Here is a 57,671-nt window from a genome sequence, read left to right as displayed (position 1 = left end):
CCACGTCCGTGCCCTCCGGGCGGGACACCGCCTTGGCGTTCTCCCCGATCGGCGTGACGATCCAGTGCCGTATCGACGCCTTCGGGAAGCCGCCGGTGTTCAGCGGGCCCCGCTCCAGCATGCGCAGCTGGTCGTGGATCGAGCGGATGACGTCCCAGCTGCGGAAGGGGTGGATCTCCCGGGTCGTGTCGGCGGCCACCAGGTCCTCGGCGAGCTGCCAGGAACCCCAGCGGGTGCCCATGCCCAGGATGCCCTTGGGGCCGGCGTAGAAGACGGAGTTCGACTGCTGCTCGGCGCTGAGCTTGGCGAGGGACTGGCGCAGCTGCTCCGCCGCGGTCTCCCGCGGGCTGCTCGGCACCGCCTCGGGGACCTTGGCGCCCACGCTGCTGCCGGAGAGCAGGCTGTCCCAGCGCCCGCGCAGGTCGGCGGCCGTGCGCTCGCAGATCCGCCGGGCCCACAGCCAGCCGAGGACGGGCATGACGACCGAGGCGCGCGCGTACCACCCCCAGATGCCGGTGAACGGCATGCGGAGCAGGAAGAGCACGGCGAGCGCGCCGAAGGCGACGAGCAGGGTGGTGCCGAGCGCGGAGGCGCGCTTGTCGTCACGCCGGTCGATGGCCGCGCGGGTCTGGAAGATCAGCAGCCAGACGAGGAGTCCGGGCAGGAACAGCAGACCGCACAGCAGGGTGACGATCATCAGCCGGTTGTCGCGGTCCCGGCGGATGTTGTTGGCCGCGAGACAGTGCTCGACGACGGCCTGCGGCTCGGCGCCGAAGGACTGGATGAGCGGCTTGCGGCCGCCGCCCAGCATGCGGGCCACCACCGCGCCGGAGAACGCCTCGCCCAGGTTGGGCCGGAAGATCTGGGCCCACCTGCGGCCGGGGTTGACGGTGGACTGGTGCCATTCGTTGTCGGCCTTCTTGATCTCCTGGATCGGGCCGTCCCGGTAGGCCGCCGAGGCCAGCGCGAAGGTCGCCGTCTGCCCCTCGTCGCCCGTACGCGGCACCTGCGGCCCGAAGATGTCCGCGTAACCGCCGTCAACGGTCATTCCCGCCCCCGATCGCCGCTGCTCTCGCTTCTGCGGCTTTCCCGACTTCCCTGCCCCGCACACCTGTTGATCAGCTGATCGTGACGACCCGGCCTCTCTTCGCGTCACAACCCGATCAGGTGATCAGCGTATCCGCAGGCACGGACGCCGCGTCGGCGGACGGCCCGAACCGTCCGCCGATCCGGCGGCGACGGCGCACACCGGCCGCCCGTGGCGCGCCGGGCGTGAACTCTCAGGCGCCGCGCGCGTCAACACTCAGGCGCTGCGCGCGTCTTCGCGGATCCGTTCCGCGATCTGCGGCGGCATCGGTTCGTGCCGGGCGTAGGAGCGGTCGAAGCGCGCGGTCCCGTGGGACAGCGACCGCAGGTCGACGGTGTACCGGCCGATCTCGATCTCGGGCACCTCGGCCCGCACCAGGGTGCGGCCGCCGCTGGTCTGCTCGGTGCCCAGCACCCGGCCGCGCCGCCCCGACAGGTCGCTCATCACCGCGCCCACGTACTCGTCGCCGACCAGCACCGTCACCTCGGCCACGGGTTCCAGGAGGTGGATGCGGGCGTCGGCGGCGGCCTCCCGCAGCGCCAGCGCGCCGGCCGTCTGGAACGCGGCGTCCGAGGAGTCCACCGAGTGCGCCTTGCCGTCCAGCAGCGTGACGCGGACGTCGATGAGCGGATAGCCGGCGGCAACTCCCTTGGCCGCCTGGGTCCTTACGCCCTTCTCGACCGACGGGATGAACTGGCGCGGGACCGCGCCGCCGACCACCTTGTCGACGAACTCGATGCCCGAACCGCCCGGCAGGGGCTCCACCTCGATCTCGCAGATCGCGAACTGCCCGTGTCCGCCGGACTGTTTGACGTGCCGGCCGCGGCCCGCCGACCGGTCCGCGAACGTCTCCCGGAGCGAGACCCGGTGCGGTACGACATCGACCTGGACGCCGTAGCGTGTGCGCAGCCGCTCCAGCGCGACGTCGGCGTGGGCCTCGCCCAGGCACCACAGGACCACCTGGTGGGTGTTCTGGTTCTGCTCCAGACGCATGGTCGGGTCCTCGGCCACCAGCCTGCCGAGCCCCTGGGAGAGCTTGTCCTCGTCGGCCTTGCTGTGCGCCTGGATCGCCAGCGGCAGCAGCGGGTCGGGCATCTCCCACGGCTCCATCAGGAGCGGGTCGTCCTTGCCCGAGAGGGTGTCGCCGGTCTCCGCCCGGCCCAGCTTGGCCACGCAGGCCAGGTCACCGGCGATGCAGTGGGTGAGCGCCCGCTGCTGCTTGCCGAACGGCACGGACAGGGCGCCGACGCGCTCGTCGACGTCGTGGTCCTCGTGGCCGCGGTCGGCGAGGCCGTGCCCGGAGACGTGGACCGTGTCGTCGCAGCGCAGGGTGCCGGAGAAGACGCGCACCAGGGAGACCCGGCCGACGTACGGGTCGGACGCCGTCTTCACGACCTCCGCCACCAGCGGGCCGTCCGGATCGCAGGGCTTCAGCTCGCGCGGCTCGCCGTCGACCGTGGTGACGCCGGGCGCCTCGCGCTCCAGCGGGGTCGGGAATCCGCCGGTGACCAGTTCGAGCAGCTCGACCGTGCCGAGCCCCTGCCGGGCGCCCTCGGCCGCGGGCGCGGCGGCCAGCACAGGGAAGAACACCCCGCGCGCGACCGCCCGCTCCAGATCCTGGATGAGCGTCCGCACCTCGACCTGCTCGCCGCCGAGGTAGCGGTCCATCAGGGTCTCGTCCTCGCTCTCCGAGATGATCCCCTCGATCAGCCGGTCGCGGGCCTCCTCGATCAGGGGCAGCTGGTCCTCGCCCGGCTCGGACTCCTCGCGCTGTCCGCCGGAGTAGTCGAAGAGCTTCTGCGACAGCAGTCCGATCAGGCCGGTCACCGGCGCGTGCCCGTCCGGCGCCCGCGGGCCGCGCAACGGCAGGTACAGCGGCAGTACGGCGTCGGGGTCGTCGGCGCCGAACGCCTCCGCGCAGATCCGCGTCATCTCCTCGAAGTCGGCCCGGGCCGACTCCAGGTGCGTGACGACGATGGCCCGCGGCATGCCGACGGCCGCGCACTCCTCCCACACCATGCGGGTCGAGCCGTCCACCCCGTCCGAGGCCGAGACGACGAAGAGGGCCGCGTCCGCCGCTCGCAGACCGGCCCTCAGCTCCCCGACGAAGTCCGCGTATCCGGGGGTGTCGAGGAGATTGATCTTGATCCCGTCCCATTCGACGGGGACGAGGGACAACTGCACCGACCGGTGCTGCCGGTGCTCGATGTCGTCGTAGTCGGAGACGGTGCCGCCGTCCTCCACGCGGCCCGCCCGGTTCACCGCTCCCGCCGTGAGGGCGAGCGCCTCCACCAGCGTCGTCTTGCCGGATCCGCTGTGGCCGACCAGCACCACATTCCTTACGGACGCGGGGTGGTCGGCCGCCGTAGCCCTGCCGGCGGCTCCGGGGTGTGTGTTCGCCTTGTCGCCCATGGCCTTGCCTCCCGTGCACGGTGAGGTCACTGTGGGCGCGGGCACACGGCTGCCTCCCCGGACCGGGTCCGGACCGGTGGCGGCTCCGGTGACGCCCGCGGTTCTTCGAGCTTTCCACTCCCGTCACGGTGCGTCCATACGAAGGACGCGATCGCGCCGTTACCCGGATGGCGCAGGGCCGTGACCCGGGGGCCGGGTGCCCGGCGGACGCCCGCGCCCCGGCGTGACTACGATGGGCCAGCCGGTGGCCAGCAGGGGCCGCGCGGCCACACCGACCCTCGGGAAGGCCATGCTGAACAAGTACGCGCGTGCATTCTTCACGCGTGTCCTCACCCCGTTCGCCGCGTTTCTCATCCGCCGGGGCGTGACGCCCGACACGGTCACGCTGCTCGGCACCGCCGGCGTGATGGCGGGCGCGCTGGTCTTCTACCCCCGGGGCGAGTTCTTCTGGGGCACGATCGTGATCACACTGTTCGTGTTCTCCGACCTCGTCGACGGCAACATGGCCCGCCAGCTGGGCCGCAGCAGCCGCTGGGGGGCCTTCCTGGACTCCACGCTGGACCGGGTGGCCGACAGCGCGGTCTTCGGCGGCTTCGCCCTCTGGTACGCGGGCAACGGCGACGACAACGTGCTGTGCGCCGTCTCGATCTTCTGCCTGGCCAGCGGCCAGGTGGTGTCGTACACCAAGGCGCGCGGCGAGTCGATCGGTCTGCCGGTCGCCGTCAACGGCCTGGTGGAACGCGCCGAACGCCTGGTGATCTCGCTGGTCGCGGCCGGCCTCGCGGGTCTGCACAAGTTCGGCGTGCCGGGCATCCAGGTGCTGCTGCCGATCGCGCTGTGGATCGTCGCCGTCGGCAGCCTGGTCACGCTGATCCAGCGGGTCGTGACGGTACGCCGGGAGTCCGCCGAGGCGGAGGCCGCGGCGGCCGGAGCCGGGCCGGACCAGGCCCAGGGGAACCCGGCGAACGCCTCGCGGGGGAGTGAGGCGGCGAAGTGAGCGCCCGAGAGCGCCTCACCGACGGGCTCTACGGCCTCGGCTGGGGAGCGGTCAAGAAGCTGCCCGAGCCGGTCGCCGTCCGCCTCGGCCGGCAGATCGCCGACCTCGCCTGGAGGCGCCGCGGCAAGGGCGTGCGCCGCCTGGAGAGCAACTACGCGCGCGTGGTGCCCGACGCGAGCCCGGAGCGGCTCGCCGAGCTCTCACGCGCGGGCATGCGCTCCTACCTGCGGTACTGGATGGAGTCCTTCCGGCTGCCCGCGTGGAGCGCCGAGCGCGTCCGAGGCGGCTTCGAGCCCACCGACCTGCACCACCTCACCGACGGCCTGGCCGCCGGCCGGGGCGTGATCCTCGCGCTGCCGCACATGGCCAACTGGGACCTCGCCGGCGCCTGGGTCACCACCCGCCTGGAGACCCCGTTCACCACGGTCGCCGAACGCCTCAAGCCGGAGACGCTCTACGACCGTTTCGTCGCCTACCGCGAGGGCCTCGGCATGGAGGTCCTGCCGCACAGCGGCGGCACCGCCTTCGGCACCCTGGCCCGGCGGCTGCGCGACGGCGGGCTGATCTGCCTGGTCGCCGAGCGCGACCTGTCCGCCTCCGGCGTCGAGGTCAAGTTCTTCGGGGAGGCCGCCCGGATGCCCGCCGGCCCGGCCCTGCTCGCCCAGCAGACCGGCGCCCTGCTGCTGCCCGTGACGCTCTGGTACGACGACTCGCCCGTCATGCGCGGCCGGGTCCATCCGCCGGTCGAGGTCCCCGAGACAGGTACGCGGGCCGAGAAGACGTCTGTCATGACACAGGCGCTGGCCGATGCCTTCGCCACCGGCATCGCCGACCACCCGGAGGACTGGCACATGCTCCAGCGCTTGTGGCTCGACGACCTGGAACCCCGGCCCGCGGACGGGGAGCGGCCGTGAGGATCGGCATCGTCTGCCCGTACTCCTGGGACGTGCCCGGCGGCGTCCAGTTCCACATCCGCGACCTCGCCGACTACTTCATCCGCCTCGGGCACGAGGTGTCCGTCCTCGCGCCGGCCGACGACGACACCCCGCTGCCGCCGTACGTCGTCTCGGCGGGGCGCGCGGTGCCGGTGCCGTACAACGGCTCGGTGGCCCGCCTCAACTTCGGCTTCCTGTCCGCCGCCCGGGTCCGCCGCTGGCTGCACGACGGCGAGTTCGACGTCATCCACATCCACGAGCCGACCTCGCCCTCGCTCGGCCTGCTGGCCTGCTGGGCCGCGCAGGGCCCGATCGTGGCCACCTTCCACACGTCCAACCCGCGCTCCAGGGCGATGATCGCCGCGTACTCCATCCTCCAGGCGGCCCTGGAGAAGATCAGCGCCCGGATCGCCGTCAGCGAGTACGCGCGCCGCACGCTCGTGGAACACCTCGGCGGAGACGCGGTGGTCATCCCCAACGGCGTCGACGTGGACTTCTTCGCCCGGGCCGAGCCCAGGGCGGAGTGGCAGGGCGGGACGATCGGCTTCATGGGCCGCATCGACGAGCCCCGCAAGGGACTGCCGGTGCTCATGAAGGCCCTGCCGAAGATCCTGGCCGCGCGCCCGGGCACCCGGCTGCTCGTCGCGGGGCGCGGGGACGAGGAGGAGGCCGTCGAGACGCTGCCGAAGGAACTGCGCGGCAACGTCGAGTTCCTCGGCATGGTCAGCGACGAGGACAAGGCCCGTCTGCTGCGCAGCGTCGACCTCTACGTGGCCCCCAACACCGGCGGCGAGAGCTTCGGCATCATCCTGGTGGAGGCCATGTCCGCCGGGGCCCCGGTGCTCGCCTCCGACCTGGACGCCTTCGCCCAGGTTCTGGACCAGGGCGCGGCCGGCGAGCTGTTCACCAACGAGGACGCGGACGCCCTCGCGGACACCGCCGTACGTCTCCTCGGTGACCCGGAGCGCCTTGCGGAGCTGCGGAAGCGCGGCAGCGCCCATGTCCGGCGGTTCGACTGGTCCACGGTCGGCGCGGACATCCTGTCGGTGTACGAGACGGTCACCGACGGCACGACGGCGGTGGCCGCGGACGAACGCAGCACGGGACTGCGAGCCCGGTTCGGCCTGGCGCGGAACTGAGCGCGGGCGGCAAGTCCGGCGGCGGCGCGTAGGCGGTCTCCGGCGGTCTGCACGGCGAGCGGCGCGTACGCGGTCTCCGGCGGTCTGCACGGCGAGCGGCGCGTCCGCGATCTCCGGCGGTCTGCACGGCGAGCGCCGGGGCACGGGTCACGGGGCCGGGCTTGATCCTCGGCCCGGCGGGCGTGACTTCCTGTCCGGCGGGGGACGGCGCGCCTGGTCTCCCCGGCCGGGGGAGAGAGTGCGTGGTCTCCCGCCTGGTGGGGCGCACCGCTCGGTGGGCCGGCGTGCCTGACTTCCCGCTCGGCTGCCGCCCTTGGTCTTCCGCTCGTCGGGCTGCCGCCCTTGGTCTGCCGCTCGTCGGGCCGCGTCCCTGGTCTGCCGCTCGTCGGGCTGCCGCCCCTGGTCTCCCGCCCGTCGGGCTGCCGCCCTTGGTCTCCCGCCCGTCGGGCCGCGTCCCTGGTCTCCCGCCCCGCACGTATGGTCGGCCACCGCCCGCGGGCCCGCGCGGCGTGGGGCCCCGCGAGGCCGTGACCGGGCCCCGGTAGCCTTGCCGCCCGTGACCGCAACCCTCATCTGGATCCTCGTCGCACTCCTGGCGATCGGCCTCTACCTCAGCTGGACGGCGGGACGCCTGGACCGGCTGCACGTCCGGATCGACGCGACGCGCGCCGCCCTCGACGCCCAGCTGCTGCGCCGCGCCTCGGTGACCCAGGAACTGGCCACCTCCGGGGTCCTCGACCCGGCTGCCTCCATCGTGCTGTACGAGGCGGCACACGCCGCCCGGCAGGCCGAGGAGGAGCAGCGGGAGGTCGCCGAGAGCGAGCTCAGCCAGGCGCTGCGCGCCGTGTTCGCGGAGGCGCCGCAGGTGGAGGCGGTCCGCGAGGCGCCCGGGGGAGAGGCGGCCGCCCGGGAACTGACCGAGGCGGTGCGCCGGGTGCCCATGGCCCGGCGCTTCCACAACGACGCGGTCGGCGCGGCCCGCAGGCTCCGGGAGCACCGCAAGGTGCGCTGGTTCCGGCTGGCGGGACACGCGCCGTTCCCGATGGCGTTCGAGATGGACGACGAGACACCGGCGGCCCTCACGGACCGCGCCTAGCAGCGGTCCGACCTGCGCGTTCTCGGCCATCGGCCGGAAAACGATCCACCGCCTTGTCATTGGCCCTTGCTGTGGACTGGTCCCCTGGCGTTTCCTCGGAGACGCAGAACCCTTCCTTCCCCTCAGTGAGGTCACCCGTGTCCAGCACGTTCTCCGAAAACCAGACGCCCGAGACCGGCACCGCCCGCGTGAAGCGCGGCATGGCCGAGCAGCTCAAGGGCGGCGTGATCATGGACGTCGTCAACGCCGAGCAGGCGAAGATCGCCGAGGACGCGGGCGCCGTGGCCGTCATGGCCCTGGAGCGGGTCCCGGCGGACATCCGCAAGGACGGCGGCGTGGCCCGCATGTCGGACCCGACCATGATCGAGGAGATCATCGAGGCCGTCTCGATCCCCGTCATGGCCAAGTCCCGCATCGGTCACTTCGTCGAGGCCCAGGTGCTGCAGTCCCTCGGCGTCGACTACATCGACGAGTCCGAGGTGCTCACCCCGGCCGACGAGGTCAACCACTCCGACAAGTGGGCGTTCACCACCCCCTTCGTCTGCGGCGCCACCAACCTCGGTGAGGCCCTGCGCCGCATCGCCGAGGGCGCGGCCATGATCCGCTCCAAGGGCGAGGCCGGCACCGGCAACGTCGTCGAGGCCGTCCGCCACCTGCGCCAGATCAAGAACGAGATCGCCAGGCTCCGCGGCTACGACAACAACGAGCTGTACGCCGCCGCCAAGGAACTGCGCGCCCCGTACGAGATCGTCAGGGAGGTCGCCGAGCTCGGCAAACTCCCGGTCGTGCTGTTCTCCGCCGGCGGCGTGGCCACCCCCGCGGACGCCGCCCTGATGCGCCAGCTCGGCGCCGAGGGCGTCTTCGTCGGCTCGGGCATCTTCAAGTCCGGCGACCCGGCCAAGCGCGCCGCCGCCATCGTGAAGGCGACCACCTTCTACGACGACCCGAAGATCATCGCGGACGCGTCCCGCAACCTCGGCGAGGCCATGGTCGGCATCAACTGCGACACCCTCCCCGAGGCCGAGCGCTACGCCAACCGCGGCTGGTAACCACTCATGACCGAAGCCCCTGTCATAGGCGTCCTGGCTCTCCAGGGCGACGTGCGGGAGCACCTCGTCGCCCTGGCCTCGGCAGACGCCGTGGCCAGGCCGGTGCGGCGCCCCGAGGAGCTCGCCGAGGTGGACGGCCTGGTCCTCCCGGGCGGCGAGTCCACCACCATCTCCAAGCTGGCCGTGCTCTTCGGCGTGATGGAGCCGCTGCGCGCACGCGTGCGCGCGGGCATGCCGGTCTACGGCACCTGCGCCGGCATGATCCTGCTCGCCGACAAGATCCTCGACCCGCGCTCGGGCCAGGAGACCGTCGGCGGCATCGACATGATCGTGCGCCGCAACGCCTTCGGCCGGCAGAACGAGTCCTTCGAGGCCGCCCTCGACGTGCGGGGCATCGAGGGCGATCCTGTAGAGGGCGTCTTCATCCGCGCCCCCTGGGTGGAGTCCGTCGGCGCCCGGACCGAGGTGCTCGCCGAGCACGGCGGCCACATCGTCGCGGTCCGCCAGGGCAACGCGCTCGCCACCTCGTTCCACCCGGAACTGACCGGCGACCACCGCGTGCACGGCCTGTTCGTCGACATGGTGCGCGCGAACCGGACAGCGGAGTCCTTGTAGGATTCCCGGGGTCCCCCCAGACTTCCCAGACTGGGGGAGTTCGTACGGGATGGGTTACGCGAAGGAGACAGGCAGATGTCCGGCCACTCTAAATGGGCCACGACGAAGCACAAGAAGGCCGTGATCGACGCCAAGCGCGGCAAGCTCTTCGCGAAGATGATCAAGAACATCGAGGTCGCGGCCCGCACCGGTGGCGCGGATGTGTCCGGCAACCCGACGCTGTTCGACGCCATCCAGAAGGCGAAGAAGAGCTCGGTCCCGAACAAGAACATCGACTCCGCGGTCAAGCGCGGCGCCGGTCTCGAGGCCGGTGGCGCCGACTACGAGACGATCATGTACGAGGGTTACGGCCCGAACGGCGTCGCGGTGCTCATCGAGTGCCTCACCGACAACCGCAACCGCGCCGCCTCGGACGTCCGCGTCGCCATGACCCGCAACGGCGGCTCGATGGCCGACCCGGGTTCCGTCTCGTACCTGTTCAACCGCAAGGGTGTCGTGATCGTCCCCAAGGGCGAGCTGGCCGAGGACGACGTCCTGGGCGCCGTCCTGGACGCGGGCGCCGAGGAGGTCAACGACCTCGGCGACACCTTCGAGGTCATCTCCGAGGCCACCGACCTGGTCGCGGTCCGCACCGCCCTCCAGGACGCCGGCATCGACTACGACTCCGCCGACGCCAACTTCGTCCCGACCATGCAGGTCGAACTCGACGAGGACGGCGCCCGGAAGATCTTCAAGCTGATCGACGCCCTCGAGGACAGCGACGACGTGCAGAACGTCTTCGCCAACTTCGACGTGAGCGACGAGGTCATGGAGAAGGTCGACGCGTAACGCCGCCGCGCGCTGCACCGGTTGACCGGGCCGACGGGACACGCCCCCGTCGGCCCGTCGCCATGTCGGCCGTTGTCGGTGGCACCCGATAGCCTGCACGAACAGGAGATCGACGGGAGGGGGCGGGGTGCGCGTACTGGGTGTCGACCCGGGGCTGACCCGGTGCGGTGTGGGGGTCGTCGAGGGCGTCGCGGGGCGCCCGCTGACCATGCTCGGCGTCGGCGTCGTACGCACGCCCGCGGACGCCGAGTTGGGCCTGCGGCTCGTCGCCGTCGAGCAGGGCGTCGAACAGTGGCTCGACGAGTACCGGCCCGAATTCGTCGCGGTGGAGCGGGTGTTCAGCCAGCACAACGTCCGCACCGTGATGGGCACCGCCCAGGCCAGCGCCGTCGCCATGCTGTGCGCCGCCCGCCGCGGCATCCCCGTCGCCCTGCACACCCCCAGCGAGGTCAAGGCCGCCGTCACCGGCAGCGGCCGCGCCGACAAGGCGCAGGTCGGCGCGATGGTGACCCGCCTGCTGCGGCTCAGCGCGCCGCCCAAGCCCGCCGACGCCGCCGACGCCCTCGCGCTCGCCATCTGCCACATCTGGCGCGCCCCCGCCCAGAACCGACTCCAGCAGGCCGTCGCCCTGCACACATCGAAAGGCCGTACGGCATGATCGCCTTCGTGAGCGGCCCGGTCGCCGCCCTCGCCCCGGACTCCGCGGTGGTCGAGGTGGGCGGGATCGGCATCGCCGTCCAGTGCACACCGAACACCCTCTCCGGGCTGCGCACCGGACGGCAGGCCAAGCTGGCCACGTCCCTGGTCGTCCGCGAGGACTCGCTGACCCTGTACGGCTTCGCGGACGACGACGAGCGGCAGACCTTCGAACTGCTGCAGACCGCGAGCGGCGTCGGACCCCGGCTCGCCCAGGCGATGCTCGCCGTGCACACGCCGGACGCGCTGCGCCGGGCCGTCGCGACCGCCGACGAGAAGGCGCTCACCGCCGTCCCCGGCATCGGCAAGAAGGGCGCGCAGAAGCTGCTCCTGGAGCTGAAGGACCGTCTCGGCGAGCCGCTCGGCGCACCCGCGATCGGCACCGCGGTCACCTCCGGCTGGCGGGACCAGCTGCACGCCGCCCTGATCGGCCTCGGCTACGCGACCCGCGAGGCCGACGAGGCCGTCGCCGCGGTCACCCCGCAGGCCGAGGCGGCCGGCGGGGCCGTCCAGGTGGGCCAGTTGCTCAGGGCGGCCCTGCAGACCCTGAACCGAGCCCGCTGAACCGACCGCGCCGCCACCGGGGCGCGGGGCGCACCGCAGGCCGTGCCCGGCCGGCACCCCGGCCGATCGCCCCGCCCGGCGAGCCACCGCAAGGAGAACCGCAGTGAACTGGGACGACACGACCGACAGCTCCGCCGCCGAGCGGCTCGTCGGCGCGTCCGCCGACGGTGAGGACCAGGCCGTCGAGGCCGCCCTGCGGCCCAAGGACCTGGGCGAGTTCATCGGCCAGGAGAAGGTCCGCGAGCAGCTCGACCTGGTCCTGCGCGCCGCCCGCGCGCGGGGCGCCACCGCCGATCACGTCCTGCTCTCCGGCGCCCCCGGCCTCGGCAAGACGACCCTGTCGATGATCATCGCGGCCGAGATGGGCGCCCCCATCCGCATCACCAGCGGGCCCGCCATCCAGCACGCCGGCGACCTCGCCGCGATCCTGTCCTCCCTCCAGGAGGGCGAGGTCCTCTTCCTCGACGAGATCCACCGCATGTCCCGGCCCGCCGAGGAGATGCTGTACATGGCGATGGAGGACTTCCGCGTCGACGTCATCGTCGGCAAGGGCCCCGGCGCCACCGCGATCCCCCTCGAACTGCCGCCCTTCACCCTGGTCGGCGCCACCACGCGCGCGGGCCTGCTGCCGCCCCCGCTGCGCGACCGCTTCGGCTTCACCGCGCACATGGAGTTCTACGAGCCCGCGGAGCTGGAGCGGGTCATCCACCGCTCGGCCGGCCTGCTGGACGTGGAGATCGACACCGCAGGCGCCGCCGAGATCGCCGGCCGGTCCCGAGGCACGCCCCGTATCGCCAACCGTCTGCTGCGCCGCGTGCGCGACTACGCCCAGGTCAAGGCCGACGGACGGATCAGGAAGGACATCGCCGAGGCGGCCCTCGCGGTCTACGAGGTCGACGCCCGGGGCCTCGACCGGCTCGACCGGGGCGTTCTCCAGGCGCTGCTGAAACTGTTCGGCGGCGGGCCGGTCGGCCTGTCCACGCTCGCCGTCGCGGTGGGGGAGGAGCGTGAGACCGTGGAAGAGGTGGCCGAGCCCTTCCTCGTCCGGGAGGGACTGCTGGCCCGTACCCCGCGCGGGCGGGTCGCGACCCCTGCGGCCTGGGCGCATCTCGGCCTCACCCCGCCCCGGTCGGCAACCGGGGGAAACGGACAACAGGACCTGTTCGGGGCGTGACGGCGCGGGCATTGGCCCGGCCAGGAACCCAGGTGCCATGCTGAGCGTTGTTCCATGCGCGTGGACTCGCTTAGACTCCGCCGATGCCGCCTCCGTCGGCGGTACACATACCCCCATCCATCAGGCCGCCGTCCGCCGCGGTCGTGCGAAGGAAACTCCGTCCCGTGAATATCACCATGCTCCTCCCCTTCATCGTGCTCATCGGGGCCATGTTCCTCATGACCCGCTCGGCCAAGCGCAAGCAGGCGCAGGCCGCCGCCATGCGCAACGAGTTGCAGCCCGGCAGCGGCGTCCGCACGATCGGGGGCATGTACGCGACGGTCAAGGAAGTCAACGACGAGACGGTCCTCCTCGACGCGGGTCCGGGCGTCGACCTCCTCTTCGCCAAGAACTCGATCGGGGCCGTCCTCACGGACGACGACTACAACCGCATCGTCCACGGTGTCGAGCACGACCTGAAGTCCGACACCGACCTCGTCCCGGACGACGCCTCCTCCCTCACCGGGACCGACGACTCCGACCACTCCGTCGAGGACGCCGCCGCCTCCGACGACAAGCCCGTCGACTTCGGCAAGAAGGAGACGGCCGGGGAGCAGGCCGGGACCACGGCCGAGACGAAGGCCGAGGAGCCGGCCGACGCCGGAACCGCCGAGGCCACCACGGGCGACGAGCCGAAGAAGACCGACGGCGAGGCCGGCGCGAAGTAGCCGCGTCCCCGGGCGCGTGGACCAGCTCCGCGCGCCCCGGATCATGCGCAGCTCGCACGGGACCCCGACACCAAGTCATGGCCGCCCGCCCGCAGATCCGGCGCGCGTCGGCCCGAGAGGGAGTACGAGAAGGTGGCAGCACCTAAGAAGGGCCGGAGCGCGAGCGCCCAGAGCAAGCCGTGGCGCTCGCTGGCCCTCATCCTGATCGCCATCGTGGCGCTCACCGGCGGGATGTTCGCCTCCGGGCACACCACTCCGCGCCTCGGCATCGACCTTGCCGGCGGTACGAGCATCACGCTCCGGGCGGTCCCGGAGAAGGGACAGGAATCCGCGATCAACAAGACCAACATGAACACAGCGGTCGACATCATGAACCGCCGTGTCAATGGTCTTGGCGTCTCGGAGGCCGAGGTTCAGACCCAGGGCGACAAGAACATCATCGTCAACATCCCCAAGGGCACGAACTCCAAGGAGGCCCGGGACCAGGTCGGCACCACCGCCAAACTGTACTTCCGCCCCGTGATCGCGACGGAGGTCAGCGGCGGCGCCGCGACGGCCACCCCGTCGCCGAGCACCTCGGGCAAGGCGACCGACAAGGCCACGGACAAGGCGACCGGCAAGGGCGGCTCGTCATCGTCCCCCTCCGCCTCCGCGTCCCCGTCGGCCTCCGCCAGCACGCAGGGGCGCGCCGTCACCGACGCCCTGAAGGCGGACAGCTCCCCGTCGGCAAGCAGCTCGGCCGCCGCCGGCTCCCCGACGCCCAGCGCCAGCGCCTCCGTCGACCCGGCGACCGCCAAGCTCCAGGCGCAGTACGCCGCGCTGGACTGCAGCAAGGAGTCGGTCCGCAGCACGGCCGGCAAGGACGCCAAGGCCACCGAGCCCACCGTCGCCTGCGGCCAGAACTCGGGCGGCCAGTGGCAGAAGTACGTCCTGGGCGCCGCCGCCGTCGACGGCACGGACGTCAAGAAGGCGCAGGCCGTCTTCAACACGACGACCGCCGCCGGCTGGACGGTCACCATGGAGTTCACCGGCAAGGGCACCAAGAAGTTCGGTGACATCACGGGTCAGCTGGCGAAGAACCAGCAGCCGCAGAACCAGTTCGCGATCGTCCTCGACGGTGAGGTCGTCTCCGACCCGGCCGTCAGCGAGGCGCTGACCAGCGGCAGCGCGGAGATCTCCGGCAGCTTCGGCCAGCAGGAGGCGCAGAGCCTCGCCAACATGCTGTCGTACGGCGCGCTCCCGCTGACCTTCAAGGAGGACAGCGTCACCACGGTGACCGCCGCCCTCGGTGGCGAGCAGCTGCACGCCGGTCTGATCGCGGGCGCCATCGGCCTCGCCCTGGTCGTCATCTACCTGCTGATCTTCTACCGCGGTCTCTCCGTCATCGCGATCCCCTCGCTGCTGGTCTCCGCGGCCCTCACCTACGTGATCATGGCGCTGCTCGGCCCGGCCATCGGCTTCGCGCTGAACCTGCCGGCCGTCTGCGGTGCCATCGTCGCGATCGGTATCACCGCGGACTCGTTCATCGTGTTCTTCGAACGCATCCGGGACGAGATCCGCGAGGGCCGCTCGCTGCGCCCCGCCGTCGAGCGGGCCTGGCCGCGGGCCCGGCGCACCATCCTGGTCTCCGACTTCGTGTCGTTCCTGGCCGCCGCGGTGCTGTTCATCGTCACCGTCGGCAAGGTCCAGGGCTTCGCGTTCACCCTCGGTCTCACCACCGTGCTCGACGTGGTCGTCGTCTTCCTGTTCACCAAGCCGCTGATGACGATCCTCGCCCGCAAGAAGTTCTTCGCGAACGGCCACAAGCTCTCCGGCCTCGATCCGAAGGCACTCGGCGTCAAACCGCCGCTGCGCCGCACCCGCCGTCCGGCCGCCCCCGTCGACCCGAAGGAGGCGTGAGATGTCGAAACTCGGCAACCTCGGCGCCCGACTGCACCGCGGCGAGGTCGGCTACGACTTCGTCGGCAACCGCAAGATCTGGTACGGCATCTCGATCCTGATCACCATCACGGCCATCCTCGGCCTGGCGGTGCGCGGCCTGAACATGGGCATCGAGTTCCAGGGCGGTGCCGTCTTCACCACCCAGAAGCACATGAGCATCTCGGTGGCACAGGCCGAGACGTTCGCGGAGGAGGCGTCCGGACACGACGCCATCGTGCAGAAGCTCGGTGACGGCAGCCTGCGCGTCCAGATCGCCGGTATCGACACCGACAAGTCGGACCAGATCAAGGAGACGCTCGCCAAGGACCTGAAGGTCGACTCGGAGAGCATCAACGCGGACCTGGTCGGACCCAGCTGGGGCGACCAGATCGCCAACAAGGCCTGGCAGGGCCTGGCGATCTTCATGGTCCTCGTCGTGATCTACCTGGCGATCGCGTTCGAGTGGCGGATGGCGATCGCGGCCCTCGTCGCCCTGATCCACGACATCACCATCACGGTCGGCATCTACGCCCTCGTCGGCTTCGAGGTCACGCCGGGCACGGTGATCGGTCTGCTGACCATCCTCGGTTACTCGCTCTACGACACGGTCGTCGTCTTCGACAGCCTCAAGGAGCAGACGAAGGACATCACCAAGCAGACCCGCTGGACCTACAGCGACATCGCCAACCGGTCGATCAACAGCACCCTGGTCCGCTCGATCAACACCACCGTGGTCGCGCTGCTGCCGGTCGGCGCCCTGCTGTTCATCGGCGGCGGCGTCCTCGGCGCCGGCATGCTCAACGACATCTCGCTGTCGCTGTTCGTCGGCCTCGCGGCCGGTGCGTACTCCTCGATCTTCATCGCCACGCCGCTCGTCGCCGACCTCAAGGAGCGCGAGCCGCAGATGAAGGCGCTGCGCAAGCGCGTCCTCGCCAAGCGGGCCCAGTCCGCCGCGAAGGGCGAGCCGCTGGAGAGCGAGATCGCCGACGAGCCGCTGGACGACGAGCCGGACGACGAGGCCGCGGCGGTCGTCGGTCCCCGCCACCAGCCCGCGTCCCGCGGCCGCGGCCGCGGACGCCCCTCGGGGAAGCGCCGATGACCGAGGTCACCGACATCTCGGAGCTGCTGCTCAGCCGCATCCGTGACGTGGCGGACCACCCGGAGCCGGGCGTGGTGTTCAAGGACATCACCCCGCTCCTGGCGGACCCGGCGGCGTTCACCGCGCTCACCGACGCGCTGGCGGAGATCGCCGGGCGCACCGGCGCGACGAAGGTCGTGGGCCTGGAGGCCCGCGGCTTCATCCTCGGTGCCCCCGTCGCCGTCCGCGCCGGGCTCGGCTTCATCCCCGTGCGCAAGGCGGGCAAGCTCCCCGGAGCGACCCTCGGCCAGGCCTACGACCTGGAGTACGGCTCCGCCGAGATCGAGGTGCACGCCGAGGACCTGAGCGCCGACGACCGTGTCCTGATCGTCGACGACGTGCTCGCCACCGGGGGTACCGCCGAGGCGTCCATCCAGCTGATCCGCCGGGCCGGTGCCCAGGTCGCGGGTCTCGCGGTGCTGATGGAGCTCGGCTTCCTCGGCGGCCGCGCCCGGCTGGGGCCTGCCCTCGGAGATGCTCCCCTGGAGGCGCTGCTCAAGCTCTGAGCGGCCTGGCCGACAGCGGGGCCGCACCGGGCGCAGACCCCGGCGCAGGCCCTGTGTGGTCCGTAGGACACCGCCGAGGCGGGCCCGGAGGAATCCGGCGCCCGCCTCCGGCGTTTCCCGGTGCAGGGCCCTCACCGTGGCCTGAAGGCGATCCGGCGGCGCGGGATCGCTACCATGGGACCTCCGGAGCCTGACCGGGGGACCCGGATCCGCACGAGGAGTCCTCTTGGCAGACGAGGCCCAGCCACTCACCGCCGCCAAGCCCGAGCCCGGCTCGGCCCCCGCGGCGAAGCCCGCGCCGCCCGCGACGGACGCGAAGAACGACAGCGGCGGGCCGGTCGAGCACGCCCAGTCGGCGCCGGTCGAGAAGTCCGCCGAGCAGGCGCGCCCCAAGCCCGCCCCGGCCGAGCGTCCCGCGGCCCCGCAGGCAGCCCGGCCGGCCGCGGGCCAGCCCGCCCGATCCGGCTCCTCCAACCGTGTCCGCGCCCGGCTGGCCAGGCTGGGCGTCCAGCGCTCCAACCCCTACAACCCGGTCCTGGAACCGCTGCTGCGGATAGTGCGCAGCAACGACCCGAAGATCGAGACCTCGACGCTGCGGCAGATCGAGAACGCCTACCAGGTCGCCGAGCGCTGGCACCGCGGCCAGAAGCGCAAGAGCGGCGACCCGTACATCACGCACCCGCTCGCCGTCACCACGATCCTCGCCGAGCTCGGCATGGATCCGGCCACGCTCATGGCGGGCCTGCTGCACGACACGGTCGAGGACACCGAGTACGGCCTCGACCAGCTCCGCCGCGACTTCGGCGACTCGGTGGCGCTGCTCGTCGACGGCGTCACCAAGCTGGACAAGGTCAAGTTCGGCGAGGCCGCGCAGGCCGAGACCGTGCGCAAGATGGTCGTGGCGATGGCCAAGGACCCGCGCGTCCTGGTCATCAAGCTCGCCGACCGCCTGCACAACATGCGCACCATGCGGTATCTCAAGCGCGAGAAGCAGGAGAAGAAGGCGCGCGAGACCCTGGAGATCTACGCGCCGCTGGCCCACCGCCTGGGCATGAACACCATCAAGTGGGAGCTGGAGGACCTCGCCTTCGCGATCCTCTACCCCAAGATGTACGACGAGATCGTCCGCCTGGTCGCCGAGCGTGCCCCCAAGCGCGACGAGTACCTGGCCATAGTGACCGACGAGGTCCAGGCCGACCTGCGCGCGGCCCGCATCAAGGCGACGGTCACCGGCCGCCCGAAGCACTACTACAGCGTCTACCAGAAGATGATCGTCCGCGGCCGGGACTTCGCGGAGATCTACGACCTGGTGGGCATCCGCGTCCTCGTGGACACCGTCCGCGACTGCTACGCGGCGCTCGGCACGGTGCACGCGCGCTGGAACCCGGTCCCCGGCCGGTTCAAGGACTACATCGCGATGCCCAAGTTCAACATGTACCAGTCGCTGCACACGACGGTCATCGGACCCAACGGCAAGCCGGTCGAACTCCAGATCCGCACGTTCGACATGCACCGCCGCGCCGAGTACGGCATCGCCGCGCACTGGAAGTACAAGCAGGAGGCCGTCGCCGGCACCTCCAAGGTCCGCTCGGACGCGCCCCGGACCACCGGCAAGGACGACCACCTCAACGACATGGCGTGGCTGCGCCAGCTCCTCGACTGGCAGAAGGAGACCGAGGACCCCGGCGAGTTCCTGGAGTCCCTGCGCTTCGACCTCTCGCGCAACGAGGTCTTCGTCTTCACACCGAAGGGTGACGTCATAGCGCTGCCGGCGGGCGCCACCCCCGTCGACTTCTCGTACGCCGTGCACACCGAGGTCGGCCACCGCACGATAGGCGCACGCGTCAACGGACGCCTGGTGCCGCTGGAGTCCACCCTCGACAACGGCGACCTGGTGGAGGTCTTCACCTCCAAGGCGGCCGGCGCGGGCCCCTCCCGCGACTGGCTCGGCTTCGTCAAGTCGCCGCGCGCCCGCAACAAGATCCGCGCCTGGTTCTCCAAGGAGCGGCGCGACGAGGCGATCGAGCAGGGCAAGGACGCCATCGCGCGGGCGATGCGCAAGCAGAACCTGCCGATCCAGCGCATCCTCACCGGGGACTCGCTGGTCACGCTCGCGCACGAGATGCGCTACCCCGACATCTCCTCGCTGTACGCGGCGATCGGCGAGGGCCATGTCGCCGCGCAGAGCGTCGTGCAGAAGCTCGTGCAGGCACTCGGCGGCGAGGAGGCGGCCACCGAGGAGATCGACGAGGCGGTCCCGCCGGCCCGCGGCCGCAAGCGGCGCAGCAGCAACGACCCGGGTGTGGTCGTCAAGGGCGTCGACGACGTCTGGGTCAAGCTGGCCCGCTGCTGTACGCCCGTCCCCGGCGACCCCATCATCGGTTTCGTCACGCGGGGCAGCGGGGTCTCGGTTCACCGCAGCGACTGCGTGAACGTGGAGTCACTGTCCCGCGAGCCCGAGCGCATCCTCGAGGTCGAGTGGGCGCCGACGCAGTCCTCGGTCTTCCTGGTCGCCATCCAGGTCGAGGCGCTGGACCGCTCCCGGCTCCTGTCGGACGTCACCCGCGTCCTGTCCGACCAGCACGTCAACATCCTCTCCGCGGCCGTCCAGACCTCCCGCGACCGCGTCGCCACCTCCCGCTTCACCTTCGAGATGGGCGACCCCAAGCACCTGGGGCACGTCCTGAAGGCGGTCAGGGGCGTCGAGGGCGTCTACGACGTCTACCGGGTGACCTCGGCCCGGCAGCAGCGCTGAGCGGCCCGCCGTACGACGGACGAGGGCCCCGCGACTCGGGAAGGAGTCGCGGGGCCCTCGTGCCGTGCGGGTGGCGGGCCGCTCAGCCGCCGAACTCGTGCAGGCCCTTGAGCGCCTGGTCCAGAAGCGCCTGACGGCCCTCCAGCTCGCGCTCCAGCTTGTCGGCCCGGGAGGAGTTGCCCTGGGCGCGCGCCTGCTCGATCTGGCCCCGGAGCTTGTCCACGGCGGCCTGCAGCTGGCCGGTGAGACCCGCGGCACGCGCGCGTGCCTCCGGGTTCGTCCGGCTCCACTCGGCCTCCTCGGACTCCTGGATGGCCCGCTCCACGGTGTGCATCCGCGCCTCGACCTTGGGCCGCGCGTCACGCGGCACGTGACCGATGGCCTCCCAGCGCTCGTTGAGCGTGCGGAACGCGGCACGGGCCGCCTTCAGGTCCGAGACCGGCAGGAGCTTCTCGGCCTCCTCGGCGAGCTCCTCCTTGAGCTTCAGGTTCTCGGACTGCTCGGCGTCCCGCTCGGCGAAGACCGAGCTGCGGGCGGCGAAGAAGACGTCCTGGGCGCCGCGGAAGCGGTTCCACAGGTCGTCCTCGTGCTCGCGCTGGGCGCGGCCCGCGGCCTTCCACTCCGCCATCAGCTCGCGGTAGCGCGCGGCCGTCGGCCCCCAGTCGGTGGAGGCGGACAGCCCCTCCGCCTCGGCGACCAGCCGCTCCTTGGTCCGGCGGGCGTCCTCGCGCTGCGCGTCCAGCGACGCGAAGTGCGCCTTGCGGCGCTTGGAGAACGCCGAGCGCGCGTGCGAGAAGCGGTGCCACAGCTCGTCGTCCGACTTGCGGTCGAGCCGCGGCAGCCCCTTCCAGGTGTCCACCAGGGAACGCAGCCGCTCACCGGCCGCCCGCCACTGGTCGGACTGGGCCAGCTCCTCCGCCTCGGCGACCAGCGCCTCCTTGGCGTGCCGGGCCTCGTCGGACTGCTTGGCGCGCTGGTGCTTGCGCTCCTCGCGGCGGGCCGCGACGGTCTCGACGAGCTTGTCCAGCCGGGTCCGCAGGGCGGCCAGGTCACCGACCGCGTGGTGGGCGTCCACCTGCTCGCGGATGTGATCGATGGCGGTCTGGGCGTCCTTCGCCGACAGGTCGGTGGTCTTCACACGCTTCTCGAGGAGGCCGATCTCGACCACCAGGCCCTCGTACTTGCGCTCGAAGTAGGCCAGCGCCTCCTCAGGGGAGCCGGCCTGCCAGGAACCGACGACCTGCTCGCCGTCGGCCGTACGCACGTACACGGTCCCCGTCTCGTCGACGCGGCCCCACGGGTCGCTGCTCACAGCGCCTCCTCCACATGATGCCGGAGGACTTGTGGTCCCCCGGGCATCGTCCACAGTTTCGTCACGGCCAACATAGGCGACCGGCGGGTTGCCTGTCCGCATCCCGCGCGACCGAAATTACGCAGTTGGGGGTCAGGATTTCGTGACGGTGGCCTTGTTGATCACGACCGTCGCGTTGGGTGCTCCGTCGCCCCCTCCGGTGCTCTCCCCGGCGGCGGCGATCTTCTTCAGCACCTTCATCCCGGACGCCGAAACCGTGCCGAACGGGGTGTAGCTGGGCGGCAGCTGGCTGTCCTGGTAGACGAGGAAGAACTGGCTCCCTCCGGTGTGCGCCTGACCGGTGTTCGCCATCGCGATCGTGCCGGCCGGGTAGACGTTGCTCTTGAGGCTCTTGTCCTTCAGGTTCTCGTCCGGGATCGTGTAGCCGGGGCCGCCGCTGCCGGAGCCCGTCGGGTCACCGCACTGCAGCACGTAGATGCCGTTGGTGGTGAGCCGGTGGCACTTGGTGTGGTCGAAGTAGCCCTTGCCGGCGAGGAAGTCGAAGGAGTTCACGGTGTGCGGGGCCGCCGCCGCCTTCAGCGCGACGTCTATCTCACCGCACGTGGTGGCGAGCTTCATCGTGTACTTCGCCGACTTGTCTACGGTGAGGGCCGGTTCCTTCTTCCAGGTCAGCTTCTTCACCGAGCCGGGCGCGGCCTTCTCGCACGGGTCCGGCGCCTTGCTGGGGGCCTTGGCGCTCGGGGAGGTCTCGGCGCTCGCACTGGCTTTCTTGTCGTCGTCCTTGAGGACGCCGGTCGTGTAGAGCGCCACGCTGCCGATCACGATCACGCCGAGCACCGACGCGATCACCGAGTTGCGCATGCGCGCCCTGCGGCGCGCTGAGGTGCGCCGCTGCTGCTGCCGCAAGAACTTCTCCCGGGCGAGCTGCCGCTTCCGCTGTTCCTGGGTGACCACCGGGTTCTCTCCTCATGCGTCTCGTACGCCTGCTGGGACGCGTGCGTCTTGTGAGCCGACCGCCTGCGTGTGCCCCGTACCGTATATGGGTTCGCTGAGGAATCGGCAGCGCCGGTAGGCTCTGACCACAGGCGCAGCCATTCGCAAGCCACCCGTATCGACACAACGAGGGACGATCGTGCTCATTGCCGGGTTCCCCGCCGGGGCCTGGGGGACGAACTGTTATCTCGTCGCCCCCGCCGCCGGTGAGGAGTGCGTGATCATCGACCCCGGCCACCAGGCCGCCCAGGGAGTCGACGAGGCGCTGAGAAAGCATCGGCTTAAGCCCGTCGCCGTCGTCCTCACCCACGGCCACATCGACCACGTGGCCTCGGTCGTCCCGGTGTGCGGCGCGCACGACGTACCGGCCTGGATCCACCCCGAGGACCGGTACATGATGGCCGACCCGGAGAAGGCCCTCGGGCGTTCCATCGGGATGCCGCTGATGGGCGAGCTGACCGTGGGGGAGCCGGACGACGTCAGGGAGCTGACCGACGGCGCGAGGCTGGAACTGGCCGGTCTGGAGCTGTCCGTCGCGCACGCCCCCGGCCATACCAGGGGGTCGGTGACCTTCGGGATGCCCGAGACGGCGGAGATCCCGCCGGTCTTCTTCTCGGGCGACCTGCTCTTCGCCGGCTCCGTCGGACGCACCGACCTGCCCGGCGGTGACATGGCCGAGATGCTCGACTCGCTGGCCCGCGTGTGCCTGCCGCTCGACGACTCGACCGTGGTGCTGTCGGGCCACGGCCCCCAGACGACCATCGGCCAGGAGCGCGCCACCAACCCGTATCTGCGGCAGGTGGCCTCCGGCCAGGGAGCTTCGCCGGCTCCCCGACGAGGAATGTGACGAGACCTTCCGTGAGCACCTTCAAGGCCCCCAAGGGCACCTACGACCTCATCCCGCCCGACTCCGCGAAGTTCCTGGCGGTCCGCGAGGCCATCGCCGCACCCCTGCGCACCTCGGGCTACGGCTACATCGAGACACCCGGTTTTGAGAGCGTGGAGCTCTTCGCGCGCGGTGTCGGCGAGTCGACCGACATCGTGACGAAGGAGATGTACGCCTTCGAGACCAAGGGCGGCGACCAGCTCGCCCTGCGTCCCGAGGGCACCGCCTCCGTGCTGCGCGCCGCCCTGGAGGCCAACCTGCACAAGGCGGGCAACCTCCCGGTCAAGCTCTGGTACTCGGGCTCGTACTACCGCTACGAGCGCCCGCAGAAGGGCCGTTACCGCCACTTCTCGCAGGTCGGTGCCGAGGCCATCGGTGCCGAGGACCCTGCCCTGGACGCCGAGTTGATCATCCTGGCCGACCAGGCGTACCGCACGCTGGGCCTGCGGCAGTTCCGCGTCCTGCTCAACAGTCTGGGTGACAAGGAGTGCCGTCCGGTCTACCGCGCGGCCCTCCAGGACTTCCTGCACACCCTGGACCTGGACGAGGACACGCTGCGCCGTGCGGACCTCAACCCGCTCCGCGTCCTGGACGACAAACGCCCCGACGTCCAGGAGCAGTTGGCGGACGCCCCGCTGCTGCGCGACTACCTCTGCGACGCCTGCAAGGCGTACCACGAGGAGGTCCGCGACCTGGTCACGGCCGCGGGCGTCGCCTTCGAGGACGACCCCCGGCTGGTGCGCGGCCTGGACTACTACACGCGTACGACCTTCGAGTTCGTCCACGACGGTCTGGGTTCCCAGTCCGCGGTGGGCGGCGGCGGCCGCTACGACGGGCTGTCCGAGATGATCGGCGGCCCCGCGCTGCCCTCGGTGGGCTGGGCCCTGGGCGTCGACCGGACGGTCCTCGCACTGGAGGCCGAGGGCGTGGAGCTCGAACTCCCCTCCGCCACCAGCGTGTTCGCGGTGCCGCTCGGTGAGGAGGCCCGGCGCATCCTGTTCGCGAAGGTCACCGAGCTGCGCAAGGTGGGCATCGCGGCCGACTTCGCCTACGGCGACAAGGGACTCAAGGGCGCGATGAAGAACGCCAACCGCAGCGGCGCCCGCTACACGGTCGTCGCCGGCGAACGCGACCTGGCCGAGGGCCTCGTCCAGCTCAAGGACATGGAGTCCGGCGAGCAGACGGCGATCGGTGTGAACGAGATCGTGGCCGAGCTGGAGTCCAGGCTGGGCTGAGCGCGCGGGGCGGTGGCGGGTGCGGGGCGGTGCCCGGCACCCGCCACCGTGCGTTCGGGGGGTGCCGCGTGACCCGGGCGGGGGCGGGGCGGGGGTCGGCCGGTCCTCGCTGGCGCCTGTCCGGATCCGAACATTCCCGTGCCGGCGCGCGTACCTTCTTGCGTCCACCGAACGTTGGGCATACGCGGCGTGCGGCACAATGGCCCCGCCCGAAGAAGTCCCCACCCCCAAGCGATGGAATCGGCGTGATGAGCAAGACGACAGTCAAGGACGTCTCCACCGACCCCGAGCCGGAGAGCGCCGCCGCCGAGCCGCGCACGGTCGGCGGCAGTCGTGCGTTCGGCCTGCTGCTGATCATCACCGGCGCGGCCGGACTGCTCGCCGCCTGGGTCATCACGATCGACAAGTTCAAGCTGCTGGAGGCCAAGGCCGCGGGCAAGACGTTCACGCCCGGCTGCAGCCTCAACCCCGTCGTCTCCTGCGGCTCCGTCATGGAGAGCAAGCAGGCCGCCGCCTTCGGCTTCCCCAACCCGATGCTCGGCCTGGTCGCCTACGGCATCGTGATCTGCGTCGGCATGAGCCTGCTGGCCCGCGCCCGCTTCCCGCGCTGGTACTGGCTCACCTTCAACGCCGGCACCCTCTTCGGTGTCGCCTTCTGCACCTGGCTCCAGTTCCAGTCGCTGTACCGGATCAACGCGCTGTGCCTGTGGTGCTCCCTCGCCTGGGTCGCCACGATCACCATGTTCTGGTACACGACGTCGTTCAACGTCCGCCACTCCTTCCTGCCCGCCCCCCGCTGGCTCAAGGGGTTCTTCGGCGAGTTCACCTGGGTGCTGCCGGTCCTGCACATCGGCATCATCGGCATGCTGATCATGACCCGCTGGTGGGACTTCTGGACCAGCTGACGGCTCCGGTCCCGGGGCCGGTGACCGCCCCGGCCGGATTGTCAGTGGGGTGACATAGGGTTTTCACGTGGAGCCCGACCTGTTCACCGCCGCAGCAGAAGAACGCCAGGAGAAGGACCCGTCCGGCAGTCCCCTGGCGGTCCGGATGCGCCCGCGCACCCTCGACGAGGTGGTGGGCCAGCAACACCTGCTCAAGCCCGGCTCGCCCCTGCGCAGACTGGTCGGCGAGGGCGCGGGCGGCCCGGCGGGACCGTCCTCGGTGATCCTCTGGGGTCCGCCCGGCACCGGCAAGACCACCCTGGCGTACGTCGTCTCCAAGGCCACCGACAAGCGCTTCGTGGAGCTCTCGGCGATCACCGCCGGCGTCAAGGAGGTCCGCGCGGTCATCGACGGCGCCCGCCGCGCCACCGGCGGGTTCGGCAAGGAGACCGTCCTCTTCCTGGACGAGATCCACCGCTTCAGCAAGGCCCAGCAGGACTCCCTGCTCCCCGCCGTCGAGAACCGCTGGGTGACCCTGATCGCGGCGACCACCGAGAACCCGTACTTCTCGGTGATCTCCCCCCTGCTGTCCCGCTCCCTGCTGCTGACCCTCGAACCCCTCACCGATGACGACCTGCGCGCACTCCTGCGGCGCGCCGTGACCGGCGAGCGCGGCCTGAAGGGCGCCGTCGCCCTCCCCTCGGACACCGAGGAGCACCTGCTGCGGATCGCCGGCGGGGACGCCCGCCGGGCGCTGACCGCGCTGGAGGCCGCCGCCGGGGCCGCCCTCGACAAGGGCGAGACGGAGATCGGCCTCCAGACCCTGGAGGAGACCGTCGACCGCGCGGCCGTGAAGTACGACCGCGACGGCGACCAGCACTACGACGTGGCCAGCGCCCTGATCAAGTCCATCCGCGGCTCCGACGTCGACGCGGCGCTGCACTACCTGGCCCGGATGATCGAGGCCGGCGAGGACCCCCGCTTCATCGCCCGCCGCCTGATGATCTCCGCCAGCGAGGACATCGGCCTCGCCGACCCGAACGCCCTGCCGATCGCGGTCGCCGCCGCCCAGGCCGTCGCCATGATCGGCTTCCCCGAGGCCGCGCTCACCCTCAGCCACGCCACCATCGCCCTCGCCCTGGCCCCCAAGTCCAACGCCGCGACCATGGCGATCGGCGCCGCCATGGAGGACGTGCGCAAGGGGATGGCGGGTCCGGTGCCCCCGCACCTGCGGGACGGCCACTACAAGGGCGCGGCCAAACTGGGGCACGCCCAGGGGTACGTGTATCCGCACGACCTGCCCGAGGGCATCGCCTCTCAGCAGTACGCCCCGGAGGAACTCAAGGACCGCGAGTACTACGCGCCGACCCGGCACGGCGCCGAGGCCCGGTACGCGGACGCGGTCGAGTGGACCAGGAAACACCTCGGTCGGGGGCGGTCCTGACCACCCTGTAAGATGACCCGAAGCGCTGCGTCCCGTGTCCGGCTCCGGTCGGCATCACCAGAACGGGACATGCAGCCGGAACCCCTGCCACCACGGAGGGATTCCAGGAGCGTCGCGCACCGTCGAAGGTGTCGCGGGCAGCCCACCACCACCCGGTCCCCGGGACGGTCGGTGGGCCACTCGTGTGCTGCACGTTGTGCCCAGACCAGGGAGCGGCTGCCTGCCCCGTCCGCGAGGACGAAGCGGGTCTCCCGGGCTGCGGATGCGACCTCCCTTAACTCTGGTGAGCCGACATCCACGAAAGAGACAGACACAGTGGCTAATCAGCCCCGTCCCAAGGTCAAGAAGTCGCGTGCCCTCGGCATCGCGCTGACCCCGAAGGCCGTCAAGTACTTCGAGGCCCGCCCCTACCCGCCGGGCGAGCACGGCCGCGGCCGCAAGCAGAACTCGGACTACAAGGTCCGTCTGCTGGAGAAGCAGCGTCTGCGCGCGCAGTACGACGTGTCCGAGCGTCAGCTCGTCCGCGCCTACGAGCGTGCCGCCAAGACCCAGGGCAAGACCGGTGAGGCCCTGGTCATCGAGCTCGAGCGCCGTCTCGACGCGCTGGTCCTGCGTTCGGGCATCGCCCGCACGATCTACCAGGCCCGCCAGATGGTCGTCCACGGCCACATCGAGGTCAACGGTGGCAAGGTCGACAAGCCGTCGTTCCGTGTCCGTCCCGACGACGTCGTGATGGTCCGCGAGCGCAGCCGCGAGAAGACCCTCTTCTCCATCGCCCGTGAGGGCGGCTTCGCCCCCGACGGCGAGACCCCGCGCTACCTCCAGGTGAACCTCCGCGCCCTGGCCTTCCGCCTGGACCGCGAGCCGAACCGCAAGGAGATCCCGGTGATCTGCGACGAGCAGCTCGTCGTCGAGTACTACGCCCGCTGACACCGGGGCGCGGCACCACCGCACATCAGCCCGCCGTCTCCCCGCCCTTCCGGGTGGGCGAGGCGGCGGGCTCGCGCGTGTCAGGGGCCGCGGCCGTGTGCCGCACCGGCCCGCGCGGCGCCGGCACCGCGTCCATCGACGCGGGCGGCGCCCCGCTCAGCGCCCGGCGCACCGCCGTCTCCCGGCCGAGCCCAGCGCCGAGCCGTACGCACTGCTCGTACCGCTCGTCGCCCAGGCCCCGCCGGGCCGTCGTCTCGCACAGCTCGTGCGGGGCGTTGTAGTACGCCGAGCCGAACAGCGGCAGCCCCACCGAGGGCCACATCGCGGAGGCCGCGCCCTGCAGCACCGCGGCCTCGGCCGCGTCCCCCTCGACCGCCGTGACCAGGGCCAGCAGTTCGATGGCCAGCACCGACCCGAGCAGGTCGCGGAAGGCGTGCGCGCCGCTCAGACAGTCGGTGAGCAGGTCGCGGGCGCGCCCCTGGTCGCCCTCGCTCCAGGCGGCGTACGCCAGCACGTACAGCGCGTACGTCCGGGCCCAGCGCTCGCCGTGGTCCTCGCAGACCCGGCGGACGTCCTCCGACAGCCGCACCGCGCCCGGCAGATCGCCCTGGAAGGCCCGGGCCATCGCCAGCTCCACCTGACCCATCAGCACGTTGCTGTTGAGCTCGCCGATCTCCTGGTAGCGCTCCAGGGCCGAGCGCAGCAGCGTCTCCGCGCGCGCCATGTCGTCCGTGACCAGGGCGAGGCAGCCGGCCCGGTGCTCGGCGTAGGCGACCGCGGTGGGGCTCGCCACCCGCTCCGCCTCCTGCCGGCACTCCTGGAGCGCGGCCAGCGCCGGCACCTTGTCGCCCTGGAGGATCGCGACGTAACCGAGCACCCACAGCGCCTTCAGGCGGGACTGCTCGTTGCCGGAGTCCTCGCGCACGGCCTGATCCAGCCAGTGCCGCCCCTCGGAGAGCCGGCCGCAGCCCGCCCAGTAGAACCACAGCGAGCCCGCCAGGTACTGGCCGAGCGGCGCCCCGTCGGGCTCGGCCAGGCAGCGCTCCAGGGCGCAGCGCAGGTTGGGCAGTTCGGCCTCCACGCGCACGGCGACCTCGTGCTGGCGCGGGGAGAACCACTCCAGCTCGCACCAGGTGGCCAGGCCCACGTACCAGTCGCGGTGCCGGCGTCGCAGCCGGGCAGCGTCCCCGGTGGCCTCCAGCCAGTCGGCGCCGTACGCTCGTACGACCTCCAGCATCCGGTAGCGCACGCCCGTCGCGGTCTCCTCGCGGGTGAGGACGGACTGGGCCAGCAGTTCCGAGAGGACGTCGAGGACGTCGTCGGCGTCGAGGCCGCCGCCGCTGCACACGTACTCCGCCGCCTCCAGGTCGAACCGCCCGGCGAACACCGTGAGCCGCGCCCACAGCAGCCGCTCCCGGGGCGTGCACAGCTCGTGGCTCCAGCCGATCGCCGTACGGAGGGTGTGGTGGCGTGGCAGGGCGTCCCGTCCGCCGCCGGTCAGCAGCCGGAACCGGTCGTCGAGCCGTTCCAGCAGCTGGGCGGGGGACAGGGCCCGCAGCCGTCCGGCGGCCAGTTCCAGCGCCAGCGGGATCCCGTCCAGGCGCCGGCACAGCTCCCGTACGTCCGCGTCGTCCGCGACCGGTACCCCGTGCTGTGCCGCCCGGTCCAGGAACAGCGCGGCGGCCTCGTCCCCGGCGAGGGCGCCGAGCGGGAAGACCCGCTCCCCGGCCAGGGCCAGCGGCCTGCGGCCCACCGCGAGCACCCGCAGGCCGGGCAGCCGCCGCAGCAGGTCCGCCGTGAGCGCGGCACAGGCGTCCACCAGGTGCTCGATCCCGTCGAGGACCAGCAGCAGACGGCGTCCGGCGAGCAGGTCGAGGAGCGTCTCGCGGGGCGCGCGCGTGGTGTGGTCCGTCAGCCCCAGGGCCTCCACGACTGCGTAGTCGACGAACTCGGGGTCGCGCACCGGGGCCAGCTCCACCCGCCACACCTCGTCACCTCCCGCGGAGCGCGCCGCCGTGTGCGCGGCCAGGCGCGACTTGCCGACACCGCCGGGCCCCGTGACCGTGACCAGCCGCGCGGTGCCCAGGGCCCGCTCCAGCGCGGCGAGTTCGGCCGAGCGGCCCACGAACGCAGTGAGTTCCGGGGACAGGTTGCCGGTCACGGGGGTGCCGCCGGGCTGAGTGACTCGCATGGAACACGGAGCGTACTGAGCCGTGTTCGGTCCGTACAAGCGCGGCGGACGACCCGGCCGCGCGCGAGCGGCAATGCGGTACGGAGCGGCAGCCCCGGCGCGATAGGCTCATGACACTGTTTTCAGGTTCGACGTTGACCGCACGTTTCAGGGAGCGGGTGCACACAGTGTCCGGTGGAGAGGTTGCCGGGATCCTGGTGGCCGTGTTCTGGGCGATCCTGGTCTCCTTCCTCGCCGTCGCGCTGGTGAGGCTGGCCCAGACGCTCAAGGCGACCACCAAGCTCGTCGCGGACGTGACCGACCAGGCCGTCCCGCTGCTGGCGGACGCCTCCCTGGCGGTGCGCTCGGCGCAGACCCAGATCGACCGGGTCGACGCCATCGCGTCGGACGTCCAGGAGGTCACGTCGAACGCCTCCGCACTCTCCACCACCGTCGCCTCCACCTTCGGCGGCCCCCTGGTCAAGGTCGCGGCCTTCGGCTACGGCGTGCGCCGGGCCCTGGGCGGCCGCCGGGAGGACGCGCCCGCCAAGGCGCCCCGGCGTACCGTGATCGTGGGACGCACCGTCCCGGGCGCGCGGCGGGAGAAGCGGAACAACCGGGGAAAGAAGGCCTGAGCGAGCGATGTTCCGCCGTACGTTCTGGTTCGGCACGGGCGTGGCCGCCGGTGTCTGGGCCACCACCAAGGTCAACCGAAAGCTCAGGCAGCTGACCCCCGAGAACCTTGCCGCGCAGGCCGCGAACAAGGCGATCGAGACGGGCCAGCGGCTCAGGGACAGCGCCGTGGGGTTCGCCCTGGACGTCCGCGCGGGCATGGCCCAGCGGGAGGCCGAACTCGGCGAGGCCCTGGGGATCCACGCGGACCCCGAACTCCCCGCCCCCCGGCGGTACGCCGCCATCGAGAACCGCAGCAACCCGAGGTTCGTCGACCGTGACCGGACGACGGACCCGTACAACCGGAATGAGGACCACTGATGGAGTCGGCCGAGATTCGTCGCCGCTGGTTGAGCTTCTTCGAGGAGCGCGGTCACACCGTCGTCCCTTCGGCGTCGCTCATCGCGGACGACCCGACTCTGCTTCTCGTCCCGGCCGGCATGGTGCCCTTCAAGCCGTACTTCCTCGGTGAGGTCAAGCCGCCCTTCGCGCGCGCCACCAGCGTGCAGAAGTGCGTGCGCACGCCCGACATCGAAGAGGTCGGCAAGACCACGCGGCACGGCACCTTCTTCCAGATGTGCGGCAACTTCTCTTTCGGCGACTACTTCAAGGAAGGCGCCATCAAGCACGCCTGGGAGCTGCTCACCAGCCCCCAGGACAAGGGTGGTTACGGCCTGGAGCCGGAGAAGCTCTGGATCACCGTCTACCTGGAGGACGACGAGGCCGAGCGCATCTGGCGTGACGTCGTCGGCGTCCCGGCCGAGCGCATCCAGCGTCTCGGCAAGAAGGACAACTACTGGTCCATGGGCGTCCCCGGCCCGTGCGGCCCCTGCTCCGAGATCAACTACGACCGCGGCCCCGAGTTCGGCGCCGAGGGCGGCCCCGCCGTCAACGACGAGCGGTACGTGGAGATCTGGAACCTCGTCTTCATGCAGTACGAGCGCGGCGAGGGCAGGGGCAAGGAGGACTTCGAGATCCTCGGTGAGCTGCCGAGCAAGAACATCGACACGGGTCTCGGCCTGGAGCGGCTCGCCATGATTCTGCAGGGCGTGCAGAACATGTACGAGATCGACACCTCGATGGCCGTCATCAGGAAGGCCACCGACCTCACCGGCGTCGCGTACGGCCGGGCCCACGAGTCGGACGTCTCCCTGCGCGTGGTCACCGACCACATGCGCACCTCCGTCATGCTCATCGGCGACGGCGTCACCCCCGGCAACGAGGGCCGCGGCTATGTCCTGCGCCGCATCATGCGCCGCGCCATCCGCAACATGCGCCTGCTCGGCGCCACCGGCCCGGTCGTCAAGGACCTGATCGACGTCGTCATCGAGATGATGGGCCTGCAGTACCCGGAGCTCGTCACCGACCGCGAGCGCATCGAGACGGTCGCCCTCGCCGAGGAGGCCCGCTTCCTCAAGACCCTCAACGCCGGCACCAACGTCCTGGACACCGCCGTGTCCGAGACGAAGTCCGCCGGCGCCACGGTCCTGCCCGGCGACAAGGCGTTCCTGCTGCACGACACCTGGGGCTTCCCCATCGACCTCACCCTGGAGATGGCCGCCGAACAGGGCCTGTCCGTGGACGAGGACGGCTTCCGCCGCCTGATGAAGGAGCAGCGGGAGCGGGCGAAGGCCGACGCCCAGGCCAAGAAGACCGGTCACGCCGGCGCCGGCGCCTACCGTGAGATCGCCGACAAGGCGGGCGAGACAGACTTCGTCGGCTACACGGACACCGAGACCGAGTCGACGGTCGTCGGCATCCTCGTCGACGGTGCCTCCTCGCCGGCCGCCACCGAGGGCGACGAGGTCGAGATCGTCCTCGACCGCACCCCGTTCTACGCCGAGGGCGGCGGCCAGATCGGCGACACCGGCCGGATCCGGGTCGACTCCGGTGCCGTCATCGAGATCCGCGACACCCAGAAGCCGGTGCCGGGCGTGTACGTCCACAAGGGCGTCGTCCTGTTCGGCGAGGTGACCGTCGGGGCCAAGGCGCACGCCTCGATCGACGGCCGCCGCCGTACGGCCATCGCCCGCGCGCACTCCGCCACGCACCTCACCCACCAGGCCCTGCGCGACGCCCTCGGCCCGACGGCCGCCCAGGCCGGCTCCGAGAACCAGCCGGGCCGCTTCCGCTTCGACTTCGGTTCCCCCGCCGCCGTCCCGACGGCCGTGATGACCGACGTCGAGCAGAAGATCAACGAGGTGCTCGCCCGCGACCTCGACGTACGCGCCGAGGTGCTGAGCCTCGACGAGGCCAAGAAGCAGGGTGCCATCGCCGAGTTCGGCGAGAAGTACGGCGAGCGGGTCCGGGTCGTCACCATCGGCGACTTCTCCAAGGAGCTGTGCGGCGGCACGCACGTGCACAACACCGCCCAGCTCGGCCTGGTGAAGCTGCTCGGCGAGTCGTCGATCGGCTCGGGGGTGCGCCGTATCGAGGCCCTGGTGGGTGTCGACGCCTACCACTTCCTCGCCCGTGAGCACACGGTCGTCGCCCAGCTCCAGGAGCTGGTCAAGGGCCGTCCGGAGGAGCTCCCGGAGAAGATCTCCAACATGCTCGGCAAGCTGAAGGACGCCGAGAAGGAGATCGAGAAGTTCCGCGCCGAGAAGGTGCTCCAGGCCGCCGCCGGGCTCACCGACTCCGCCAAGGACGTCAACGGGGTCGCCGTGGTCACCGGCCGGGTCCCCGACGGCACGAACCCCGACGACCTGCGCAAGCTGGTCATGGACGTCCGCGGGCGCATCCAGGGCGGACGGGCCGCCGTGGTCGCCCTGTTCACGGTCAACAACGGCAAGCCGCTGACGGTCATCGCCACCAACGAGGCCGCCCGCGAGCGCGGCCTGAAGGCCGGTGAACTGGTGCGTGCGGCCGCCAGGACGCTCGGTGGCGGTGGCGGCGGCAAGCCGGACGTCGCCCAGGGCGGCGGCCAGAACCCGGCCGCCGTCGGCGAGGCCGTGGACGCGGTCGAGCGGCTCGTCGCCGAGACGGCCAAGTGACCGCGGAGGACAAGGTCATGCGTCGCGGCCGGCGGCTCGCGATCGACGTCGGGGACGCCCGCATCGGGGTCGCCTCGTGCGACCCCGACGGGATCCTCGCCACCCCGGTGGAGACGGTCCCGGGCCGTGACGTCCCGGCCGCGCACCGCCGGCTGCGGCAACTCGTCGAGGAGTACGAGCCGATCGAGGTCGTCGTCGGGCTCCCGCGCTCCCTCAAGGGGGGCGAGGGCCCGGCCGCGGTAAAGGTTCGCGGCTTCGTCCAGGAGCTCGCCAGGGGCATCGCCCCCGTGCCGGTGCGGCTCGTGGACGAGCGGATGACCACGGTGACGGCCAGTCAGGGACTGCGCGCCTCGGGGGTGAAGGCGAAGAAGGGCCGGTCGGTCATCGACCAGGCGGCCGCTGTGATCATCCTGCAGCAGGCACTGGAATCCGAACGGGTGTCAGGTAAAGCACCCGGCGAGGGCGTCGAAGTGGTCATCTGATCGCGATACGGTAACGTCCGGCGCGATGCGGCGGTGTTCGAACAGCCGCCGCACAGCAAGAGGCGGACCGGAAGCCGGGCCCGAGGTCGCGCGACCGCCGCCTCGCGGCTCTAGGGGATCGATGACTGAGTATGGCCGGGGCCAGGGCTCCGAACCGTGGCATCCGGAGGACCCGTTGTACGGGGACGGCGGATGGGAGGGACAGCAGGCCCCGACGGGCGGGCAGTCCCCCTACGAGGGCCGTCCGCAGCAGCACTACCCGGAGCACCAGCAGCATCCCCAGCAGCAGCCGCAGGCGCAGTACGGCGAGTGGGCCGAAGGCGGGCAGGTCCCGTACGACCCGGCGCAGCAGCAGTACCCCCAGCAGTTCCAGCAGCAGCAGTATCCTCAGCAGTACGACCAGCAGTACTACGCGGGCCAGCAGCAGGCGTACGACGACGGAGGCTGGGCCTCGGGCGCCCCGGTGCCCGTCCAGTACGCCGATCCCGCGGACCCCTACGGGCAGCAGGAGGCCGCCTCCTACGGCGGGGACCAGCCCGACCACTACGGCACCCCGGACGCCTATCCGCCCCCGGAACCGCCCGGCAGGCGGCGCGCCGAACCGGAGCCCAAGCCCGACTGGGACCCCGGGCCCGACGAGGGCGAGCACGCCTTCTTCGCCGGCGGGGACGACGAGGGTGAGGACGCCGGCGACGACCCGGACGACCCGCGGGGCGGCCGGGGCGACCGCAGGGGCGGCAAGAAGCCGAAGAAGCGGCGCAGCGGGTGCGCCTGCCTGGTGCTGACGGTGATCTTCGCGGGCATCGTGGGCGGGGCCGGCTACGTCGGCTACCACTACTACCAGAACCGCTTCGGCCCGGCGCCCGACTTCGCGGGTGACGGGAACGGCGACCAGGTCACCGTCGTCATCCCCAAGGACGCGGGCGGTTATGCCATCGGGCAGAAGCTGAAGGAGGAGGGCGTCGTCGAGAGCGTCGACGCGTTCGTCTCCGCGCAGCAGTCGAACCCCGACGGCAAGTACATCCAGGACGGCGTCTACACCCTGCAGAAGCACATGTCGGCGGCGAGCGCGGTCGAGCTGATGCTCAGTCCCAAGAGCCGCAGCAACCTCGTCCTCCCCGAGGGCATCCGCGACACGAAGGTCTACGAGCTGATCGACGCGCGCCTCGGGGTGGCCAAGGGCACCACGGCGAGCGTGGCGAAGAAGCAGTACAAGACCCTCGGCCTGCCCGACTGGGCCCTCGGCCACAAGAACCTGAAGGATCCGCTGGAAGGATTCCTCTACCCCTCCAGCTACGCGGTCAGCAAGGGCCAGAAGCCCGCGGCCGTCCTGAAGGACATGGTCTCCCGGGCCAACGACAAGTACGAGGAACTCGGTCTCGAGAAGAAGGCGGAGAGCCTCGGGATGGAGGGCCCGTGGCAGCTGCTGACCGCGGCGAGCCTGGCGCAGGCCGAGGGCACCAGCCACGACGATTTCCGAAAGATGGCCGAGGTCGTCTACAACCGCCTCAAGCCGGGGAACCCCGAGACCTACGGCTCGCTCGAGTTCGACTCCACGTACAACTACGTGAAGAACCAGAGCAAGATCGACCTGAGCATCGCCGAGCTGCGGAAGTACGACAACCCGTACAACACGTACTTCGTCAAGGGGCTGCCCCCCGGTCCCATCGACAACCCCGGTGAACTGGCGCTCAAGGGCGCGCTCAACCCGACGCACGACGGCTGGTACTACTTCATCTCGTTGGACGGCAAGACCAGCAAGTTCACGAAGACGCTCGCGGAACACGAGAAGCTGGTGCGGCAGTTCAACGCGTCAAGGAACTGAGACTGATGACAGCTCCCCGCAGGGCGGCCGTGCTCGGCTCGCCCATCGCCCACTCCCTGTCCCCGGTGCTGCACCGCACCGCCTACCGGGAGCTCGGCCTCACCGACTGGTCCTACGACCGCTTCGAGGTCGACGAGGCCGCGTTGCCCGCCTTCCTCGCGGACCTCGGGCCGGAGTGGGCCGGACTGTCGCTGACCATGCCGCTCAAACGGGCCGTGATCCCGCTGCTCGACGACATCACCGACACGGCGGCCTCCGTCGAGGCGGTCAACACCGTCGTGCGCACCGCGGACGGGCGCACCCTCGGCGACAACACCGACATCCCCGGCATGGTCGCCGCACTGCGCGAGCGGGGGATCGAGGAGGTCGCCTCGGCGGCCGTGCTCGGTGCCGGCGCCACCGCCTCCTCCGCGCTGGCCGCGCTGGCCCGGGTGTGCACCGGCGAGATCGCGGTGTACGTGCGCAGCGAGGCCCGTGCCGCGGAGATGCGGCAGTGGGGGAAGCGGCTGGACGTCGAGGTCCGTGTCGAGGACTGGGCGGATGCGGCCGAGGCACTGCACCGGCCGCTGGTGATCGCGACCACCCCGGCCGGCACGACGGACGCCCTGTCCGGCAGCGTGCCCGAGCGGCCCGCCACCCTCTTCGACGTGCTCTACGACCCGTGGCCCACCGAGCTCGCGGCCCGCTGGTCCGCGTACGGCGGCGCCGTGGTCAGCGGCCTGGACCTGCTCGTCCACCAGGCGGTCCTCCAGGTCGAGCAGATGACCGGGCGCACCCCGGCGCCGCTGGAGGCGATGCGCGCGGCCGGCGAGCACGCGCTCGCCGCCCGCTGAGCACTCCGCCGCCCTCCGGTACGCCGTCCGCGGACCCGGCGGTTCCAGTCACTTCGGCGTCCCGTTCCCCGTCCGGGTGGTGGACCGGCGGCCGGCCGAGGCCGCGGACGTGGGAGGATCGGAGGTGGCGGGCCGGGGCCGCGCACCCGGCCGGCAGTTGCCGTACGCGAGGACGCGCGTACGCGGGGCAGCACCAGGGCGCGCGTACTGAGGAGCACCGTTGAGCAGGTTGCGCTGGCTGACCGCGGGGGAGTCCCACGGTCCCGCACTCGTGGCGACGCTGGAGGGACTTCCCGCCGGCGTGCCGATCACCACGGAGATGGTGGGGGACCACCTGGCGAGGCGGCGGCTCGGCTACGGGCGCGGTGCGCGGATGAAGTTCGAACGGGACGAGGTGACCTTCCTCGGCGGCGTCCGGCACGGCCTCACCCTCGGCTCCCCGGTCGCGATCATGGTGGGCAACACCGAGTGGCCCAAGTGGGACCAGGTCATGTCGGCCGACCCGGTCGACCCGGAGATCCTCGCCGGTCTGGCCCGCAACGCCCCGCTGACCCGCCCGCGGCCCGGCCACGCCGACCTGGCCGGCATGCAGAAGTACGGCTTCGACGAGGCCCGGCCGATCCTGGAGCGCGCCTCCGCCCGGGAGACCGCGGCCCGCGTGGCGCTGGGCGCGGTCGCCCGCTCCTACCTCAAGGAGACGGCCGGGATCGAGATCGTCTCGCACGTGGTCGAGCTGGCGTCCGCGAAGGCCCCGCGGGGTGTTCACCCGACCCCCGCCGACGTGGAGAGGCTGGACGCCGACCCGGTGCGCTGCCTGGACGCGGACGCCTCGAAGGCGATGGTCGCGGAGATCGACCAGGCCCACAAGGACGGCGACACCCTCGGCGGTGTGGTCGAGATCCTCGCCTACGGCGTGCCGGTGGGCCTGGGTTCGCACGTGCACTGGGACCGGAAGCTGGACGCCCGGCTGGCCGGCGCCCTCATGGGCATCCAGGCCATCAAGGGCGTCGAGGTCGGCGACGGCTTCGACCTGGCGCGGGTCCCCGGCTCCAAGGCGCACGACGAGATCGTGAACACCGAGGACGGCATCCGCCGGACCTCCGGCCGCTCGGGCGGCACCGAGGGCGGTCTGAGCACCGGTGAGCTGCTGCGGGTGCGGGCCGCGATGAAGCCCATCGCGACGGTCCCGCGGGCCCTGCGGACGGTCGACGTGACCACCGGTGAGGCGACCGCCGCGCACCACCAGCGCTCGGACGTGTCGGCGGTTCCGGCGGCCGGCATCGTCGCCGAGGCCATGGTCGCCCTGGTGCTGGCCGACGCCGTCGCGGAGAAGTTCGGCGGCGACTCGGTGACCGAGACCCGCCGCAACGTCGAGTCCTACCTCGAACACCTGGCCATCCGTTGAGCGCGGCGCCCGTGGTGGTCCTGGTCGGTCCGATGGGCGTCGGCAAGTCGACCGTCGGGCGGTTGCTCGGCGAGCGGCTCGGCGTCGCCTACCGGGACACCGACGACGACATCGTGGCCGAGCAGGGCCGCACGATCGCCGAGATCTTCGTCGACGAGGGCGAGGGGGCCTTCCGCGCGATCGAGAAGCGGGCCGTGCACCGGGCCCTCGGCGAGCACGACGGCGTCCTCGCGCTGGGCGGCGGCGCGATCCTCGACGAGGACACCCGCGCGCTGCTCGCCGGGCACCGTGTGGTCTATCTCTCGATGGACGTCGAGGAGGCCGTGAAGCGCACCGGCCTGAACGCGGCGCGGCCCCTGCTCGCGGTGAACCCGCGCAAGCAGTGGCGCGAGCTGATGGAGGCCCGGCGGCACCTGTACGAGGAGATCGCCACCGCCGTCGTGGCCACCGATGACCGTACGCCCGAAGAGGTCACACAAGCGGCCCTGGACGCACTGGAGTTGAAGGAAGCATGAGCGAGGCAGTGACGCGGATCCAGGTCGGCGGCACCGCCGGCAGCGAGCCCTACGAGGTGCTGGTGGGCCGGCAACTCCTGGGCGAACTGGCCGGGTTGATCGGCGACCGGGTCAAGCGGGTCGCCGTCGTGCACCCCGAGGCGCTCGCCGAGACCGGGGAGGCGCTGCGCGCCGACCTGGCCGGCCAGGGCTACGAGGCCGTCGCCATCCAGGTGCCCAACGCGGAGGAGGCCAAGACCGCCGAGGTCGCCGCCTACTGCTGGAAGGCGCTCGGCCAGTCCGGCTTCACCCGCAGTGACGTCGTCGTCGGGGTCGGCGGCGGCTCCACCACCGACCTCGCCGGGTTCGTCGCCGCGACCTGGCTGCGCGGGGTGCGCTGGATCGCCGTCCCGACCACCGTGCTGGCCATGGTGGACGCGGCCGTCGGCGGCAAGACCGGCATCAACACCGCCGAGGGCAAGAACCTGGTCGGCGCCTTCCACCCGCCGGCCGGCGTGCTGTGCGACCTCGCCGCGCTGGACTCGCTCGCGGTCAACGATTACGTCTCCGGACTCGCCGAGATCATCAAGGCCGGCTTCATCGCCGACCCGGCGATCCTGGACCTCATCGAGGCCGACCCGCAGGCGGCCCGCACCCCGGCCGGCCCGCACACCGCCGAACTCATCGAGCGGTCCATCCGGGTCAAGGCCGAGGTCGTCTCCTCCGACCTCAGGGAGTCGGGCCTGAGGGAGATCCTCAACTACGGGCACACACTCGCCCACGCCATCGAGAAGAACGAGCGCTACAAGTGGCGCCACGGCGCCGCCGTCTCGGTGGGCATGCACTTCGCCGCCGAACTGGGCCGCCTCGCGGGCCGGTTGGACGACGCCACCGCCGACCGGCACCGCACCGTCCTGGAGTCCGTCGGACTGCCGCTGCACTACCGCCACGACCAGTGGCCCAAGCTGCTGGAGACGATGCGGGTCGACAAGAAGTCCCGCGGCGACCTGTTGCGCTTCATCGTCCTCGACGGACTGGCCAAGCCCACCGTCCTCGAAGGGCCGGACCCGGCCGTGCTGCTCGCCGCGTACGGCGAAGTGGGCGAGTAAGTACGCCGGTGCACCTTCCGTCCGATCTGCCGTACGGACACGGGCACTTCGGGGCCTCCCCGGCCGTTCACCAAATGACGGCCGGGGACGGTACCGTTCGGTAGGGAACGGGGTTCGCACCCCGCTGCCGGTGCTCCTCGCCCGCCATCGGCGAGCCGAGGGGCGTATCGGTGTCGAGAGGGCGAGCGCGGAGTCCTGCGGGGCCGAGCACGGTCGGGCTCCCGACTCCGGCGGAGAGACCCGCGGGCGCATGCGCCGAACGACACGAGACGGAGTGGCACCGGATGCAGCACGCAGTGGGTTCTCCGCTGCCGCCGCCCCACGGACCGGGGCACGGACCGGCCGCCGGCTGGTCGCAGGCCGCACACCATCCGGGACCGCCCCACCCCGGCGCGCACCAGGGTTCCGTCCCCGGGCCCGAAGCACCACCGGCCCCGGGGTACGCACCGGCCCCCGCGGGCCCGGTGCCGCCCGCCCCGCACCACGCGCCCGTCCCGCCCGGCCCCCCGCACCCGCAGGCGGCGCACGCCCCGGACACCACCGGCCATGTGCCGCTGCCCCCCGGCGGGCCAGTGGCCATGCCCAGCGCGCCGCCCGCCACGGCCGCGCCCGACCCCACCGGCACGACCCTCGCGGTGCTGCTGATCGGGCCGGCCGGCGCGGGGAAGACGAGCGTGGCCAAGTACTGGGCGGACCACCGGCGGGTCCCCACCGCCCACATCAGCCTCGACGACGTACGCGAGTGGGTCCGCTCGGGCTTCGCCGACCCCCGGTCCGGGTGGAACGACCACTCGGAGGCGCAGTACCGCCTCGCCCGCCGCACCTGCGGCTTCGCCGCGCGCAACTTCCTCGCCAACGGCATCTCCTGCATCCTCGACGACGCCGTCTTCCCCGACCGCCCGGTGGTCGGCCTGGGCGGCTGGAAGCGGCACGTGGGACCCGGCCTGCTGCCGGTCGTCCTGCTGCCCGGCCTGGAGATCGTCCTGGAGCGCAACGCCGAGCGCTCCGGCAACCGCCGCCTCGCCGACGAGGAGGTCGCCCAGATCCACGGCCGCATGGCCGGCTGGTACGGCTCCGGCCTCCCGATCATCGACAACTCCCAGCTCGACGTGGACCAGACGGCCCGCGTCCTGGACGAGGTACTGGCCCGGTCGATCGCCAGCCCGCCGAACTGGTAGCCCGGGCCGGTCCCCTGGTCAGGACCGCCGCACCCCCCACTCGGACTCCCTCAACCGGCGCCGTCCGCGCGCAGCTCATACGCTCGATGCATGTCAGAGGTGTACGCGGCTCGCCGGACCCGGCTGAAGGAACGCTGTCACGCGGGCGGCAGCGCGGCGGCGCTTGTCTCCCGTCCCGCCAACGTGCGCTATCTCGCGGGCGCCGCCCCGAGGGGCGCCGTGCTGCTGCTCGGCAGGACCGAGGACCTGCTGCTGTGCACCGGCCCCCCGGACGACCGAGCCCTCGAAGGCAGGCCGGACGAGGCCGTGCGGGTGCGGCCGCTGCCCGGCCGGGGCGGTGACGCGGCCGTGGCCGCCGCCGACCTCGCCCTCGGCCAGGGCGCCGACTCCCTCGCCGTCGAGGAGCACCATCTCACGGTGGCCAGGCACCGGGCGATCCGCTCCGTGGTGCCACGGCTGCGCCTGGCCGACCTGGGTGGCGCGGTCGAGCAGCTCAGGATCGTCAAGGACGAGGAGGAGATCTCCTGTCTGCGCATCGGCGCGGAGATCGCCGACCAGGCGCTGGGGGAGCTGCTGGAGTCGATCCTCGTCGGCCGGACCGAGCGGCATCTCGCCCTGGAACTGGAGCGCCGGCTCGTGGACCACGGCGCCGACGGCCCCGCCTTCGCGACCTCCGTCGCCACCGGCCCGAACTCCGGCCGGCGCGGGCACCGCCCCACCGACCGCCGGGTGGAGGAGGGCGACTTCCTTTCTGTCTGCCTCGGCGCCCGCTACCGCGGCTACCGCTGTGAGATCGGCCGTACCTTCGTCATCGGCACGTCTCCCGCGGACTGGCAGATCGAGATGTACGACCTCGTCTTCGCTGCCCAGCGCGCCGGACGGGAGATGCTGGTACCCGGCGCCGCCTACCGTGACGTGGACCGCGCCGCCCGCCACGTGCTCGACTCGGCGGGGTACACGGAGGGCCTCCCGGCACTCACCGGGCACGGTGTCGGACTCGAAATCGACGAGGACCCGCAGTTGGCCCCCGCGGCCATGGGTAAACTGGACGCTTGCGTGCCGGTCACCGTCGAACCGGGGGTCCACCTCCCGGGCCGGGGCGGTGTCAGGATCGATGACACGCTCGTCGTACGCCCCGAGGCGGACGGCGGACCCGAGCTACTCACCATCACGACCAAGGAGCTGCTCGCGCTGTAGCTTTCCGAGCTGTGCGCGTGCGCCGGGGTCGTCCACGTCAGTCCAGGAGATTCCGCAACCGTGGCTTCCACGAACGACCTCAAGAACGGCCTGGTGCTCAAGCTCGAAGGCGGCCAGCTCTGGTCCGTCGTCGAGTTCCAGCACGTCAAGCCCGGCAAGGGCCCGGCCTTCGTGCGCACCAAGCTGAAGAACGTGCTCTCCGGCAAGGTCGTCGACAAGACGTTCAACGCCGGCGTCAAGGTCGAGACGGCCACGATCGACAAGCGCGACATGCAGTTCTCGTACATGGACGGCGAGTACTTCGTCTTCATGGACATGGACACCTACGACCAGCTGATGGTCGACCGCAAGTCCGTCGGCGACGCCGCCAACTTCCTGATCGAGGGCTTCACGGCCACCGTCGCGCAGCACGAGGGCGCGGTGCTCTTCGTCGAGCTGCCGGCCGCCGTCGAGCTGACCATCTCGGAGACCGAGCCGGGCGTGCAGGGCGACCGCTCCACCGGCGGCACCAAGCCCGCCACGCTGGAGACGGGCCACCAGATCCAGGTGCCGCTCTTCATCACCACCGGTGAGAAGATCAAGGTCGACACCCGCACCAGCGACTACCTCGGCCGGGTGAACAGCTAGCCGTGGCTGCTCGCAACACGGCCCGCAAGCGCGCCTTCCAGATCCTCTTCGAGGGCGACCAGCGCGACGCGGACGTTCTGACGGTCCTCGCGGACTGGGTCCGGCTCTCCCGGGCCGACACCCGGCAGCCGCCGGTGAGCGAGTACACGATGCAGCTGGTCGAGGGCTACGCGCTGCACGCGACGCGTATCGACGAGCTGATCGCCCAGTACTCGGTCGGCTGGACGCTGGACCGGATGCCGGTCGTCGACCGCAACATCCTGCGGCTCGGCGCCTACGAGCTGATCTGGGCCGACGAGACGCCCGACGCCGTCGTGCTCGACGAGATGGTGCAGCTGGCGAAGGAGTTCTCCACGGACGACTCGCCGTCGTTCGTGAACGGCCTGCTCGGCCGTCTCAAGGACCTGAAGCCCACCCTGCGCCGCGACGGGGCCTGACAGGCCGCGACGGGGCCGAGGGGACCGTAGAGACACGACATGACGCCTGAGGGCCCGCAGCGAGACCGCTGCGGGCCCTCAGGCGTCCCGCGGCGCCCCCGGCGCCCGAGGGGGCGCGCAAAGGGCGTGGGAAGCGCGAAACCGCCGGGGGTGGCCGGAAGCCTGAGCTTCCGGCCACCCCCGGCGGCACGTTTCTGCTGGAGCGGTGAGGCTCAGTTCTCCTCGTGGGCGACCGCGCGGCGGGCGTCCGCGTCGAGCACACCCCAGCTGATCAGCTGCTCGGTGAGGACCGAGGGCGACTGGTCGTAGATGACGGCGAGTGTGCGCAGGTCGTCCTGGCGGATCGAGAGCACCTTGCCGTTGTAGTCGCCGCGCTGGGACTGGATCGTCGCCGCGTACCGCTGGAGGGGGCCCGCCTTCTCGGCCGGCACGTGAGCCAGCCGCTCCAGGTCCAGCACCAGCTTCGGCGGCGGCTCCGCGGCTCCGCCCGGAGTGGTGCCCGGCAGCAGCTCCTGCACGGGAACCCCATAGAAATCAGCCAGTTCGGCGAGCCGCTGCACGGTCACGGCGCGGTCGCCGCGCTCGTAGGACCCGACCACGACCGCCTTCCAGCGTCCCTGGGACTTCTCCTCGACACCGTGGAGGGAAAGGCCCTGCTGGGTGCGGATGGCCCGGAGCTTGGCCCCGAGCTGTTTGGCGTATTCGCTGGACATATAGCTCCCCGGACACTGTGACTACGCGGCCAGGCCGCGCGGCTGGTAACTCACTGTGAGGTTACGCAGCGTTACACTCCTGCGTCAAGCCGAATGGTCCGCACCGGCTCTCCCTCGCCGGTGGTGGCCGATTACGCCAGAGGGGTGATCAGGGCCGTCGACCCGGCCTGCTAACGTGGGTGGCGCAAATCCGACGTCCTTTAAGGTCCGTCCCGTGAGGCGGAGAAGGAGGTCCGTTTCACATGGACACGCACGACACGCAGGAAACGCACGGCACCGGGCAGTCCGACGCGCGCCCGGTCCTCGAGGCCCCGGACATCGCACGGGTCCTCACCCGCATCGCCCACGAGATCGTGGAACGCGCCAAGGGCGCCGACGACGTGGTGCTTCTCGGCATTCCGACCCGGGGCGTCCATCTCGCCCAGCGGCTCGCCGCCAAGCTGGAGCAGATCACCGACCGCACCGTCCCGGTGGGCTCCCTCGACATCACCATGTACCGCGACGACCTGCGCATGCACCCGCCGCGCGCGCTGGCCCGCACCGAGATCCCCGGTGACGGCGTCGACGGCAGACTGGTCGTCCTCGTCGACGACGTGCTCTTCTCCGGCCGCACCATCCGTGCCGCCCTCGACGCCCTCGGCGACATCGGGCGCCCCCGCGCGGTCCAGCTCGCGGTCCTGGTGGACCGCGGTCACCGCGAACTGCCCATCCGCGCCGACTACGTCGGCAAGAACCTCCCCACGTCGCTGCGGGAGACGGTCAGGGTCCAGCTCGCCGAGGAGGACGGTCGCGACACCGTGCTGCTCGGCGTGAAGCAGACCGCCCCGGCGCGCGAGCAGTAGCAGCGCTCAGCCGTCCGCCGCCGAGTGCTGCGCCCCCGCACGCCCGGCGGTGCCCCCGGGCTTCCGGCCCCCCGTGTCCCCACCTGAACTGCCTTACGGAGCCTGACAGATGCAGCGTCATCTCATCTCGGCCGCCGACCTCACCCGCGACGACGCCGTCCTGATCCTCGACACCGCCGAGGAGATGGCCCGGGTCGCCGACCGGCCGATCAAGAAACTGCCGACCCTGCGCGGCCGTACCGTCGTCAACCTGTTCTTCGAGGACTCCACCCGCACCCGGATCTCCTTCGAGGCCGCCGAGAAGCGGCTGTCCGCGGACGTCATCAATTTCAGCGCCAAGGGCTCCAGCGTCTCCAAGGGCGAGTCCCTCAAGGACACCGCGCAGACCCTGGAGGCGATGGGCGTCGACGCGGTCGTCATCCGGCACGGCGCCTCGGGGGCGCCCTACCGGCTCGCCACCTCCGGCTGGGTCGACGCCACCGTCATCAACGCCGGCGACGGCACCCACCAGCACCCCACGCAGGCCCTGCTCGACGCCTTCACCATGCGGCGCCGCCTGGTCGGCCGGGACGCCGGGCTCGGCAACGACCTGGCGGGCAAGCGCATCACGATCGTCGGCGACGTCCTGCACAGCCGGGTCGCCCGCTCCAACGTCGACCTGCTGCACACCCTCGGCGCCGAGGTGACCCTCGTCGCGCCGCCGACCCTGGTGCCGGTCGGCATCGAGGCCTGGCCGTGCGAGGTGTCCTACGACCTGGACAGCACCCTGCCGAAGTCCGACGCCGTGATGATGCTGCGGGTCCAGCGCGAGCGGATGAACGCGGCGTTCTTCCCCACCGAGCGCGAGTACTCCCGCCGCTACGGCCTCGACGGCGACCGCATGGCGCGGATGCCCGAGCACGCCATCGTGATGCACCCCGGCCCGATGGTCCGGGGCATGGAGATCACCGCCGAGGTCGCCGACTCCGACCGCTGCACCGTCGTGGAGCAGGTCGCCAACGGTGTCTCCATCCGGATGGCCGTGCTCTACCTGCTTCTGGGGGGCGCCGTGTTCGACCCGAAGAACGCTCCCGCCGACAGCCACACCCGTATCGAGGAGAAGTAGGAACCATGAGCAAGATCCTGATCCGGGGCGCGAAGGTGCTCGGCGGCGAGCCGCAGGACGTGCTGATCGACGGCGCGGAGATCGCGGCCGTCGGCAGCGGCCTGGCGGCCGGGGACGCCGAGGTCGTCGAGGCCGGCGGCAAGGTCCTCCTGCCGGGCCTGGTCGATCTGCACACCCACCTGCGCGAGCCCGGCCGCGAGGACTCCGAGACCGTTCTGACCGGCACCCGCGCGGCCGCCTCCGGCGGCTACACCGCGGTGTTCGCCATGGCCAACACCTTCCCGGTCGCCGACACCGCCGGAGTCGTCGAGCAGGTCTACCGGCTCGGCCAGGAGCACGGCTACTGCGACGTCCAGCCCATCGGCGCGGTCACCGTCGGCCTGGAGGGCAGCAAGCTCGCCGAGCTGGGCGCCATGTACGAGTCCGCCGCCGGAGTCACCGTCTTCTCCGACGACGGCAAGTGCGTCGACGACGCCGTGATCATGCGGCGGGCCCTGGAGTACGTGAAGGCGTTCGGCGGAGTCGTCGCCCAGCACGCCCAGGAGCCGCGGCTCACCGAGGGCGCCCAGATGAACGAGGGCGTCGTCTCCGCCGAGCTCGGGCTCGGGGGCTGGCCCGCGGTGGCCGAGGAGTCGATCATCGCCCGTGACGTCCTGCTCGCCGAGCACGTCGGCTCCCGCGTCCACATCTGCCACCTCTCGACCGCCGGCTCCGTCGAGATCGTCCGCTGGGCCAAGTCCCGCGGCATCGACGTCACCGCCGAGGTCACCCCGCACCACCTCCTGCTCACCGACGAGCTGGTGCGGACGTACAACCCGGTCTACAAGGTCAACCCGCCGCTGCGCACCGAGCGGGACGTGCACGCCCTGCGTGAGGCGCTCGCCGACGGCACGATCGACATCGTCGCCACCGACCACGCCCCGCACCCGCACGAGGACAAGGACTGCGAGTGGGCCGCGGCCGCCATGGGCATGGTCGGCCTGGAGACGGCCCTCTCGGTGGTCCAGGCGACGATGGTCGACACCGGCCTGCTCGACTGGGCCGGCGTCGCCGACCGCATGTCCGCCGCGCCCGCGCGCATCGGCCGGGCCACCGGCCACGGCCGGCCCGTCTCGGCAGGTGAGCCCGCCAACCTCGTCCTCGTCGACACGGAATACCGTGGGTCGGTGGACCCCGCGGGCTTCGCCTCGCGCAGCCGCAACACCCCCTACGCGGGCCGCGAGCTGCCGGGCCGGGTCAGCCACACCTGGCTGCGGGGCAAGGCCACGCTCGTCGACGGGAAGCTCACGTGACACCTGTAATCCTGCTGGCCGCCGAGAAGAAGTCGGCCGAGGTCACCGACTGGGCCGCCCGCGTCGGCTGGCTCGTCGGGCTCGCCCTCTTCGTCGCGCTCGTCTACTGGCTGATGCGCGAGGGCTGGAAGTGGCGCGGCACGCTCCAGGGCGACCTGCCGGAGCTGCCCGCCCGCCCGTCGCCCACCACCCCCCTCAACCGGGGCGGCAAGCCGCCCCTGCCTGAAACGCCGGAGGACCCCGGCCCGGCGAGACTGACCCTGAGCGGTCGCTACCACGGCTCGACCACCGCCGGGCAGTGGCTGGACCGCATCGTGGCGCACGGCCTCGGCAGCCGCAGCCGGGTCGAGCTCACGCTGACGGACGCGGGCCTGGACGTCGTACGCCCCGGCGCGAACGACTTCTTCGTCCCCGTGGCCGCACTGCGCGGGGCCCGGCTCGACAAGGGCATCGCGGGCAAGGTCCTTACCGAGGGCGGCCTGCTCGTCGTCACCTGGGCCCACGGCGACCGGCTGATCGACTCCGGGTTCCGCTCGGACCGGGCGGCCGAACACCTCGCCTGGGTCGACGCCCTCAACTCCATGACCGAAACAACCACCACGGAAGGCGCCGAACGATGACGACCTCCAAGCAGGGGAACGCCTCGCAGAGGAAAGAGGCGCTTCCCGCCGTACTCGTCCTGGAGGACGGCCGGATCTTCCGGGGCCGCTCCTACGGGGCGGTGGGGGAGACCTTCGGCGAAGCCGTGTTCTCCACCGGAATGACCGGCTACCAGGAGACGCTGACCGACCCGTCGTACCACCGGCAGGTCGTGGTGATGACCGCGCCGCACGTCGGCAACACCGGCGTCAACGACGAGGACCCCGAGTCCGGGCGGATCTGGGTCGCCGGCTACGTCGTGCGCGACCCCGCGCGCGTGCCCTCCAACTGGCGCTCGCGCCGCTCCCTCGACGAGGAGCTGGCCCGACAGGGCGTCGTCGGGATCTCCGGCATCGACACCCGGGCGCTGACCCGGCACCTGCGTGAGCGCGGCGCGATGCGCGTCGGCGTCTTCTCCGGCAACGCGCTGCCCGACCACGAGACCATGCTCGCGCGGGTGCGCCAGGCCCCGGAGATGCAGGGCGCCGACCTGGCGGCGGAGGTCGCCACCAAGGAGGCGTACGTCGTCCCGGCGATCGGCGAGCGGAGGTTCACCGTCGCCGCCCTCGACCTCGGCATCAAGGGCATGACCCCGCACCGGATGGCCGAGCGGGGCATCGAGGTGCACGTGCTGCCCGCCACGGCGAGCGTCGACGACGTGTACGCCGCGAACCCCGACGGCGTGTTCTTCTCCAACGGCCCCGGCGACCCGGCCACCGCCGACCACCCGGTCTCCGTCATGCGGGCGGTGCTGGAGCGCGGTACGCCGCTGTTCGGCATCTGCTTCGGCAACCAGATCCTCGGACGGGCGCTGGGCTTCGGCACGTACAAGCTGAAGTACGGCCACCGGGGCATCAACCAGCCGGTGCAGGACCGTACGACCGGCAAGGTCGAGGTCACCGCGCACAACCACGGCTTCGCCGTCGACGCCCCGCTCGACACGGTGTCCGACACCCCCTTCGGGCGCGCCGAGGTCTCCCACGTCTGCCTCAACGACGACGTGGTGGAGGGCCTCCACCTGCTCGACCGGCCGGCCTTCAGCGTCCAGTACCACCCCGAGGCGGCGGCGGGCCCGCACGACGCCGCCTACCTGTTCGACCGCTTCGTCTCCCTGATGGAGGGCCAGCGTGCCTAAGCGCTCCGACATCCAGTCCGTCCTGGTCATCGGCTCCGGCCCGATCGTCATCGGCCAGGCCGCCGAGTTCGACTACTCCGGCACCCAGGCCTGCCGCGTCCTGCGCGCCGAGGGCCTCAGGGTGATCCTGGTCAACTCCAACCCGGCGACGATCATGACCGACCCGGAGATCGCCGACGCGACCTACGTCGAGCCGATCACCCCGGAGTTCGTCGAGAAGATCATCGCCAAGGAGCGGCCCGACGCGCTGCTGCCCACGCTCGGCGGGCAGACCGCCCTCAACACCGCGATCTCCATGCACGAGCAGGGTGTGCTGGAGAAGTACGGGGTCGAGCTGATCGGCGCCAACGTCGAGGCCATCCACAAGGGCGAGGACCGCGACCTGTTCAAGGGCGTGGTGGAGGCCGTACGCGAGAAGATCGGGCACGGCGAGTCCGCCCGGTCGGTCATCTGCCACTCCATGGACGACGTGCTCGCGGGCGTCGAGACGCTCGGCGGCTACCCCGTCGTCGTCCGGCCCTCCTTCACCATGGGCGGCGCCGGCTCCGGCTTCGCCCACGACGAGGAGGAGCTGCGCCGCATCGCCGGCCAGGGCCTCACGCTCTCCCCGACCACCGAGGTGCTCCTGGAGGAGTCCATCCTCGGCTGGAAGGAGTACGAGCTGGAGCTGATGCGCGACAAGCACGACAACGTCGTGGTCGTCTGCTCCATCGAGAACTTCGACCCGATGGGCGTGCACACCGGCGACTCGATCACCGTCGCGCCGGCCATGACGCTGACCGACCGCGAGTACCAGCGGCTGCGGGACATCGGCATCGCGATCATCCGCGAGGTCGGCGTCGACACCGGCGGCTGCAACATCCAGTTCGCCGTCGACCCGGCCGACGGCCGGATCATCGTCATCGAGATGAACCCGCGGGTCTCGCGCTCCTCGGCCCTGGCGTCGAAGGCGACCGGCTTCCCCATCGCCAAGATCGCCGCGAAGCTGGCCGTCGGCTACACCCTCGACGAGATCCCCAACGACATCACGGAGAAGACCCCGGCGTCGTTCGAGCCGACCCTCGACTACGTGGTCGTCAAGGTCCCCCGGTTCGCCTTCGAGAAGTTCCCGTCGGCGGACTCCACCCTCACCACCACCATGAAGTCGGTCGGTGAGGCGATGGCGATCGGCCGCAACTTCACCGAGGCCCTGCAGAAGGCGCTGCGCTCCCTGGAGAAGAAGGGCAGCCAGTTCACCTTCGTCGGCGAGCCGGGCGACAAGGACGAGCTGCTGGCGCTGGCCGTCCGGCCGACCGACGGCCGGATCAACACCGTCATGCAGGCCATCCGCGCGGGCGCGACCCAGGAGGAGGTCTTCGAGTTCACGAGGATCGACCCGTGGTTCGTCGACCAGATGTTCCTGATCAAGGAGACCGCCGACGAGCTGGCCGAGGCGCCCGAGCTGACCGCGGACCTGCTGGCCGAGGCCAAGCGGCACGGCTTCTCCGACCAGCAGGTCGGTGAGATCCGCGGGCTGCGCGAGGACGTCGTCCGCGAGGTGCGGCACGCGCTGGGCATCCGCCCGGTCTACAAGACGGTCGACACCTGCGCCGCCGAGTTCGCCGCGAAGACGCCGTACTTCTACTCCTCCTACGACGAGGAGAGCGAGGTCGCGCCCCGCGAGAAGCCCGCGGTGATCATCCTGGGCTCCGGTCCCAACCGCATCGGCCAGGGCATCGAGTTCGACTACTCCTGCGTCCACGCCTCCTTCGCGCTGAGCGACGCCGGGTACGAGACGGTGATGGTCAACTGCAACCCGGAGACCGTCTCCACCGACTACGACACCTCCGACCGCCTGTACTTCGAGCCGCTCACGCTGGAGGACGTGCTGGAGATCGTGCACGCGGAGGCCAAGGCCGGCCCGATCGCGGGCGTGATCGTGCAGCTCGGCGGGCAGACCCCGCTGGGCCTCGCGCAGGCGCTGAAGGACAACGGCGTGCCGGTCGTCGGCACCCCGCCCGAGGCGATCCACGCCGCCGAGGACCGCGGCGCCTTCGGCCGGGTGCTGGCCGAGGCGGGCCTGCCGGCCCCCAAGCACGGCACCGCGACCACCTTCACCGGCGCCAAGGCCATCGCCGACGAGATCGGCTACCCGGTCCTCGTCCGGCCCTCGTACGTCCTCGGCGGACGCGGCATGGAGATCGTCTACGACGAGACCCGCCTGGAGTCCTACATCGCGGAGTCCACCGAGATCAGCCCCTCCCGGCCGGTGCTGGTGGACCGCTTCCTCGACGACGCCATCGAGATCGACGTCGACGCCCTGTACGACGGCGAGGAGCTGTACCTCGGCGGAGTCATGGAGCACATCGAGGAGGCCGGCATCCACTCGGGCGACTCGGCGTGCGCCCTGCCGCCGATCACCCTCGGCGGCTTCGACATCAAGCGCCTGCGCGCCTCCACCGAGGCCATCGCCCGCGGGGTCGGGGTGCGCGGGCTGATCAACATCCAGTTCGCCATGGCGGGCGACATCCTCTACGTCCTGGAGGCCAACCCGCGCGCGTCCCGCACCGTCCCCTTCACCTCGAAGGCGACCGCGGTGCCGCTGGCCAAGGCCGCCGCCCGCATCTCGCTGGGCGCCACCGTCGCCCAGCTGCGCGCCGAGGGCCTGCTGCCGGCCAACGGCGACGGCGGGGAACTCCCGCTCGACGCGCCGATCTCCGTCAAGGAGGCGGTCATGCCGTGGTCGCGCTTCCGCGACATCTACGGCCGGGGCGTCGACACCGTGCTGGGCCCGGAGATGCGCTCGACCGGCGAGGTCATGGGCATCGACTCCGTCTTCGGCACGGCGTACGCCAAGTCGCAGGCGGGGGCCTACGGTCCGCTGCCCACCAAGGGCCGGGCGTTCATCTCGGTCGCCAACCGGGACAAGCGCTCGATGATCTTCCCGGCGCGGGAGCTGGTCGCGCACGGCTTCGAGCTCCTCGCCACCTCCGGCACGGCCGAGGTGCTCAAGCGCAACGGCATCAACGCCACCGTGGTGCGCAAGCAGTCCGAGGGCATCGGGCCGAACGGCGAGCGGACCATCGTCCAGCTGATCCACGACGGCGAGGTCGACCTCATCGTCAACACGCCCTACGGCACCGGCGGCCGCCTCGACGGCTACGAGATCCGTACGGCGGCCGTGGCGCGCTCGGTGCCGTGTCTGACGACCGTGCAGGCGCTCGCCGCGGCCGTCCAGGGCATCGACGCCCTCAACCACGGTGACGTGGGCGTCCGTTCACTCCAGGAACACGCACAACACCTGACCGCGGCCCGCGACTAGCCGAGAGGGGGACACCGGAAACGGTGTCCCCCTCTTCATGAGGTCACCGACGACTTCAAGAGGGACACCGAGATGTACAAACTCTTCTTCCGTCTGGTCTTCCAGCGCATGGACCCCGAACAGGCCCATCACCTGGCCTTCCGCTGGATCCGGCTCGCCGCCCGCGTACCGGTGCTGCGCACGTTCGTCGCGGCCGCGCTGGCGCCCCGTCACAAGGAGCTGCGCACCGAGGCCTTCGGGCTGCGCATGCACGGCCCGTTCGGGCTCGCCGCCGGGTTCGACAAGAACGCGGTCGCCGTCGACGGCATGTCGATGCTGGGCTTCCACCACGTCGAGATCGGCACGGTCACGGGGGAGGCGCAGCCGGGCAACCCCCGCACACGCCTGTTCCGGCTCGTCGCCGACCGGGCGCTGATCAACCGCATGGGCTTCAACAACGAGGGCTCGCTGGCCGTCGCCGCGCGGCTGGCCTCCCGCACGCCGGTCTTCCGGACCGTCGTGGGCGTCAACATCGGCAAGACCAAGGCCGTACCGGAGGCCGAGGCGACCGCGGACTACGTGAAGTCGGCCGAGCGGCTGGCGCCGTACGCGGACTACCTCGTCGTCAACGTCTCCTCCCCGAACACGCCCGGTCTGCGCAACCTCCAGGCGACCGAGGCGCTGCGCCCACTGCTGACCGCCGTGCGCGAGGCCGCCGACCGCAGCGTCACCACGCGCCGGGTCCCCCTCCTGGTGAAGATCGCTCCGGACCTCGCGGACGAGGACGTGGACGCCGTCGCCGACCTCGCCGTCGAACTGGGCCTGGACGGGATCATCGCCACCAACACCACCATCGCGCGCGAGGGGCTCGGTCTGAGGTCCGCGCCCGCGCTGGTCAAGGAGGCCGGCGGGTTGTCCGGCGCTCCGCTCAAGGCACGCTCCCTGGAGGTGCTGCGCCGCCTCTACGCGCGCGTGGGCGACCGGATCACCCTGGTGGGCGTCGGCGGCATCGAGAACGCCGAGGACGCCTGGCAGCGCATCCTGGCCGGCGCCACGCTGGTCCAGGGCTACAGCGCGTTCGTCTACGAGGGCCCCTTCTGGAGCCGCGCCCTGCACAAGGGCCTCGCCGCCCGCCTCCGCACGAGCCCGTACGCCACCCTCGCCGACGCGGTCGGCGCCGACGCAAGGAAGACGGCATGACGGTCCTGGAACCCTTCGGCGCCCGGCTGCGCCGCGCCATGGACGAGCGCGGCCCGCTGTGCGTCGGCATCGACCCGCACGCGTCCCTGCTCACCGAGTGGGGCCTGAACGACGACGTCGCCGGCCTCGAGCGCTTCAGCCGTACCGTGGTCGAGGCGACGGCCGACCGGGTCGCCGTCCTGAAGCCGCAGAGCGCGTTCTTCGAGCGGTTCGGCTCGCGCGGTGTCGCCGTCCTGGAGCGGACGGTCGCCGACGCCCGGGCGGCCGGCGCGCTGGTCGTGATGGACGCCAAGCGCGGCGACATCGGCTCGACCATGGCCGCCTACGCCGAGTCCTTCCTGCACAAGGACTCCCCGCTGTTCTCGGACGCCCTGACCGTCTCGCCGTACCTCGGCTACGGCTCGCTGTCCCCGGCCGTCGCCCTGGCGCGGGAGAGCGGGGCCGGACTGTTCGTCCTGGCGCTCACCTCCAACCCGGAGGGCGGCGAGGTCCAGCACGCGGTCCGCGCGGACGGCCGGACGGTGGGAGCGACGATGCTGGCGCACCTGGCCGCCGAGAACGCGGGGGAGGAGCCCCTGGGTTCCTTCGGCGCGGTCGTCGGGGCCACGCTGGGCGACCTGTCGTCCTACGACCTCGACATCGCCGGGCCGCTTCTGGCACCCGGTATCGGGGCCCAGGGGGCGACTCCGGCCGACCTTCCGGCGGTCTTCGGGCGGGCGGTGCGCAACGTCGTGCCCAACGTCAGCCGGGGGGTCCTGCGGCACGGTCCCGACGTCGGGGCGCTGCGCGGGGCCGCGGAGCGCTTCGCGACGGAGATCCGTGTCGCACTGGCGGCGGTCTGAGGCTTTCGTGACGGCCGTCGCGGGTGTTCGAGTCGGTCGATCGAGTCCTCCGATGAGTGGCTCGAAGTCGACTTGAGTCTGAATACATTCTCAAATCCGGGGCAGTATGTCGTAAATGTCCGCCCTCGTAGAGGCTGACCAGGACTTTTCCGCTGTTCTCGCTGACTCCGGCGGACTTGCCCGCTAGTCTCCGACGAGAGTGACGGGCGAGCGTGTTGCTCGTGGCTCCCCAGGTGTGGGGCGACTAGGTTCCTCACCGGTTCCGTATCCGACAGTCAACATCCGAGGTGACGTAGGCGTGGCTCTTCCGCCCCTTACCCCTGAACAGCGCGCAGCCGCGCTCGAGAAGGCCGCCGCGGCTCGCCGGGAGCGGGCCGAGGTCAAGAATCGACTCAAGCACTCCGGTGCCTCCCTGCACGAGGTCATCAAGCAGGGCCAGGAGAACGACGTCATCGGCAAGATGAAGGTCTCCGCCCTGCTCGAGTCCCTCCCCGGCGTGGGCAAGGTCCGCGCCAAGCAGATCATGGAGCGTCTCGGTATCTCCGAGAGCCGCCGCGTTCGTGGTCTCGGTTCCAACCAGATCGCCTCCCTGGAGCGCGAGTTCGGCAGCACCGGTTCCTGAGTCCCGGACGCTCCGGGCAGGGAGTGCCGGGCACCCCGGGATTGCTGGAATAATCGCTGCATGAGTGAACGTCCGCGGCTGACCGTGCTCTCCGGCCCCTCCGGGGTCGGCAAGAGCACGGTCGTCGCTCATATGCGCAAGGAACACCCCGAGGTCTGGCTCTCGGTGTCGGCGACGACCCGAAGGCCCCGCCCCGGTGAGAAGCACGGCGTCCACTACTTCTTCGTCAGCGACGAGGAGATGGACAAGCTGATCGCCAACGGCGAGCTGCTGGAGTGGGCGGAGTTCGCCGGCAACCGCTACGGCACGCCGCGTGCGGCCGTGCTGGAGCACCTGGAGACGGGGGTCCCCGTGCTCCTGGAGATCGATCTCCAGGGTGCCCGGCAGGTCCGCGAGTCCATGGCGGAGGCCCAGCTGGTGTTCCTGGCCCCTCCCTCCTGGGAGGAGCTCGTGCGCAGGCTCACCGGGCGGGGCACCGAACCGCCCGAGGTGATCGAGCGTCGGCTGGAGGCGGCGAGGATCGAACTGGCCGCCGAGCCGGAGTTCGACGAGACCCTGGTCAACACCTCCGTCGAGGATGTGGCGCGCGAGCTGCTAGCCTTGATGCAAGTTGTGTGATCATGACTGATTTTTTCCCATCCATCGGAAGGTAGAGCGTGTCCTCTTCCATCTCTGCGCCCGAGGGCATCATCAACCCGCCGATCGACGAGCTCCTCGAGGCAACCGACTCGAAGTACAGCCTCGTGATCTACGCGGCCAAGCGTGCCCGCCAGATCAACGCGTACTACTCGCAGCTCGGCGAGGGTCTCCTCGAATACGTCGGTCCGCTCGTCGACACCCACGTGCACGAGAAGCCGCTCTCGATCGCCCTGCGTGAGATCAACGCGGGTCTGCTGACGTCCGAGGCCATCGAGGGCCCGGCTCAGTAGTATTTTCGGTTTGCAGTTGGTTTTTCCACAGGCCCGGCAGCACGACTGCCGGGCCTGTGGTGTGTGATGGGAGTCGTACGCCGGGAGCCGCGGCGTACCGGTGACGAGTGGCGGGGAGGCAGAGGTCCGGTGGACAAGCCGAAGGTCGTACTGGGGGTCAGCGGTGGCATCGCCGCCTACAAGGCCTGTGAGCTGCTGCGCAGACTGACGGAGTCGGGGCACGACGTCCGGGTCGTCCCCACCGCCTCCGCCCTCCACTTCGTCGGCGCGGCCACCTGGTCGGCCCTGTCCGGCCACCCCGTCTCCACCGAGGTCTGGGACGACGTCCACGAGGTCCCGCACGTGCGCATCGGTCAGCACGCCGACCTGGTCGTGGTCGCCCCGGCCACCGCGGACACCCTCGCCAGGGCGGCCCACGGCCTCGCCGACGACCTCCTCACCAACACCCTGCTCACCGCCCGCTGCCCGGTCGTCTTCGCGCCCGCCATGCACACCGAGATGTGGGAGCACCCGGCCACCCAGGAGAACGTGGCGACGCTGCGCCGCCGCGGCGCCGTGGTGATCGAGCCCGCCGTCGGCCGTCTCACCGGCGTCGACACCGGCAAGGGCCGGCTGCCCGACCCGGCCGAGATCTTCGAGGTCTGCCGGCGCGTCCTGGCGCGCGGGGTGCGCGAGCCCGACCTCGCCGGACGCCATGTCGTCGTCAGCGCCGGCGGCACCCGCGAGCCGCTCGACCCGGTCCGCTTCCTCGGCAACCGCTCCTCCGGCAAGCAGGGCTACGCCCTCGCCCGGACCGCCGCCGCGCGCGGCGCCCGCGTCACGCTGATCGCGGCGAACACCGGCCTGCCGGACCCGGCGGGAGTGGACGTCGTCGCGGTCGGCACGGCGGTGCAGCTGCGCGAGGCGGTGCTCAAGGCGGCCCCCGACGCGGACGCCGTCGTGATGGCGGCCGCGGTCGCCGACTTCCGGCCGGCCACCTACGCGGGCGGCAAGATCAAGAAGAAGGACGGCCAGGACCCCGAGCCCGTCGCCCTCGTCCGCAATCCGGACATCCTCGCGGAGATCTCGGCCGACCGGGCCCGTCCGGCGCAGGTCGTCGTCGGCTTCGCCGCGGAGACGGACGACGTCCTGGCCAACGGCCGCACGAAGCTCGCGCGCAAGGGCTGCGACCTCCTCGTCGTCAACGAGGTGGGGGAGCGCAAGACCTTCGGGGCCGAGGAGAACGAGGCCGTGGTGCTGGGCGCCGACGGCAGCGAGACCCCGGTGCCGTACGGCCCCAAGGAAGCCCTGGCCGACACCGTGTGGGACCTGGTCGCCGAACGCCTGGTCTGAACGCTCCGGCCGTCTCACCGCTGCCTCGAACACCGCACTCGGGCGTGGCGCCCCTGGTCAATCCCGGGCGGGATTGGGCAGAATGCCCGTGCCGCAGGTCACAGCCCTCCCGAGAGGCGAGACAGCAGGGCCGGTGGCAGAGTGCGACCGATAAACTGTTCTCGGACGACCGCCGGGCGCAGCCCCCGTCACGTCCGCCCATGATCAGCCAGCAGCCGCTGCAACCCCAGGGAGCGTTGTGTCCCGTCGCCTGTTCACCTCGGAGTCCGTCACCGAGGGTCACCCCGACAAGATCGCTGACCAGATCAGCGACACCATTCTCGACGCGCTCCTGCGCGAGGACCCGACCTCGCGGGTCGCCGTCGAGACCTTGATCACCACCGGCCTGGTGCACGTGGCCGGCGAGGTCACGACCAAGACCTACGCGGACATCGCCACCCTCGTCCGCAACAAGATCCTCGAGATCGGCTACGACTCCTCCAAGAAGGGCTTCGACGGCGCCTCCTGCGGTGTGTCGGTGTCCATCGGCGCGCAGTCCCCGGACATCGCGCAGGGCGTCGACACGGCGTACGAGAACCGCGTCGAGGGCGACGAGGACGAGCTGGACCGGCAGGGTGCCGGTGACCAGGGCCTGATGTTCGGCTACGCGACGGACGAGACGCCGACGCTGATGCCGCTGCCGATCTTCCTCGCGCACCGCCTCGCGAACCGTCTGTCCGAGGTCCGCAAGAACGGCACGATCCCCTACCTCCGCCCCGACGGCAAGACGCAGGTCACCATCGAGTACGACGGCGACAAGGCCGTCCGGCTCGACACGGTCGTGGTCTCCTCGCAGCACGCCAGCGACATCGACCTGGAGTCGCTGCTCGCCCCGGACATCCGCGAGTTCGTCGTCGAGGCGGAGCTCAAGACGCTCCTCGACGAGGGCATCAAGCTGGACACCGAGGGCTACCGGCTGCTGGTCAACCCGACCGGCCGGTTCGAGATCGGCGGCCCGATGGGTGACGCGGGCCTGA

At 71.4% G+C, this 57,671-nt stretch carries 52 protein-coding genes (1 of these 52 running past the window's edge); 46 read left to right on the top strand and 6 right to left on the bottom strand.

The window, feature by feature from the left end:
* Nucleotides 1–1,048, bottom strand: partial view of a hypothetical protein gene (locus ABZT03_RS23570; RefSeq protein ID WP_356042296.1) — the 5' portion only. The gene continues 614 nt to the left of window position 1, outside the view; the window shows 1,048 of its 1,662 coding nt (coding positions 1–1,048); the start codon lies at nt 1,046–1,048; the stop codon falls past the left edge of the window.
* 255 nt (nt 1,049–1,303) lie between these two features.
* Nucleotides 1,304–3,499 carry an elongation factor G-like protein EF-G2 gene (locus tag ABZT03_RS23565; protein ID WP_356042331.1) on the bottom strand — a complete coding sequence of 732 codons (2,196 nt, stop codon included), beginning with the start codon at nt 3,497–3,499 and terminating at the stop codon, nt 1,304–1,306.
* A 232-nt stretch (nt 3,500–3,731) separates the two neighbouring features.
* Here ABZT03_RS23565 and pgsA point away from each other — a divergent pair, with 232 nt between their 5' ends.
* From pgsA to ABZT03_RS23490, 15 genes are all read left to right on the top strand, one after another.
* Nucleotides 3,732–4,496 carry a phosphatidylinositol phosphate synthase gene (gene pgsA, locus ABZT03_RS23560; protein ID WP_356042294.1) on the top strand — a complete coding sequence of 255 codons (765 nt, stop codon included), beginning with the start codon at nt 3,732–3,734 and terminating at the stop codon, nt 4,494–4,496.
* A complete protein-coding gene (locus ABZT03_RS23555; RefSeq protein WP_356042292.1) occupies nt 4,493–5,410 on the top strand; it encodes a phosphatidylinositol mannoside acyltransferase in 918 nt (305 codons plus the stop codon). Before pgsA ends, ABZT03_RS23555 begins: the two co-directional genes overlap by 4 nt.
* Nucleotides 5,407–6,570 (top strand): glycosyltransferase family 4 protein, encoded by a 1,164-nt coding sequence (locus tag ABZT03_RS23550; RefSeq protein WP_356042291.1) that lies wholly within the window; start codon nt 5,407–5,409, stop codon nt 6,568–6,570. The genes ABZT03_RS23555 and ABZT03_RS23550 overlap by 4 nt, the downstream gene beginning before the upstream one ends.
* Before the next feature lie 556 nt (nt 6,571–7,126).
* On the top strand, nt 7,127–7,666 hold the full coding sequence (locus ABZT03_RS23545; protein WP_356042290.1) for a hypothetical protein: 540 nt from the start codon (nt 7,127–7,129) through the stop codon (nt 7,664–7,666).
* A gap of 137 nt (nt 7,667–7,803) precedes the next feature.
* Nucleotides 7,804–8,715 (top strand): pyridoxal 5'-phosphate synthase lyase subunit PdxS, encoded by a 912-nt coding sequence (gene pdxS, locus ABZT03_RS23540; protein ID WP_356042289.1) that lies wholly within the window; start codon nt 7,804–7,806, stop codon nt 8,713–8,715.
* Nucleotides 8,716–8,721: 6 nt separating this feature from the next.
* Nucleotides 8,722–9,330, top strand: coding sequence for a pyridoxal 5'-phosphate synthase glutaminase subunit PdxT (gene pdxT, locus ABZT03_RS23535; RefSeq protein WP_356042288.1), 609 nt, complete (start codon nt 8,722–8,724; stop codon nt 9,328–9,330).
* Nucleotides 9,331–9,405: 75 nt separating this feature from the next.
* On the top strand, nt 9,406–10,158 hold the full coding sequence (locus tag ABZT03_RS23530; RefSeq protein ID WP_356042287.1) for a YebC/PmpR family DNA-binding transcriptional regulator: 753 nt from the start codon (nt 9,406–9,408) through the stop codon (nt 10,156–10,158).
* 127 nt (nt 10,159–10,285) lie between these two features.
* Nucleotides 10,286–10,816 carry a crossover junction endodeoxyribonuclease RuvC gene (gene ruvC, locus ABZT03_RS23525; protein ID WP_356042286.1) on the top strand — a complete coding sequence of 177 codons (531 nt, stop codon included), beginning with the start codon at nt 10,286–10,288 and terminating at the stop codon, nt 10,814–10,816.
* A complete protein-coding gene (ruvA, locus tag ABZT03_RS23520; RefSeq protein WP_356042284.1) occupies nt 10,813–11,418 on the top strand; it encodes a Holliday junction branch migration protein RuvA in 606 nt (201 codons plus the stop codon). Before ruvC ends, ruvA begins: the two co-directional genes overlap by 4 nt.
* Nucleotides 11,419–11,521: 103 nt before the next feature.
* Nucleotides 11,522–12,592, top strand: a complete 1,071-nt coding sequence (gene ruvB, locus ABZT03_RS23515) for a Holliday junction branch migration DNA helicase RuvB (protein ID WP_356042282.1) — start codon at nt 11,522–11,524, stop codon at nt 12,590–12,592.
* Nucleotides 12,593–12,756: 164 nt separating this feature from the next.
* Nucleotides 12,757–13,299, top strand: a complete 543-nt coding sequence (gene yajC / locus ABZT03_RS23510; RefSeq protein ID WP_356042280.1) for a preprotein translocase subunit YajC — start codon at nt 12,757–12,759, stop codon at nt 13,297–13,299.
* A 132-nt stretch (nt 13,300–13,431) separates the two neighbouring features.
* The gene (gene secD, locus ABZT03_RS23505; protein WP_356042278.1) at nt 13,432–15,198 is read left to right on the top strand and encodes a protein translocase subunit SecD; all 1,767 of its coding nucleotides are present in this window, start codon (nt 13,432–13,434) and stop codon (nt 15,196–15,198) included.
* 1 nt (nt 15,199) lies between these two features.
* On the top strand, nt 15,200–16,318 hold the full coding sequence (gene secF / locus ABZT03_RS23500) for a protein translocase subunit SecF (RefSeq protein WP_356042276.1): 1,119 nt from the start codon (nt 15,200–15,202) through the stop codon (nt 16,316–16,318).
* Complete coding sequence (locus ABZT03_RS23495; protein WP_356042274.1) at nt 16,315–16,863, top strand: adenine phosphoribosyltransferase; 549 nt, start codon at nt 16,315–16,317, stop codon at nt 16,861–16,863. The genes secF and ABZT03_RS23495 overlap by 4 nt, the downstream gene beginning before the upstream one ends.
* Nucleotides 16,864–17,089: 226 nt before the next feature.
* Nucleotides 17,090–19,618 (top strand): bifunctional (p)ppGpp synthetase/guanosine-3',5'-bis(diphosphate) 3'-pyrophosphohydrolase, encoded by a 2,529-nt coding sequence (locus ABZT03_RS23490; RefSeq protein ID WP_356042272.1) that lies wholly within the window; start codon nt 17,090–17,092, stop codon nt 19,616–19,618.
* An 82-nt stretch (nt 19,619–19,700) separates the two neighbouring features.
* Here ABZT03_RS23490 and ABZT03_RS23485 read toward each other — a convergent pair whose 3' ends face one another.
* Both ABZT03_RS23485 and ABZT03_RS23480 read right to left on the bottom strand, forming a co-directional pair.
* Complete coding sequence (locus tag ABZT03_RS23485; RefSeq protein ID WP_356042270.1) at nt 19,701–20,930, bottom strand: DUF349 domain-containing protein; 1,230 nt, start codon at nt 20,928–20,930, stop codon at nt 19,701–19,703.
* A 132-nt stretch (nt 20,931–21,062) separates the two neighbouring features.
* A complete protein-coding gene (locus tag ABZT03_RS23480; protein WP_356042268.1) occupies nt 21,063–21,884 on the bottom strand; it encodes a peptidylprolyl isomerase in 822 nt (273 codons plus the stop codon).
* Nucleotides 21,885–22,062: 178 nt separating this feature from the next.
* Between ABZT03_RS23480 and ABZT03_RS23475 the strand changes: the two genes are divergently transcribed.
* The 5 genes from ABZT03_RS23475 (at nt 22,063) to rpsD (ending at nt 27,302) form a co-directional block, all read left to right on the top strand.
* Nucleotides 22,063–22,770 (top strand): MBL fold metallo-hydrolase, encoded by a 708-nt coding sequence (locus ABZT03_RS23475; protein WP_356042267.1) that lies wholly within the window; start codon nt 22,063–22,065, stop codon nt 22,768–22,770.
* A gap of 11 nt (nt 22,771–22,781) precedes the next feature.
* Complete coding sequence (gene hisS, locus ABZT03_RS23470) at nt 22,782–24,044, top strand: histidine--tRNA ligase (RefSeq protein ID WP_356042265.1); 1,263 nt, start codon at nt 22,782–22,784, stop codon at nt 24,042–24,044.
* Between the two features lie 248 nt (nt 24,045–24,292).
* Entirely contained in the window at nt 24,293–24,949 is a 657-nt protein-coding gene (locus ABZT03_RS23465) for a vitamin K epoxide reductase family protein (RefSeq protein ID WP_356042263.1), read from the top strand.
* 67 nt (nt 24,950–25,016) lie between these two features.
* Nucleotides 25,017–26,372 (top strand): replication-associated recombination protein A, encoded by a 1,356-nt coding sequence (locus tag ABZT03_RS23460; protein WP_356042262.1) that lies wholly within the window; start codon nt 25,017–25,019, stop codon nt 26,370–26,372.
* A gap of 315 nt (nt 26,373–26,687) precedes the next feature.
* Entirely contained in the window at nt 26,688–27,302 is a 615-nt protein-coding gene (gene rpsD / locus ABZT03_RS23455) for a 30S ribosomal protein S4 (RefSeq protein WP_356042260.1), read from the top strand.
* A 25-nt stretch (nt 27,303–27,327) separates the two neighbouring features.
* On the opposite strand, the gene ABZT03_RS23450 is transcribed toward rpsD, so the two are convergent.
* Nucleotides 27,328–29,493, bottom strand: coding sequence for an AAA family ATPase (locus ABZT03_RS23450; RefSeq protein ID WP_356042258.1), 2,166 nt, complete (start codon nt 29,491–29,493; stop codon nt 27,328–27,330).
* A 158-nt stretch (nt 29,494–29,651) separates the two neighbouring features.
* On the opposite strand from ABZT03_RS23450, the gene ABZT03_RS23445 reads away from it, so the two are divergent.
* The 13 genes from ABZT03_RS23445 to nusB all read left to right on the top strand — a co-directional run bounded on the left by ABZT03_RS23445 (nt 29,652) and on the right by nusB (nt 42,724).
* Nucleotides 29,652–30,107 (top strand): DUF948 domain-containing protein, encoded by a 456-nt coding sequence (locus tag ABZT03_RS23445; protein ID WP_356042329.1) that lies wholly within the window; start codon nt 29,652–29,654, stop codon nt 30,105–30,107.
* 7 nt (nt 30,108–30,114) lie between these two features.
* A complete protein-coding gene (locus tag ABZT03_RS23440; protein ID WP_356042256.1) occupies nt 30,115–30,465 on the top strand; it encodes a hypothetical protein in 351 nt (116 codons plus the stop codon).
* The gene (gene alaS / locus ABZT03_RS23435) at nt 30,465–33,137 is read left to right on the top strand and encodes an alanine--tRNA ligase (protein ID WP_356042254.1); all 2,673 of its coding nucleotides are present in this window, start codon (nt 30,465–30,467) and stop codon (nt 33,135–33,137) included. Before ABZT03_RS23440 ends, alaS begins: the two co-directional genes overlap by 1 nt.
* A 17-nt stretch (nt 33,138–33,154) precedes the next feature.
* Nucleotides 33,155–33,619 carry a Holliday junction resolvase RuvX gene (gene ruvX, locus ABZT03_RS23430; RefSeq protein ID WP_356042252.1) on the top strand — a complete coding sequence of 155 codons (465 nt, stop codon included), beginning with the start codon at nt 33,155–33,157 and terminating at the stop codon, nt 33,617–33,619.
* A gap of 121 nt (nt 33,620–33,740) precedes the next feature.
* Nucleotides 33,741–35,444, top strand: a complete 1,704-nt coding sequence (gene mltG / locus ABZT03_RS23425) for an endolytic transglycosylase MltG (protein ID WP_356042250.1) — start codon at nt 33,741–33,743, stop codon at nt 35,442–35,444.
* A 5-nt stretch (nt 35,445–35,449) separates the two neighbouring features.
* Nucleotides 35,450–36,277 carry a shikimate dehydrogenase gene (locus ABZT03_RS23420; RefSeq protein ID WP_356042248.1) on the top strand — a complete coding sequence of 276 codons (828 nt, stop codon included), beginning with the start codon at nt 35,450–35,452 and terminating at the stop codon, nt 36,275–36,277.
* Between the two features lie 220 nt (nt 36,278–36,497).
* Nucleotides 36,498–37,682, top strand: coding sequence for a chorismate synthase (gene aroC / locus ABZT03_RS23415; RefSeq protein ID WP_356042246.1), 1,185 nt, complete (start codon nt 36,498–36,500; stop codon nt 37,680–37,682).
* Nucleotides 37,679–38,197, top strand: a complete 519-nt coding sequence (locus tag ABZT03_RS23410; protein WP_356042244.1) for a shikimate kinase — start codon at nt 37,679–37,681, stop codon at nt 38,195–38,197. The genes aroC and ABZT03_RS23410 overlap by 4 nt, the downstream gene beginning before the upstream one ends.
* Nucleotides 38,194–39,285, top strand: a complete 1,092-nt coding sequence (aroB, locus tag ABZT03_RS23405; protein ID WP_356042242.1) for a 3-dehydroquinate synthase — start codon at nt 38,194–38,196, stop codon at nt 39,283–39,285. Before ABZT03_RS23410 ends, aroB begins: the two co-directional genes overlap by 4 nt.
* 284 nt (nt 39,286–39,569) lie before the next feature.
* Complete coding sequence (locus ABZT03_RS23400; RefSeq protein WP_356042240.1) at nt 39,570–40,463, top strand: Pro-rich N-terminal domain-containing protein; 894 nt, start codon at nt 39,570–39,572, stop codon at nt 40,461–40,463.
* A gap of 90 nt (nt 40,464–40,553) precedes the next feature.
* A complete protein-coding gene (locus ABZT03_RS23395; RefSeq protein WP_356042238.1) occupies nt 40,554–41,660 on the top strand; it encodes an aminopeptidase P family protein in 1,107 nt (368 codons plus the stop codon).
* Between the two features lie 60 nt (nt 41,661–41,720).
* Nucleotides 41,721–42,287: an elongation factor P gene (gene efp / locus ABZT03_RS23390; RefSeq protein WP_356042236.1), complete on the top strand. Its 567-nt coding sequence runs from the start codon at nt 41,721–41,723 to the stop codon at nt 42,285–42,287.
* A gap of 2 nt (nt 42,288–42,289) precedes the next feature.
* Nucleotides 42,290–42,724, top strand: a complete 435-nt coding sequence (gene nusB / locus ABZT03_RS23385) for a transcription antitermination factor NusB (protein ID WP_356042234.1) — start codon at nt 42,290–42,292, stop codon at nt 42,722–42,724.
* A 212-nt stretch (nt 42,725–42,936) separates the two neighbouring features.
* On the opposite strand, the gene bldD is transcribed toward nusB, so the two are convergent.
* Nucleotides 42,937–43,437, bottom strand: a complete 501-nt coding sequence (bldD, locus tag ABZT03_RS23380; RefSeq protein ID WP_189976704.1) for a transcriptional regulator BldD — start codon at nt 43,435–43,437, stop codon at nt 42,937–42,939.
* 242 nt (nt 43,438–43,679) lie between these two features.
* Between bldD and pyrR the strand changes: the two genes are divergently transcribed.
* The 13 genes from pyrR to metK all read left to right on the top strand — a co-directional run.
* Complete coding sequence (pyrR, locus tag ABZT03_RS23375) at nt 43,680–44,279, top strand: bifunctional pyr operon transcriptional regulator/uracil phosphoribosyltransferase PyrR (RefSeq protein ID WP_356042232.1); 600 nt, start codon at nt 43,680–43,682, stop codon at nt 44,277–44,279.
* Between the two features lie 109 nt (nt 44,280–44,388).
* Entirely contained in the window at nt 44,389–45,384 is a 996-nt protein-coding gene (locus ABZT03_RS23370) for an aspartate carbamoyltransferase catalytic subunit (protein WP_356042230.1), read from the top strand.
* A gap of 5 nt (nt 45,385–45,389) precedes the next feature.
* The gene (locus tag ABZT03_RS23365; protein ID WP_356042228.1) at nt 45,390–46,676 is read left to right on the top strand and encodes a dihydroorotase; all 1,287 of its coding nucleotides are present in this window, start codon (nt 45,390–45,392) and stop codon (nt 46,674–46,676) included.
* Nucleotides 46,673–47,296: a hypothetical protein gene (locus ABZT03_RS23360; protein WP_356042226.1), complete on the top strand. Its 624-nt coding sequence runs from the start codon at nt 46,673–46,675 to the stop codon at nt 47,294–47,296. Before ABZT03_RS23365 ends, ABZT03_RS23360 begins: the two co-directional genes overlap by 4 nt.
* A complete protein-coding gene (gene carA / locus ABZT03_RS23355) occupies nt 47,293–48,450 on the top strand; it encodes a glutamine-hydrolyzing carbamoyl-phosphate synthase small subunit (RefSeq protein WP_356042225.1) in 1,158 nt (385 codons plus the stop codon). Before ABZT03_RS23360 ends, carA begins: the two co-directional genes overlap by 4 nt.
* Nucleotides 48,443–51,751, top strand: a complete 3,309-nt coding sequence (carB, locus tag ABZT03_RS23350; protein WP_356042223.1) for a carbamoyl-phosphate synthase large subunit — start codon at nt 48,443–48,445, stop codon at nt 51,749–51,751. Before carA ends, carB begins: the two co-directional genes overlap by 8 nt.
* A gap of 72 nt (nt 51,752–51,823) precedes the next feature.
* Complete coding sequence (locus ABZT03_RS23345) at nt 51,824–52,930, top strand: quinone-dependent dihydroorotate dehydrogenase (RefSeq protein ID WP_356042221.1); 1,107 nt, start codon at nt 51,824–51,826, stop codon at nt 52,928–52,930.
* Nucleotides 52,927–53,772 carry an orotidine-5'-phosphate decarboxylase gene (gene pyrF / locus ABZT03_RS23340; RefSeq protein WP_356042219.1) on the top strand — a complete coding sequence of 282 codons (846 nt, stop codon included), beginning with the start codon at nt 52,927–52,929 and terminating at the stop codon, nt 53,770–53,772. Before ABZT03_RS23345 ends, pyrF begins: the two co-directional genes overlap by 4 nt.
* 298 nt (nt 53,773–54,070) lie before the next feature.
* Complete coding sequence (locus ABZT03_RS23335; protein WP_003977346.1) at nt 54,071–54,394, top strand: integration host factor; 324 nt, start codon at nt 54,071–54,073, stop codon at nt 54,392–54,394.
* Nucleotides 54,395–54,454: 60 nt separating this feature from the next.
* Nucleotides 54,455–55,012, top strand: coding sequence for a guanylate kinase (gmk, locus tag ABZT03_RS23330; RefSeq protein WP_356042217.1), 558 nt, complete (start codon nt 54,455–54,457; stop codon nt 55,010–55,012).
* A gap of 38 nt (nt 55,013–55,050) precedes the next feature.
* Nucleotides 55,051–55,323 (top strand): DNA-directed RNA polymerase subunit omega, encoded by a 273-nt coding sequence (gene rpoZ / locus ABZT03_RS23325; protein WP_003977348.1) that lies wholly within the window; start codon nt 55,051–55,053, stop codon nt 55,321–55,323.
* A 129-nt stretch (nt 55,324–55,452) separates the two neighbouring features.
* Nucleotides 55,453–56,655, top strand: a complete 1,203-nt coding sequence (coaBC, locus tag ABZT03_RS23320; RefSeq protein ID WP_356042215.1) for a bifunctional phosphopantothenoylcysteine decarboxylase/phosphopantothenate--cysteine ligase CoaBC — start codon at nt 55,453–55,455, stop codon at nt 56,653–56,655.
* Nucleotides 56,656–56,893: 238 nt separating this feature from the next.
* Nucleotides 56,894–57,671: methionine adenosyltransferase (gene metK, locus ABZT03_RS23315; RefSeq protein ID WP_356042213.1), on the top strand; the 778-nt coding region annotated here is incomplete at its 3' end.

The organism is Streptomyces sp. NPDC005574, from assembly GCF_040605435.1.
In the GTDB taxonomy this organism is placed as follows: domain Bacteria; phylum Actinomycetota; class Actinomycetes; order Streptomycetales; family Streptomycetaceae; genus Streptomyces.
The sequence above is the reverse complement of the archived record's forward strand: the minus strand, read 5'-3'. Positions and strand labels throughout refer to the sequence as shown.

Bases quoted from the DNA above. Each gene is read 5' to 3' on its own strand.
- bldD (WP_189976704.1), bottom strand. From the start codon at position 43,437: ATGTCCAGCGAATACGCCAAACAGCTCGGGGCCAAGCTCCGGGCCATC.
- pyrF (WP_356042219.1), top strand. From the start codon at position 52,927: ATGACGGTCCTGGAACCCTTCGGCGCCCGGCTGCGCCGCGCCATGGAC.
- ABZT03_RS23420 (WP_356042248.1), top strand. From the start codon at position 35,450: ATGACAGCTCCCCGCAGGGCGGCCGTGCTCGGCTCGCCCATCGCCCAC.
- carA (WP_356042225.1), top strand. From the start codon at position 47,293: ATGACGACCTCCAAGCAGGGGAACGCCTCGCAGAGGAAAGAGGCGCTT.
- ABZT03_RS23395 (WP_356042238.1), top strand. From the start codon at position 40,554: ATGTCAGAGGTGTACGCGGCTCGCCGGACCCGGCTGAAGGAACGCTGT.
- ABZT03_RS23465 (WP_356042263.1), top strand. From the start codon at position 24,293: ATGAGCAAGACGACAGTCAAGGACGTCTCCACCGACCCCGAGCCGGAG.
- ABZT03_RS23530 (WP_356042287.1), top strand. From the start codon at position 9,406: ATGTCCGGCCACTCTAAATGGGCCACGACGAAGCACAAGAAGGCCGTG.
- pgsA (WP_356042294.1), top strand. From the start codon at position 3,732: ATGGGCCAGCCGGTGGCCAGCAGGGGCCGCGCGGCCACACCGACCCTC.
- ABZT03_RS23400 (WP_356042240.1), top strand. From the start codon at position 39,570: ATGCAGCACGCAGTGGGTTCTCCGCTGCCGCCGCCCCACGGACCGGGG.
- ABZT03_RS23565 (WP_356042331.1), bottom strand. From the start codon at position 3,499: ATGGGCGACAAGGCGAACACACACCCCGGAGCCGCCGGCAGGGCTACG.
- aroB (WP_356042242.1), top strand. From the start codon at position 38,194: ATGAGCGAGGCAGTGACGCGGATCCAGGTCGGCGGCACCGCCGGCAGC.
- ABZT03_RS23440 (WP_356042256.1), top strand. From the start codon at position 30,115: ATGTTCCGCCGTACGTTCTGGTTCGGCACGGGCGTGGCCGCCGGTGTC.
- ruvX (WP_356042252.1), top strand. From the start codon at position 33,155: ATGCGTCGCGGCCGGCGGCTCGCGATCGACGTCGGGGACGCCCGCATC.
- ruvA (WP_356042284.1), top strand. From the start codon at position 10,813: ATGATCGCCTTCGTGAGCGGCCCGGTCGCCGCCCTCGCCCCGGACTCC.
- ABZT03_RS23365 (WP_356042228.1), top strand. From the start codon at position 45,390: ATGAGCAAGATCCTGATCCGGGGCGCGAAGGTGCTCGGCGGCGAGCCG.
- pyrR (WP_356042232.1), top strand. From the start codon at position 43,680: ATGGACACGCACGACACGCAGGAAACGCACGGCACCGGGCAGTCCGAC.
- pdxT (WP_356042288.1), top strand. From the start codon at position 8,722: ATGACCGAAGCCCCTGTCATAGGCGTCCTGGCTCTCCAGGGCGACGTG.
- secF (WP_356042276.1), top strand. From the start codon at position 15,200: ATGTCGAAACTCGGCAACCTCGGCGCCCGACTGCACCGCGGCGAGGTC.
- ABZT03_RS23450 (WP_356042258.1), bottom strand. From the start codon at position 29,493: ATGCGAGTCACTCAGCCCGGCGGCACCCCCGTGACCGGCAACCTGTCC.
- ABZT03_RS23495 (WP_356042274.1), top strand. From the start codon at position 16,315: ATGACCGAGGTCACCGACATCTCGGAGCTGCTGCTCAGCCGCATCCGT.
- alaS (WP_356042254.1), top strand. From the start codon at position 30,465: ATGGAGTCGGCCGAGATTCGTCGCCGCTGGTTGAGCTTCTTCGAGGAG.
- ABZT03_RS23345 (WP_356042221.1), top strand. From the start codon at position 51,824: ATGTACAAACTCTTCTTCCGTCTGGTCTTCCAGCGCATGGACCCCGAA.
- mltG (WP_356042250.1), top strand. From the start codon at position 33,741: ATGACTGAGTATGGCCGGGGCCAGGGCTCCGAACCGTGGCATCCGGAG.
- ABZT03_RS23370 (WP_356042230.1), top strand. From the start codon at position 44,389: ATGCAGCGTCATCTCATCTCGGCCGCCGACCTCACCCGCGACGACGCC.
- gmk (WP_356042217.1), top strand. From the start codon at position 54,455: ATGAGTGAACGTCCGCGGCTGACCGTGCTCTCCGGCCCCTCCGGGGTC.